This window comes from Vasconcelosia minhoensis LEGE 07310 (assembly GCF_015207255.1).
Taxonomy (GTDB): Bacteria; Cyanobacteriota; Cyanobacteriia; order Phormidesmidales; family Phormidesmidaceae; genus Vasconcelosia; species Vasconcelosia minhoensis.
Window position 1 is genome coordinate 1 of record NZ_JADEXG010000033.1, and the last position, 51,967, is coordinate 51,967.

The 51,967-nt window shown below is 56.1% G+C and carries 51 protein-coding genes and 3 pseudogenes; 25 read left to right on the top strand and 29 right to left on the bottom strand.

Translation table 11 applies throughout. The features are described 5' to 3' along the window. Nucleotides 1-118, top strand: a 118-nt coding sequence (locus IQ241_RS14245; protein WP_193908286.1) for a hypothetical protein, incomplete at its 5' end; no start/stop codon positions are given. Nucleotides 119-210: 92 nt separating this feature from the next. Here the strand turns inward: IQ241_RS14245 and IQ241_RS14250 are convergent. Further along, nucleotides 211-735 carry an NUDIX hydrolase gene (locus tag IQ241_RS14250; RefSeq protein WP_193908287.1) on the bottom strand — a complete coding sequence of 175 codons (525 nt, stop codon included), beginning with the start codon at nucleotides 733-735 and terminating at the stop codon, nucleotides 211-213. 372 nt (nucleotides 736-1,107) lie between these two features. Here IQ241_RS14250 and IQ241_RS14255 point away from each other — a divergent pair, with 372 nt between their 5' ends. The 3 genes from IQ241_RS14255 to IQ241_RS14265 all read left to right on the top strand — a co-directional run bounded on the left by IQ241_RS14255 (nucleotide 1,108) and on the right by IQ241_RS14265 (nucleotide 4,425). Then, nucleotides 1,108-1,707 carry a YdcF family protein gene (locus IQ241_RS14255; RefSeq protein ID WP_193908288.1) on the top strand — a complete coding sequence of 200 codons (600 nt, stop codon included), beginning with the start codon at nucleotides 1,108-1,110 and terminating at the stop codon, nucleotides 1,705-1,707. Nucleotides 1,708-1,856: 149 nt separating this feature from the next. Further along, nucleotides 1,857-2,597 carry a Mo-dependent nitrogenase C-terminal domain-containing protein gene (locus IQ241_RS14260; RefSeq protein WP_193908290.1) on the top strand — a complete coding sequence of 247 codons (741 nt, stop codon included), beginning with the start codon at nucleotides 1,857-1,859 and terminating at the stop codon, nucleotides 2,595-2,597. A 34-nt stretch (nucleotides 2,598-2,631) separates the two neighbouring features. Then, nucleotides 2,632-4,425 carry an FAD-dependent oxidoreductase gene (locus IQ241_RS14265; protein ID WP_193908292.1) on the top strand — a complete coding sequence of 598 codons (1,794 nt, stop codon included), beginning with the start codon at nucleotides 2,632-2,634 and terminating at the stop codon, nucleotides 4,423-4,425. Between the two features lie 235 nt (nucleotides 4,426-4,660). On the opposite strand, the gene IQ241_RS14270 is transcribed toward IQ241_RS14265, so the two are convergent. Next, nucleotides 4,661-4,906, bottom strand: coding sequence for a hypothetical protein (locus tag IQ241_RS14270; RefSeq protein WP_228021720.1), 246 nt, complete (start codon nucleotides 4,904-4,906; stop codon nucleotides 4,661-4,663). Nucleotides 4,907-5,048: 142 nt separating this feature from the next. On the opposite strand from IQ241_RS14270, the gene IQ241_RS14275 reads away from it, so the two are divergent. After that, nucleotides 5,049-7,157 (top strand): flavin-dependent dehydrogenase, encoded by a 2,109-nt coding sequence (locus IQ241_RS14275; RefSeq protein ID WP_193908295.1) that lies wholly within the window; start codon nucleotides 5,049-5,051, stop codon nucleotides 7,155-7,157. Between the two features lie 7 nt (nucleotides 7,158-7,164). On the opposite strand, the gene IQ241_RS14280 is transcribed toward IQ241_RS14275, so the two are convergent. Beyond that, the gene (locus IQ241_RS14280) at nucleotides 7,165-8,712 is read right to left on the bottom strand and encodes a hypothetical protein (RefSeq protein WP_193908297.1); all 1,548 of its coding nucleotides are present in this window, start codon (nucleotides 8,710-8,712) and stop codon (nucleotides 7,165-7,167) included. 434 nt (nucleotides 8,713-9,146) lie between these two features. Then, nucleotides 9,147-10,208, bottom strand: coding sequence for a polysaccharide pyruvyl transferase CsaB (csaB, locus tag IQ241_RS14285; RefSeq protein ID WP_193908299.1), 1,062 nt, complete (start codon nucleotides 10,206-10,208; stop codon nucleotides 9,147-9,149). 71 nt (nucleotides 10,209-10,279) lie between these two features. Between csaB and IQ241_RS14290 the strand changes: the two genes are divergently transcribed. Continuing rightward, the gene (locus IQ241_RS14290; protein ID WP_193908301.1) at nucleotides 10,280-10,591 is read left to right on the top strand and encodes a DUF2499 domain-containing protein; all 312 of its coding nucleotides are present in this window, start codon (nucleotides 10,280-10,282) and stop codon (nucleotides 10,589-10,591) included. Further along, entirely contained in the window at nucleotides 10,584-10,916 is a 333-nt protein-coding gene (locus IQ241_RS14295; protein WP_193908303.1) for a DUF3593 domain-containing protein, read from the top strand. Before IQ241_RS14290 ends, IQ241_RS14295 begins: the two co-directional genes overlap by 8 nt. Here IQ241_RS14295 and IQ241_RS14300 read toward each other — a convergent pair. Continuing rightward, nucleotides 10,908-11,285 carry a VOC family protein gene (locus IQ241_RS14300; protein ID WP_193908305.1) on the bottom strand — a complete coding sequence of 126 codons (378 nt, stop codon included), beginning with the start codon at nucleotides 11,283-11,285 and terminating at the stop codon, nucleotides 10,908-10,910. The two genes, IQ241_RS14295 and IQ241_RS14300, sit on opposite strands and share 9 nt — an antisense overlap. 190 nt (nucleotides 11,286-11,475) lie before the next feature. Here IQ241_RS14300 and IQ241_RS14305 point away from each other — a divergent pair, with 190 nt between their 5' ends. The 5 genes from IQ241_RS14305 (at nucleotide 11,476) to IQ241_RS14325 (ending at nucleotide 14,472) form a co-directional block, all read left to right on the top strand. Next, a complete protein-coding gene (locus IQ241_RS14305) occupies nucleotides 11,476-12,555 on the top strand; it encodes a class I fructose-bisphosphate aldolase (protein WP_193908307.1) in 1,080 nt (359 codons plus the stop codon). 190 nt (nucleotides 12,556-12,745) lie between these two features. Beyond that, on the top strand, nucleotides 12,746-13,405 hold the full coding sequence (locus IQ241_RS14310) for a class I SAM-dependent methyltransferase (protein ID WP_193908309.1): 660 nt from the start codon (nucleotides 12,746-12,748) through the stop codon (nucleotides 13,403-13,405). A gap of 74 nt (nucleotides 13,406-13,479) precedes the next feature. After that, on the top strand, nucleotides 13,480-13,809 hold the full coding sequence (locus tag IQ241_RS14315; protein ID WP_193908311.1) for a DUF6883 domain-containing protein: 330 nt from the start codon (nucleotides 13,480-13,482) through the stop codon (nucleotides 13,807-13,809). A 4-nt stretch (nucleotides 13,810-13,813) separates the two neighbouring features. Next, entirely contained in the window at nucleotides 13,814-14,074 is a 261-nt protein-coding gene (locus IQ241_RS14320; RefSeq protein WP_193908313.1) for a DUF4926 domain-containing protein, read from the top strand. Nucleotides 14,075-14,127: 53 nt separating this feature from the next. Continuing rightward, the gene (locus IQ241_RS14325; RefSeq protein ID WP_193908315.1) at nucleotides 14,128-14,472 is read left to right on the top strand and encodes a pentapeptide repeat-containing protein; all 345 of its coding nucleotides are present in this window, start codon (nucleotides 14,128-14,130) and stop codon (nucleotides 14,470-14,472) included. Nucleotides 14,473-14,701: 229 nt separating this feature from the next. Here the strand turns inward: IQ241_RS14325 and IQ241_RS14330 are convergent, their stop codons facing one another. The 4 genes from IQ241_RS14330 to IQ241_RS14345 all read right to left on the bottom strand — a co-directional run bounded on the left by IQ241_RS14330 (nucleotide 14,702) and on the right by IQ241_RS14345 (nucleotide 20,280). Continuing rightward, a complete protein-coding gene (locus tag IQ241_RS14330) occupies nucleotides 14,702-17,980 on the bottom strand; it encodes a helicase HerA domain-containing protein (protein WP_193908324.1) in 3,279 nt (1,092 codons plus the stop codon). 2 nt (nucleotides 17,981-17,982) lie between these two features. Beyond that, nucleotides 17,983-18,648 carry a hypothetical protein gene (locus IQ241_RS14335; RefSeq protein ID WP_193908326.1) on the bottom strand — a complete coding sequence of 222 codons (666 nt, stop codon included), beginning with the start codon at nucleotides 18,646-18,648 and terminating at the stop codon, nucleotides 17,983-17,985. A gap of 13 nt (nucleotides 18,649-18,661) precedes the next feature. Further along, nucleotides 18,662-19,741 carry an endonuclease domain-containing protein gene (locus IQ241_RS14340; RefSeq protein WP_193908328.1) on the bottom strand — a complete coding sequence of 360 codons (1,080 nt, stop codon included), beginning with the start codon at nucleotides 19,739-19,741 and terminating at the stop codon, nucleotides 18,662-18,664. Between the two features lie 143 nt (nucleotides 19,742-19,884). Beyond that, complete coding sequence (locus tag IQ241_RS14345; RefSeq protein WP_193908330.1) at nucleotides 19,885-20,280, bottom strand: nuclease A inhibitor family protein; 396 nt, start codon at nucleotides 20,278-20,280, stop codon at nucleotides 19,885-19,887. Nucleotides 20,281-20,412: 132 nt separating this feature from the next. On the opposite strand from IQ241_RS14345, the gene IQ241_RS14350 reads away from it, so the two are divergent. Then, nucleotides 20,413-21,876 (top strand): DASH family cryptochrome, encoded by a 1,464-nt coding sequence (locus IQ241_RS14350; RefSeq protein WP_193908332.1) that lies wholly within the window; start codon nucleotides 20,413-20,415, stop codon nucleotides 21,874-21,876. A gap of 58 nt (nucleotides 21,877-21,934) precedes the next feature. Here the strand turns inward: IQ241_RS14350 and IQ241_RS14355 are convergent, their stop codons facing one another. Both IQ241_RS14355 and IQ241_RS14360 read right to left on the bottom strand, forming a co-directional pair. Further along, the gene (locus IQ241_RS14355) at nucleotides 21,935-23,698 is read right to left on the bottom strand and encodes an N-acetylmuramoyl-L-alanine amidase (protein WP_193908334.1); all 1,764 of its coding nucleotides are present in this window, start codon (nucleotides 23,696-23,698) and stop codon (nucleotides 21,935-21,937) included. A gap of 164 nt (nucleotides 23,699-23,862) precedes the next feature. Continuing rightward, a complete protein-coding gene (locus tag IQ241_RS14360; RefSeq protein WP_193908336.1) occupies nucleotides 23,863-25,419 on the bottom strand; it encodes a glycosyltransferase family protein in 1,557 nt (518 codons plus the stop codon). Nucleotides 25,420-25,596: 177 nt separating this feature from the next. Between IQ241_RS14360 and msrA the strand changes: the two genes are divergently transcribed. Then, entirely contained in the window at nucleotides 25,597-26,070 is a 474-nt protein-coding gene (gene msrA, locus IQ241_RS14365; RefSeq protein ID WP_193908338.1) for a peptide-methionine (S)-S-oxide reductase MsrA, read from the top strand. Between the two features lie 188 nt (nucleotides 26,071-26,258). Here msrA and IQ241_RS26575 read toward each other — a convergent pair. Beyond that, nucleotides 26,259-26,456 (bottom strand): annotated as a pseudogene (locus IQ241_RS26575) (Uma2 family endonuclease); the annotation flags it as partial. A gap of 165 nt (nucleotides 26,457-26,621) precedes the next feature. On the opposite strand from IQ241_RS26575, the gene IQ241_RS14370 reads away from it, so the two are divergent. Further along, complete coding sequence (locus IQ241_RS14370; RefSeq protein ID WP_193908340.1) at nucleotides 26,622-27,500, top strand: nucleotidyltransferase family protein; 879 nt, start codon at nucleotides 26,622-26,624, stop codon at nucleotides 27,498-27,500. Here the strand turns inward: IQ241_RS14370 and IQ241_RS14375 are convergent. From IQ241_RS14375 to IQ241_RS14400, 6 genes and pseudogenes are all read right to left on the bottom strand, one after another. After that, on the bottom strand, nucleotides 27,497-28,282 hold the full coding sequence (locus IQ241_RS14375; RefSeq protein WP_193908342.1) for an amino acid ABC transporter ATP-binding protein: 786 nt from the start codon (nucleotides 28,280-28,282) through the stop codon (nucleotides 27,497-27,499). The genes IQ241_RS14370 and IQ241_RS14375 overlap by 4 nt on opposite strands. A gap of 48 nt (nucleotides 28,283-28,330) precedes the next feature. Further along, the gene (locus tag IQ241_RS14380) at nucleotides 28,331-29,236 is read right to left on the bottom strand and encodes a transporter substrate-binding domain-containing protein (RefSeq protein WP_193908344.1); all 906 of its coding nucleotides are present in this window, start codon (nucleotides 29,234-29,236) and stop codon (nucleotides 28,331-28,333) included. 83 nt (nucleotides 29,237-29,319) lie between these two features. After that, nucleotides 29,320-29,970: pseudogene (locus IQ241_RS26580) on the bottom strand (amino acid ABC transporter permease). Between the two features lie 15 nt (nucleotides 29,971-29,985). Beyond that, the gene (locus IQ241_RS14390; RefSeq protein WP_193908346.1) at nucleotides 29,986-30,660 is read right to left on the bottom strand and encodes an amino acid ABC transporter permease; all 675 of its coding nucleotides are present in this window, start codon (nucleotides 30,658-30,660) and stop codon (nucleotides 29,986-29,988) included. Nucleotides 30,661-30,850: 190 nt separating this feature from the next. Continuing rightward, nucleotides 30,851-31,387, bottom strand: coding sequence for a hypothetical protein (locus tag IQ241_RS14395; protein WP_193908348.1), 537 nt, complete (start codon nucleotides 31,385-31,387; stop codon nucleotides 30,851-30,853). Nucleotides 31,388-31,458: 71 nt separating this feature from the next. Next, the gene (locus tag IQ241_RS14400; protein ID WP_228021722.1) at nucleotides 31,459-31,953 is read right to left on the bottom strand and encodes a nitrate reductase associated protein; all 495 of its coding nucleotides are present in this window, start codon (nucleotides 31,951-31,953) and stop codon (nucleotides 31,459-31,461) included. 431 nt (nucleotides 31,954-32,384) lie between these two features. Here IQ241_RS14400 and IQ241_RS14405 point away from each other — a divergent pair, with 431 nt between their 5' ends. From IQ241_RS14405 to IQ241_RS14415, 3 genes are all read left to right on the top strand, one after another. Further along, nucleotides 32,385-32,600: a DUF2997 domain-containing protein gene (locus IQ241_RS14405; protein ID WP_193908350.1), complete on the top strand. Its 216-nt coding sequence runs from the start codon at nucleotides 32,385-32,387 to the stop codon at nucleotides 32,598-32,600. An 80-nt stretch (nucleotides 32,601-32,680) separates the two neighbouring features. Continuing rightward, a complete protein-coding gene (locus IQ241_RS14410) occupies nucleotides 32,681-33,073 on the top strand; it encodes a DUF1257 domain-containing protein (RefSeq protein WP_193908352.1) in 393 nt (130 codons plus the stop codon). An 80-nt stretch (nucleotides 33,074-33,153) separates the two neighbouring features. Then, the gene (locus IQ241_RS14415; RefSeq protein ID WP_228021723.1) at nucleotides 33,154-33,579 is read left to right on the top strand and encodes a ferredoxin; all 426 of its coding nucleotides are present in this window, start codon (nucleotides 33,154-33,156) and stop codon (nucleotides 33,577-33,579) included. A gap of 28 nt (nucleotides 33,580-33,607) precedes the next feature. On the opposite strand, the gene IQ241_RS14420 is transcribed toward IQ241_RS14415, so the two are convergent. From IQ241_RS14420 to phoU, 5 genes are all read right to left on the bottom strand, one after another. After that, nucleotides 33,608-34,738, bottom strand: a complete 1,131-nt coding sequence (locus IQ241_RS14420; protein ID WP_193908354.1) for a DUF4335 domain-containing protein — start codon at nucleotides 34,736-34,738, stop codon at nucleotides 33,608-33,610. Nucleotides 34,739-34,843: 105 nt separating this feature from the next. After that, entirely contained in the window at nucleotides 34,844-35,779 is a 936-nt protein-coding gene (locus IQ241_RS14425) for a LapA family protein (protein ID WP_193908356.1), read from the bottom strand. Nucleotides 35,780-35,783: 4 nt separating this feature from the next. Next, nucleotides 35,784-36,419, bottom strand: coding sequence for a flavin prenyltransferase UbiX (locus IQ241_RS14430; protein ID WP_390622464.1), 636 nt, complete (start codon nucleotides 36,417-36,419; stop codon nucleotides 35,784-35,786). Then, nucleotides 36,409-38,802 (bottom strand): ribonuclease R family protein, encoded by a 2,394-nt coding sequence (locus IQ241_RS14435; protein WP_193908358.1) that lies wholly within the window; start codon nucleotides 38,800-38,802, stop codon nucleotides 36,409-36,411. Before IQ241_RS14435 ends, IQ241_RS14430 begins: the two co-directional genes overlap by 11 nt. A 439-nt stretch (nucleotides 38,803-39,241) precedes the next feature. After that, a complete protein-coding gene (gene phoU, locus IQ241_RS14440) occupies nucleotides 39,242-39,955 on the bottom strand; it encodes a phosphate signaling complex protein PhoU (protein ID WP_193908360.1) in 714 nt (237 codons plus the stop codon). A gap of 217 nt (nucleotides 39,956-40,172) precedes the next feature. Here phoU and psaM point away from each other — a divergent pair, with 217 nt between their 5' ends. Continuing rightward, nucleotides 40,173-40,268 (top strand): photosystem I reaction center subunit XII, encoded by a 96-nt coding sequence (gene psaM / locus IQ241_RS14445; RefSeq protein WP_193908362.1) that lies wholly within the window; start codon nucleotides 40,173-40,175, stop codon nucleotides 40,266-40,268. 110 nt (nucleotides 40,269-40,378) lie between these two features. Here psaM and IQ241_RS14450 read toward each other — a convergent pair whose 3' ends face one another. After that, nucleotides 40,379-40,519: a hypothetical protein gene (locus IQ241_RS14450; RefSeq protein ID WP_228021724.1), complete on the bottom strand. Its 141-nt coding sequence runs from the start codon at nucleotides 40,517-40,519 to the stop codon at nucleotides 40,379-40,381. Between the two features lie 69 nt (nucleotides 40,520-40,588). Here IQ241_RS14450 and IQ241_RS14455 point away from each other — a divergent pair, with 69 nt between their 5' ends. Continuing rightward, entirely contained in the window at nucleotides 40,589-40,990 is a 402-nt protein-coding gene (locus IQ241_RS14455) for a slr1601 family putative cell division protein (RefSeq protein WP_193908366.1), read from the top strand. Nucleotides 40,991-41,116: 126 nt separating this feature from the next. Next, entirely contained in the window at nucleotides 41,117-42,853 is a 1,737-nt protein-coding gene (gene ribBA, locus IQ241_RS14460; RefSeq protein WP_193908368.1) for a bifunctional 3,4-dihydroxy-2-butanone-4-phosphate synthase/GTP cyclohydrolase II, read from the top strand. Between the two features lie 11 nt (nucleotides 42,854-42,864). Here ribBA and IQ241_RS14465 read toward each other — a convergent pair whose 3' ends face one another. Beyond that, a complete protein-coding gene (locus IQ241_RS14465; protein ID WP_193908370.1) occupies nucleotides 42,865-44,229 on the bottom strand; it encodes a S41 family peptidase in 1,365 nt (454 codons plus the stop codon). A gap of 351 nt (nucleotides 44,230-44,580) precedes the next feature. On the opposite strand from IQ241_RS14465, the gene IQ241_RS14470 reads away from it, so the two are divergent. Beyond that, nucleotides 44,581-45,234 (top strand): YdcF family protein, encoded by a 654-nt coding sequence (locus tag IQ241_RS14470; protein ID WP_193908372.1) that lies wholly within the window; start codon nucleotides 44,581-44,583, stop codon nucleotides 45,232-45,234. A 49-nt stretch (nucleotides 45,235-45,283) separates the two neighbouring features. After that, nucleotides 45,284-46,090, top strand: coding sequence for a creatininase family protein (locus IQ241_RS14475; protein WP_193908374.1), 807 nt, complete (start codon nucleotides 45,284-45,286; stop codon nucleotides 46,088-46,090). A gap of 134 nt (nucleotides 46,091-46,224) precedes the next feature. Here the strand turns inward: IQ241_RS14475 and IQ241_RS14480 are convergent, their stop codons facing one another. The 4 genes from IQ241_RS14480 to IQ241_RS14495 form a co-directional block, all read right to left on the bottom strand. Further along, nucleotides 46,225-46,557, bottom strand: a complete 333-nt coding sequence (locus IQ241_RS14480) for a P-II family nitrogen regulator (protein WP_193908376.1) — start codon at nucleotides 46,555-46,557, stop codon at nucleotides 46,225-46,227. 135 nt (nucleotides 46,558-46,692) lie between these two features. After that, on the bottom strand, nucleotides 46,693-47,808 hold the full coding sequence (locus IQ241_RS14485) for a sodium-dependent bicarbonate transport family permease (RefSeq protein WP_193908379.1): 1,116 nt from the start codon (nucleotides 47,806-47,808) through the stop codon (nucleotides 46,693-46,695). Between the two features lie 939 nt (nucleotides 47,809-48,747). Next, nucleotides 48,748-50,010, bottom strand: a complete 1,263-nt coding sequence (locus IQ241_RS14490) for a PAS domain-containing sensor histidine kinase (protein ID WP_193908381.1) — start codon at nucleotides 50,008-50,010, stop codon at nucleotides 48,748-48,750. Next, nucleotides 49,997-50,533, bottom strand: coding sequence for a hypothetical protein (locus tag IQ241_RS14495; protein ID WP_193908383.1), 537 nt, complete (start codon nucleotides 50,531-50,533; stop codon nucleotides 49,997-49,999). Before IQ241_RS14495 ends, IQ241_RS14490 begins: the two co-directional genes overlap by 14 nt. Nucleotides 50,534-50,712: 179 nt before the next feature. Here IQ241_RS14495 and IQ241_RS14500 point away from each other — a divergent pair, with 179 nt between their 5' ends. Together IQ241_RS14500 and IQ241_RS14505 are read left to right on the top strand one after the other, a co-directional pair. Continuing rightward, on the top strand, nucleotides 50,713-51,507 hold the full coding sequence (locus IQ241_RS14500) for a response regulator transcription factor (protein ID WP_193908385.1): 795 nt from the start codon (nucleotides 50,713-50,715) through the stop codon (nucleotides 51,505-51,507). Nucleotides 51,508-51,801: 294 nt separating this feature from the next. Beyond that, nucleotides 51,802-51,967: pseudogene (locus tag IQ241_RS14505) on the top strand (transposase); the annotation flags it as partial.

Sequence of the window (51,967 nt, forward strand, 5' to 3'; positions counted from 1 at the left end):
GCCGGTGGCGATGTCCATCGTTCAAGGCCGGCTGATTGGTCTGGCGCACTTCACGGTGGGCTATATCCTGACCTACGCGGCCTTCCTGATTGCCTCAACCGCCAGTCGATTTGGCTAGCGGCTAGGCATTCGGTTAAGCTAAAACGAAATCCCCTGGGCTACGGCTCGGGGGATTTTACTATGGATTGCGATCCTGCATCTCAAACATGGCTAAGAAAAGCAGGTATTTAGGCATTCTTGCATCACCGCCTGATGGTTGAAGGCGAGGTCCATTTCCAAAGCTTTGTCAACCTCGAACCAGCGGGCTTCTAAAACTTCACCCTGGTCCACCTGCGGTTTGAGTAAAGGCAGGGCTGCATTACCTAAATGGAACATCAGCGGAAACTTCAGAGTGACATTCTGGCGATAGCGCGGCAGACTGATAATGTCGTAGGGCTTTTCGATCGAGCCCTCGAATGGGTAGGCGCCCTTGAGCTGAGGAATATTGATCCCCAACTCTTCCCAGACTTCGCGCACAATCGCTTCGGAGATCGTTTCGTCAAAGTCGAGATAGCCACCGGGTAAGCCCCATTTGCCCACCTCGTCGGGCAGGTCTGCCCCCCGCTGACCCAGCGGCACGTATTTCTGATCATTCTGGACAAAGAATAAGACGGGCAGAACGGTAACGCTACGGCTGATCCAGCATTCCTTACCCTCGACGACGACACAGCGATTGGGCGTATTTTTAAATTTCACAGTGACGGTTGTAGTGGATTCAGTAAAGTGGCTGACAGAACTAGCAAATATCCATTCTGGTTCAATAGCCTATAGCAAACAGACCCTTCCAGAATACCGTTATTGCTCAAGCAGGCTTCTCCATGCGCCGAGCGCTCTTAAAGTCACTCTATTTTTGCTTAGGGTTGCTGATTGTGCTGACGAGTGGACTGTTGGCTCGATCAGCTAGAGGTAGCGGAGGGCTTTGCGGGGACGCGATTGCAGATTTTCTATCGGCTTCGTCAGCAGATTGGAGTGATCGCCCCGAGCGAAAGCAAAAACTTCTTTTCTTGAGTTGGGAATGATAAAGTTCCATAGATCCTTTTGGTCTGAATGCCCTCCGGAATCACCCCTATGATACAAACCAACAAATCCGCGATCGCGCCTACCCATCGCCGCGCCCATTGGGGGCTACGCTTGGGGCTGCTAGCGCTGGCCGCACCGTTAGTTTGGTTTACCTATGGGCAAAGCCGGCTCTCCCAGCCCCACGTGGCGCTGGTGCTAGGGGGAGCCCCGGAACGGGAACAGTTTGCCGCCGAGTTTGCCAAGGCCCACCCCAATGTTGAAATCTGGATCTCGTCTGGCAGCAACCCTGAATATACCGAGTGGATTTTTAACCAGGCACAGATTCCGACCTCGCAGTGGCGGCTCGACTATAGTGCCGTAGATACCGTCACTAACTTCACGACCCTGATCGACGAGCTCAAGGCCGAGCAGGTCGAAGCTGTCTATCTGATTACGTCCGACTACCACATGCGGCGGGCCAGCGTCGTCGCCAGAATTGTCCTAGGCAGTCAGGGAATTTACTTCAAGCCAGTCGCAGTCCCTACCCAGGCGGCTCCCAACCGCCCAGAGACCCTGGTGCGGGAGTTTCGAGACGGGGCGCGATCGCTGCTTTGGGTGTTTACCGGAAAAACCGGCTCTGAGCTGGGCCAGCGCTTAAGTAAGGGCTAGTCTCACCCGAGTTCTACTTGTTCTGCCTCTATCCTTTACCCATCGACGATGAGGGGTTAACGTTACACTATAAACGAAAAAATCAATTCACAAAAAAGTTAAGCTACGGCAGCTGATCAGCTGCTGGCCTAGCTGCACTGGTATTTTCTATGTCATCTTCATCTGCACTGCAAGAACCCTACAGTCCTGCTCAGATCCGAGTTTGGCTGCGCGGGCTGCTAACGCTCGCCTGGGCCGACGGTCAGTTTGACGATCAGGAAAAAGAGCTGATCAAGGTCATGACTGATTCAGAGTTCGCGCCTAACCTGGAGCTTTCTTCTCTGGAGCCGATTGAGCCGGACGAGCTAGCGGCAGAGCTACATCTCGACCCTGAAGCTGCTCAAAATTTTCTGCGGATGGCCGTGATGGTCGCTTTGGCCGACGGCGTTTATTCCCAGGCCGAAGACGAAAAGCTGATGGCCTTCTGCCGGGCGCTGAAGCTAGATTCTGACGTGCTGGAATCGCTACAGTCCACCCTTTGTGATCTGAGCGCTGATTCCAGCGACGATCTCAGCCCCGAGCCCAGCCCCGACACTAGCGCGGCTCCCCCGTCCTCAGCCAAGAGTTCGCTTCAGCCGCCGGACCAGTCCGGCGTAGACCCGCTCAAGCCCGCCCGCGAATGGCTCGATCAGCTGGAAGTCAGCGATCCGCGGCTGGCTCGCTTTGTCTGCAAGCTGGTGCCTTCGCAGTGCCCCTTTGAGCGGGATGTGAAGCTCTTTGGCAAAAAAATCGTTCATATTCCGCCCATGTGTAAGATCAATCCGCTCTACGAACAGCTGGTTGGCCTGCGGTTTCGGGCCCTGTCTTACCTTGCTGATGACCGCGGCGAGGATGTGAGCGCATATCTCTAGCTCCAGGCGTCCGAGCGTCTGAGAGGGACTGCGATTGGAAACACTCACGACAGAAGTGCTGGTCGTCGGTGGCGGCACCGGCGGCAGCGCGGCGGCGATTCAGGCGGCGCGGCGGGGAGCGCAGACGATCTTGGTGTCTGAATTTGGCTGGCTGGGCGGGATGCTGACGGCAGCGGGGGTCTCAGCTCCCGATGGAAATGAGCTGGCGGCGTTTCAAACCGGCCTTTGGGGCGACTTTCTGCGGCAGCTGCGGCGGCGGCAGCCGGGAGGTCTGCACCACGGCTGGGTCAGCTTTACGACCTATGAGCCCGCCGTGGGCGCGGCGATTTTTGCCGACTGGGTGAAGGCCTTGCCCAATCTGAAATGGCTGGCGGGGCATCGGCCTCGGGCGATGCTGCGGCAGGGCGATCGCGTCGTCGGGGTCCGGTTCGATCAGCTGACTATCCAGGCCCAGATGACCGTAGACGGGACTGAACTCGGCGATTTGCTGGCTCTGGGAGCCGTTTCCTACCGCTGGGGCTGGGAGCCGCGATCGCGCTGGCAGGAACCCAGCGCGCCAGTCTCCTTGGACGACCCCGCCGATCCGCTCTATGCCCTGACCCAGCGCTATCCTGTTCAATCCCCGACCTGGGTTGCGGTGATGCAGGACTACGGCGCCGCGGCGCCGATGATTCCGGCGGCTCGGACGCCGGAAGATCGGTTCGCGGGCGCTTGGGACGGCTACGGCCCCGAGCGCTTCCTCAACTACGGTCGGCTGCCGGGCGATCGCTTTATGCTCAACTGGCCGCAGCAGGGCAATGACTATGGCGTTGGCCTAACGCGGCTGGTCGAGTCTGAGGCCGCCCGGCGGGACTATGGCCGAGCCGCGATCGCCCACAGCCAGTCCTTTGCCCGCTATATTCAAACCCAGCTGGGCCAGCGCTATGGACTGGCCAGTACGGCGTTTCCCAGTTCGCCAGATGGCCTGGGGGGCGGCGCCTTTGCGCTGATGCCCTACTATCGCGAGAGCCGCCGGGTGCAGGGTCTCACGACGGTGCGGGAGCAGGACATTTTGCCCATGGCCGGGGGGCAGGTGGCGGCGCTGCCGGTGAATGCGCAGGGGCAAGTGAGCGCGATCGCGATTGGCAACTATGCCAACGATCACCACTATCCCGGCTTTGACCTGCCGCTCACGCCCAAATCCCTGCGCTGGGGAGGCCGCTGGACCGGCACCCCCTTTACCATTCCCTACGAGGCGTTAATTCCGGCTGAGGTAGATGGCCTGCTGGTCTGTGAGAAAAATATTTCAGTCTCGCACATCGCTAACGGGGCTACCCGCCTACAGCCGGTCGTGCTAGGGATTGGCCAAGCCGCGGGAATGGCCGCGGCCCTCTGTCTAGAGCAGGCCTGTCAGCCGCGTCAGCTGCCCGTCCGCCAGCTCCAGCTAGCTTTGCTGCGCGATTCCTCCGCCCCGGCAGCGATTGTCCCGCTATTTGATCTGCGGTTGGAACAGCCGCAGTGGCAGGCCCAGCAAATCATCTACTTGGATAATCCCGACCGCTATCCGCTGACGGGTCACTGTGAATTGAGTTCGGATTTGCCTAGCCTTGAGCCCGCGGTTGGGAACTTTACCGGGACTTTTCATGCCGCTGGTCACCAAAGCTATCGGTTTGTGCCGTCCGCAGCGGCAGAAATTCCGCCTCAGGGCTGTGGACTAGTCACGCTTGAACCATCCGTAGATAGGGCTTTTCAGGCTTTGACAGCGGCTCAACCGGTGAAGCTTCACGGCCATTGGAACCCGTCTGGCGAATGGCTGGTGGTTAGCCACATCGACGGTTTCTCAGCCTGAGTCGGGGATCGAGTATGCCAATCTTGATAGACTAAATCCTGTCTGCAGTCGCCTGAGTTGGACTGCCGTTGGACTGGCGTTGGACCGGACGGGGCAGACGAATAGTGGGGGTTGTCTGTACTGTTCTACAATTAGCAATAGGGCAATTGGCAGTAGGGAATCCTGACGCTGGTGATTAGGTGGTTCCGGGCTCGCTTAGGCAACCGTCAGCTGTCCTAGCCTAGTCAAGAGCGGCCTAAGCCATCTGACTCCAAGCCTGGGCGACAATCTCACTCAGCAGATAGCGAACATCGCTCTCCAGCAGCGCATCTTCTTCTAGCAGCTCAGCCGTCAGCTCGTCTAGCGACTGACCTTTGGCCCGGGCGGTCTGAATAACGCTGAGAATGGCGTCGGCAATATGGTCTTCGCTGACGTAGTCGCCAGTGGAGCTTATATCAGTAGAGCTTACATTTTGTAGGGCATTGAGAGCAGTGTGGGCCATTGGGGTTTAAGGTGAGAGGCAGTCGGGTTGGGGGCAGCAATATGAACCACTGAAGGATCAAATGTCTCGGAAGTGTAGCGTATTCTAGACGGTTGCGTCACAAATTTTTAGACTATGCCGTCAAGTTTAATATCCCTTCATAATGAAACAGCTCCTCTATTTAGAAGTTCCTACCCCCGATCTCGAAGCGGTCAGAACCTGGCTACAGCGAGTCTTTGTGCTCCCTGCCGGAGACCGGGTCGTCACCCCCGACGGGATCCGGATAGAATTCCCGACCGCCTACCCAAATTCTGCTGGCTCTCCCAGGGCTGAACTATCGCTATTTGTCTGGTCGGTGCAGCGCACCACCTACCTGAAGGTCTTTCGGCATTCAGCGACGCGGCTGCCTCGGGAAAGGCATCTTCTTTTTCAGCTTAAGCAGCAGCTACAGCAGCAGCTACAGCAGCAGTTTCCACCTCAGTACCCTGCCCTGCCGCCGATCGGGCAGCAGCCCATATTCGAGGCGCTGGCCCCCTACTATCCGCTGACGGTGAAGTATTTTCGCAAAATGCCCGACGGCGAGGCCGATCTCAGTCGCGTTTACTGGTGGGAAAAGCGCTGGCGAGAGTCGGTTCGCCAGCCTGAAACGCCCCAGCAGGTACTGTTTAAGCCAGATGAACTGCCATCTGAGCCGCTGCCGGTAGCGACTCAGGCGGCAGAGCGCTTTTCCGGGTACGACCTGATCTACATCGGCGGAGCGCTGGGGGTGATCCATGCGGCGGTGATGGCCAATCTGGGCTACCGGGTATTGCTGGTAGAGCGGCTGCCGTTCAGCAAGATGAACCGCGAGTGGAATATCTCTAGGGATGAGTTTCAGAGCCTAATTGACTTGGGCCTGTTTACGCCAACAGAGTTTGAAACGCTGATTGGGCGAGAGTATCGAGACGGGTTTAACAAGTTTTTTGATGCCAACAATCCCGCCGTCGCCAAAGCGCCGGTCCTGCATACGCCGACGGTTCTCAATATCAGCCTGAACTCGGAAAAGCTGCTGCGCCTCTGTGGTGAGAAGCTGCGGGCGGCGGGCGGTACCATCTGGGATCAGACCGACTTTTGCTGGGCTCAGATTCAGCCAGACGGCGTCGATGTGCACACCCGCGATCGCGCTGCCGACCGGCCCCGAATTGCCTCCGGGCGGCTGCTGATCGATGCCATGGGGTCGGCCTCGCCGATTGCCTGGCAGCTCAACGGCGGTCGCGCCTTTGACAGCGTCTGCCCAACCGTGGGCGCTTCGGTCGAGTCTGGCTTTGACCCTGGCGTTTGGGATTCGGCCTATGGCGATGTCCTGTTCAGCCACGGCGACATTTCGCGGGGGCGGCAGCTGATCTGGGAGCTGTTCCCGGGACAGGGCAAGGAGCTGACGATCTACCTCTTTCACTACCACGAAGTCCATCCTGACAATCCGGGCTCGCTGCTGGAAATGTACGAGGACTTTTTTACGATTTTGCCAGAGTACCGCCGCTGCGACGTCGATCGGCTAGTCTGGCGGAAGCCGACCTTTGGCTATATCCCGGGTCACTTTAGCGTGGGCGATCGCGATCGCTGTGTCGCCTATGACCGGCTGCTGGCCCTGGGAGACGCCGCCTCGCTGCAGTCGCCGCTGGTATTTACTGGATTTGGCTCGCTGGTGCGCAACCTGGCTCGACTGACGGAGCTGCTTGACATTGCCCTGCAGCACGACCTGCTCCAGGCCCGCCATCTCAATCAGATTCGCGCCTTTCAGAGCAATGTCGCGATTACCTGGCTATTTTCCAAGGGCATGATGGTGCCCACTGGCCAGACCCTGCCACCCGAGCGGATTAACGCTATGCTCAATACCTTTTTTGGGATCTTGGCGGGCGAGTCGCCAGCGGTCGCCGATCGGTTTATCAAGGACCGTGGCACCTGGCTGGACTTCAACCGGATGGCGCTGACCGCAGCCTACCGCAATCCGGCCCTGCTGGGATGGATTTGGCAGCTGGCGGGGCCGCGCGATCTGCTGCGCTGGGTGGGCAGCTATCTGCACTTTACCTGGATGGCTCTGCTCAGCCTACTGCTGGGCTGGCTGCCGGGCTGGACGCAGCAACAGACCTGGTTACGGAAGCGACCGGCCCTGTGGCTGTGGCTGCGCAGTCAGGGCTATCGCTTTTCTTACGGTTTGGGTCGGCCTACCCCAGTAGTCCAATCGATTCAGCCACCGGGCGCGATCGCGACTCCAGTTGCCACCAATCGCTAGCCTGCTATCAGTCGGAGCTGGCTTTTTTGGGAAAGCTGGGTAACTCTACCGCTGCCAGTGAGGGCACGCGCTTTTGGGGCCGTAGTGGATAGACGACCGGAGCCGGTGATGAGGTCGCCTCTGATGCCATCACCGCTGGGTCCGCGCTAGGCCGAGCTCGAGCAGCGGCAGGCAGGCTCGGTTCGGTCGCTGGCACCTGGGCAGATACTGACTGAGGTGATGCCGACTGGGGCGGATCTGGCAGCGATGTGAGGGGCTGGCCCCAGGGAGAAGGTTCGGTAAACGGGCTCGGCGGCGGGCTGCTAGCGCTGGGCCCGGCGGCGGGTACCGTCTCAAAGGCGGCTTCAACGGCTTCAGCGAGTGGCTCAGGTAGCGGCTCCGGCGCAGGTGTGGCAGCGGCTTCAGCCAGCGGCCGGGCAGCAATCGGATCGGATTCTATGGAATCCTCTAGCGCATCTGCCGACATCCCTAGTTCCGACTTGGCGATCGCTGAGCTGTCAATCACCCGTTCCAAATCTTGCCACAGCTGGATCTCTGCTTCCGGGTCGAGGGGTTTGGGCTCGGACATGGCCGGAGCTTCGTCTGGGGTTGGCTGTGCGCGCGAATTCAGTCCTCGGATCAGCGATTCCAAATGGGAGTCAACTGGCTCAAACGGAGCCGAGTCCAAGGCCCAGGGCTGAATCCGCTGGGCTTTTGGCATCGTGACTGGGGCCGGGCCAGTCACCGCCGGCTCGACGGTAGCGGTCTCTTCCCCAAGGAGCGAGCGCTGGGATGAGGCATTCAGCGACTTTTCCAGAGCAACTTTGAACTGGAGAGTGTAGCGCTGCTGCCGCTGTAGGCGCGATCGCAGATCGCGACAGGCCGCTTCGGCATGGATCAGCGTTTGAGACTGCTCGCCATGCTGCTGCTGGACCAGGGCACATTCTCGCTCCAGCTGAGCAATCCGGTCCTGGCTGACGCTCAGTTCAGTTTGCAGGGTTTCATTCAAACGCTGCTGCCGCTTTAGCGCCTGCTCAGCCGTATCGAGCTCGCTGACCAGCTGGGCAATCTGATGCTGTGCCGCCCGGGTGACCTGGTTCTGCTGTACGCCAGCCGCATTGTGGCTCTGCTGGGCCCGTTCAATTTCAGACTGGAGAGCAGTTTGGGCGGTTTCGAGGGCAGCTTCGAGCTGCGTCACCCGACCCAGCAGCACATCGTTACATTCGTTCAAATCCCGTACCAAGCTGAGCAATTCGGCCTCACGGCCAGGGGTTTGGCCAGCGGCTGGCTCTGGAGTGCCGTGAAGCGGGGCAGAGGGTGGGGCAGACTGCTCAGATTCAGGCAGGGCGCCAGGAATATCGTTGAGGCTGATGGCGTTCGGAAACTCAATCACCTGCCAGTCTGCTTCGCTGTCGGGCGTCCCCTTTTTGCCGGAACCGGTTTCACCGGACCTATTCAAACTGGACCCATTTAAACTATCTCCCTTTTGGTCGGGGCTATCGGGCGATTGTCGGATTTGCGTCGGCTCGGGTGATAAATCCGCCGCTCGATTGACCGCAGGATCAGATTGGGGCATGGTTGAAGGCTGATGTTCGCTCATAGCTGCTGTAAGTGGGCAGTATTTAACCGCGACCGGGGGATTGAAATTCTTTAAAAATGAACGGGATAGATTCAGGTGGGCCAACCGCGATCGCTACTAGCAACTCGCTAATGCTGACTTATGAAAAATTAGTACCACAGAAATTCCAATCTGGAGGGCAATCGCCGACAATCCATCGCAATTTCCGTAGAAATGCGTACGTATAGCCTGATTAAAGCGGTGACAAATAGCCGATCTCGTTAAATATCCTCAATCGCTTTTGTGTAGATATCAATTATTTTTAGTCTATCGAGTTTGAATTCCAGGTTCAAGCACCGCTTCAGAAAACATAAATAAGGCTTCTTCATTAGTCCGTTTATACTACTGCTGAAGCGGTCCCGCTAGTCATGGAACCGGGGTCACTCAATAGGTTATTGAAACGCCTCAATGAGAAAATCTTGATGCATCAAAGCGCGGTCTAGGCGCGACTGGATTTGGTCGGCGGACAGGGGGTCACCGTTGGCGTAGCACTGTAGCCAGGCCTGACTCAGGGTGCTAGCGTCACTGGGCAGAGCAGGTAGCGTTGACTCACCCGGCTGAGCTAGCGTCCAGGCGGGCAGGTCTAAAGCCTGCACGATCTGCTCGACCTTAGGATCATAGCTAATCGCAAAGCAGCGGCACCCTTCTGCGGCCGCCATCACCAGCGCGTGAAAACGCATCCCTATCGTCATCTCAATCCCCCGAAAGACGCCCTTCAGCTGCTGGGGACTGGTCGGCGTGAGAATCGCATGGGGGCCGGTCAGGCGCGCCGCGATCGCGTCTGCAATCCCCCGATCTTTGATCGGCTGAAACGGCAGCAAAATCAGGCAAACCTGGGTTGCTTTTTGAAAGTTCACCAGGGCCTGAATGATGACTTCTTGCCGCTCAGGGCTGAGCTGGGGATGGGCGCGCAGCGCCACCGCTACCCGAGGCGCGGGCAGATTCCAGAGCTGGGGCACCGGCTTCGATGCCAAGGCCCAGACCGGGTCCGGCGCAAGCAAGCAGGGTAAATTCCAGTCGCTTAGCAGCTGGGCCGAGGCGCGATCGCGGACGCTAATTCCCTCACAGCCTCGCAGCGCCAGCCGGGCCAGCCAGCGGCTCGACGGTCGCCTCAGCGGCCCAATGCCCTGCGCCCAGGCCACCGTCTTTAGCCCCATCAGCTGGGCCAGCTGCATCAGCCCGCCGTAGTACAGCGGATTGATCGCGCTGGTGGCGTCCTGCATCAGGCTGCCGCCGCCCCAGATAAAAAACTGCGACTGCCGTAGCGCCGACCAAACCGCCGGCAGCGACTTGCGCTCGACCGCCTCCACGCCGTAGCGCTGGGCCGTCTCGGCTGGATTCCCCGACAGCACAATCGGCGTTACCGGCGACGGCAGCATTTGTAGCAGCGTGGCCAGCAGCGCCTCATCGCCGCCGTTGCCCATGCCGTAATAGCCACAGAGGACTGCTCGCATTCGCTGCCTTCGTCAATCGTTCGGGAACACCTTCTAGAATAGAGGCTGCTGGCGGTCGTTTTGGTGAAGGTATGAATGCCCTTTCGATTCCAACCTGGATGGTGCATGTCTCTAGCGTGGTCGAGTGGATTGCGGCCATCTGGTTTATCTGGCGCTTTGCCGAGGTCAGCGGTGAGTCGGCCTGGAAGGCGCTGTCCTTTGCTATGCTGCCTGCCCTGGTCAGCGCTATGTGCGCCTGCACCTGGCACTTTTTCGACAATCCGACCTCGCTGAACTGGCTGGTCACCACCCAGGCGGCGATGACCGTTGTCGGCAACTGCACCCTCTGCGCTGCGGCCTGGTGGATCTGGCGGGCTCGCAGGGCTCAGGAGTCCCATGACTAAAGAAAATCTCTTCGCCCTTTCCCTATTTCCCTACCTGGGTTTTCTCTGGTTTTTGACCAAGTCTGGCCAGACGCCCCGGCTGGCGCTGGTAGGCTTTTATGTGCTGCTGATCTTTGTCGTCGTCACCATCCCAGCGGGGATCTATGCTAAGCAGGTCTACGGTCAAGAGCTGGCTAACGTGGACTGGCTCCACGGCAGCGCGGAATCGTTTCTGAGCCTGTCAAATATTTTGGTTGTGCTGGGCTTTCGGCAGGCGGTGATGCAACGTACAAAGCCTACCCCAGACCGTCCCGCAGATAGCTCGGCAGACAAGCCCTCAGCCTGACGAGCTGGACTGGTGCAGGATTAACCGATTGCCAGCGGGGTCGTAGGCGTAGATTTCCTGCCCGTGGGAGGCGCTGATGATCGGACCGGGCGGCTGACCGAGCTGGGTGAGATGCGCGATCGCGCGTTCCAAATCCGCTACTTCAATACACAAACTCAGTCCGCCGCTCGACGCCGCTGCAAACTCCTGAGCGCTGTCGGCTTTGGGTTTAAAAATCCCCAGTCGCAGACCCGGCAGCTGAAACTCGGCATAGACCTGCACCTGATAGGGCTGGGGCTCCTGCCCTAAAAGCTGGCTGTAGAAGGTCACAATCGTTTCAAACTGCTCGCTCGCCAGCGTCACCAGGGCGCTCTGACAGAAAGCACGCATGGGGATCTCATCTCCAGTCATTAGCCTATATCCCAGGACAGAAATTTTTCCTTCATCGGGGCGGCCTGAGGTTGCCAGGCTTGTAGGGGGAATGAGGCTACGCTAACCTTTAAAGCGAGAATTATGCATCGCCTGGTTCAAAGTCCGCCGCGGCTGAACCGACTGAGCAGTAAACAGAGGATCTTAAATTATGGTTGCCACCTCATCATCCAAAACGATTGCCGACTGGCTCGGCAGCGAAGCCGATAGCCTGCTGGGCTATACCGCTAAGGTCGATAAGGGGCAGTTACACCTCCCTAGCTCAGACTGGGTGGAGCGGATTTTTGCCCAGAGCGATCGCAACCCTCAGGTGCTCCGCAGCCTGCAGCAGCTCTACAGCACGGGCCGCCTGGCCAATACCGGCTATCTCTCCATCCTGCCGGTCGATCAGGGCATCGAGCATTCGGGCGCGGCCTCCTTTGCGCCGAACCCAATTTATTTTGATCCTGAGAACATTGTGAATTTAGCGATCGCGGGCGGCTGCAATGCGGTTGCTACCACCCTGGGCGTTTTGGGGATGACTTCGCGCCGCTACGCCCACAAGATTCCCTTCATTGTTAAGCTCAACCACAGCGAGCTACTGAGCTACCCCAGCGAATATGATCAAACCCTGTTCGCCTCGGTAGACCAGGCTTGGGATTTGGGCGCCGTTGCGGTTGGGGCCACGATCTACTTTGGCTCTCCCGAATCGACCCGCCAGATTCAAGAAGTCAGCGCCGCCTTCTCCCGCGCCCACGCCCTGGGGATGGCGACGATTCTCTGGTGCTACCTGCGCAACGATGTCTTTAAGCAGGATAAAGACTACCATCTGGCCGCTGACCTTACCGGCCAGGCTAACCACATTGGCGTCACTATCGAAGCCGACATCATCAAGCAGAAGTTACCCCAGGTGAACAACGGCTACGGCGCGGTCTCTAAAGCCATCGGCGAACGCTACGGCCGCACCGATGAGAAGGTCTACTCCGAACTCACCACCGACCACCCCATCGACCTCACCCGCTACCAGGTGCTCAACTGCTACGCGGGCCGGGCAGGTTTAATCAACTCCGGCGGCTCCTCCGGTGACAACGATTTTGTAGACGCCATCCGCACCGCCGTGATCAACAAGCGGGCTGGGGGCTGCGGGCTAATCTCAGGTCGCAAAACCTTCCAGCGAGACTTTAAAGAAGGGGTCAAGCTATTTCACCTGATTCAAGATGTCTACCTTTCAGATGAGGTAACAGTTGCTTGATGAAAGACAGTGTTTGAAATCAAGGGAGCTTGACGATTCTATAGACATTGGCATTTTGACACTGCTCTAGTCGGAACCCTATGAGCAACTGCTGCGCTCGCTCAATCCGATAGTTTTTGCTGACCTGAACGACTTCACTCGTTGTCCGGCCAAAAATTCTACACTAAGCAAGTAACTCGACCCGACTCCCATGCTGCTCGAACCGACCCAGCGCACCAAGCTAGACGAAACCAGCGACACCTCATTCTATAGCGCCCCCCGCTTTGTCACCCACGTAGACGAGGGCTTCATCCAGCAGCTAACCGACCTCTACCGGCAGCGACTTCAGCCTAACAGCCGAATTTTTGACATGATGAGCAGCTGGGTCTCCCATCTGCCCGACGATGTTACCTACGAATGGGTCGAAGGCCACGGCCTCAACCAGGCAGAGCTGGCCCGCAATCCTCGCCTGGATCACTACTTCGTTCAGAACCTCAACGAAAATCAGGCGCTGCCACTAGAAGACGGCTCCTTCGATGCGGTACTGAATGCGGTCTCAGTCCAGTATTTGCAATACCCCGATAAGGTCTTTGCCGAAATCTATCGCATCCTCAAGCCAGGCGGCATTGCCATCGTCAGCTTCTCCCACCGGATGTTCTACCAAAAGGCAATCTCCGCCTGGCGCGATGGCACAGAGGCTAGCCGGGTCAACCTGGTCAAACGCTACTTTCAATCCGTCCCCGGCTTCAGTACGCCAGAAGTCATCGCTAATCCCGCCAGCGCTCCCGCCTTCCTCCAGATGCTGGGAATGGCGGGCGGCGACCCCTTCTACGCCGTTATCGCGGAGCGGATGGAGCCATTGGTAAAATGAGCGATCGCGCTTAATAGTACAATAGCTGTCAATTTAAATCTTCGACTCGGATTTTTGGTGAATGCGACAGATAGATGAAGTTGCCCAACGGAGAAGCTGCGGTTATTCCTATGGAAAAGCTCACAGGTTATTGTCTAAATCCCAATCACCCTTCTGGTAAACATAAAGCTAGAGTTTTCGCATCAGCATTGGGGATCACAGCTGAGAATGCAGGCGATCTGCAAGAATTAATTGCAGAAGCTGCTATTGAGGGTGAGGTTATTCAGCAAGACAGAACTGAGTTTGGTCAATTGTATAAGGTTGATTGGACAATACCTGGTCAAGTTCCTATTGTTTTACGCACGCTTTGGGAACTGACAACAGCTCAATCTAATCCTCGTTTAGTTTCTGCATTCATTAGGTAAGTTTATGGAAAGTTTGTCAGCCCTTGATACCATCGCAAACTTGCAGACAATTAGCCGCGATAGGCTCACTCTGGTAGAGCCGGAATATGAGTCCATTCAAGTGCTACCTATCGGACAAGTCGGCACTATTCTTGAGGTGTATCCCGGTGAGCTGCCTCGCTACCTGGTTGAATTTTCTGACCGTCAGGGGCGGGAATATGCTATGGCGGTGCTAAGATTCGACGAAATTCTGGCTCTTCATTACGAACTGAGCTTATCCAACTAAACCTTTACAGCGTTGTATTGTTGTATCATTAACGAACGTTCTTAACACTTCCAATGAAGCTTCGCTATCTGATTGCTTCTACAGTCGCGATGGCTCTTTTAATGCCGACGACGACGGGATGGCATCGGGTTAGGCTGCTGGCGACCCGGCACTGTGCGCACTGCTATTTTCGCTGGGCCAAATTTAGCCATGTAGACCTGAGCGGCGCTGACCTGCGGAATGCCGACCTGCGAGGCGCCAGGTTTGATTCAGTCAACCTAACCGGCGCTGACCTGAGCGGTGCCAATCTGCGGGGAGCCCGCCTCAATCAGGTAATTTTGAAAGACACCAACCTCTGCGGTGCAATCATGACAGATGCGGTTAAGTCTTCCGTAGGCTGCACCTACGGGCATCTATAGAGGCTGCGGCAAGACTATTGTGGAATCTGAAAATCCTCATAAGTAGTCGAACAAAATTAATTGCACATTTTTTACAAAGAAGAGCCTGATTTCATGCCGAGTCTGTCAAGGCATCTATCCCAGAAGCGTCAGTGGTTAAGAGATTCCTCGCTATGCTCGGAATGACAATTCCTTCTATGTAAATTTCAATGCTCAGGTACTTAAGTGGGTCAGCTTAATATTCTAGCTGTCATAAACTGAGTGTCGGGCGAGATTGGGCTGCTCTGGCTAACACTTCCGATTCGTCTAAGGGACTGGACGGGTGATAGGAAAAGCATAGGGGCGTGAGAATCTTTATTGGTGGCGTCAGAGTTTCCGAGACTGCATAAAACTGTCCTTTTTGCAGTGTAGCGATATCATGGCCGTCGCCGCCTCGCTGGCGGAGCTGATCTTGCACAACGTTGATGGCCGAGGGAGAATTGGCCCGGCCATAGAACTGGGTCGAGCAGTTGGCGATGATATTATGATCGATGCTTTTGGGGGCTTGGGTTGCGAAAATGAGTCCTAAACCGTACTTGCGGGCCTGGGCGACTAGGCGAGAAAGGCTCGATTTACAGGGGGTGGATTGCTGCGAGGGGATAAAGTCTTTCGCTTCGTCGATCACCAGCAGTCCCCTGAGCGGCTGTCCGGGAAGGACAGGAATTTTCTTAATCCAGGTGAATAGCGTCATTGCCAGCTGATTCAGGAACTGCTGCTGCTGCGTTAGGCCGGGCAAGCCGATGAGGCTGATGATAGAGAGCCGAGTGACTGGGGCATTAATTCCCAGGAGAACCGCCGGGTCGAGCGGGGCACCGCATTGGCGTAAAAGAGGATTATTGGCGATTTCGGCATTCAGCAAGTCGGCCATCTCTCTGGCTCGCTTGGGGGCATTGGCAATATTTCCGGAAGCCTCAGCGGGTAGCTCATTTAAGAATTCTGCCAGCCGCTCAAGGTTGCCGCCGCCGCTTTCCGCAAAATACTCCAGCGCATTTCTCAAAATTCCGCGTTTAATTTTGGCCGAGGCTGCCCGTCCCGGCGCGACGATATCTTGTAGGCTGTCTCGGGCCATATCAATAGCCTGATTGAGCTCGTCAGCGTTATCTGAAAGGGCAGAAAAGTTGGGTAGCGGGTCCAGATTCATCGGATTACCGCCTTCGCGGCCCGGTGTCCAGATGACAGTGTTCGTCTGCTGGTGATAGCGTTCTGCTTTCAGCCGGTCTTGCTCAGTCCAGATACTGGGAGCGGTGGGCCAGCGATCGCCCATTCGAGACAGGTCATTGGCGCAGTCGATGATAATAGCCGGAATCCCCTGAAGCGCGGCTTCTTCCACCAGCCGCCTGACCAGCACGGTCTTACCCGTGCCGCTGCCCGCAAGCACCACGGTATGTTTAGTCAGCGACTCCAGCGGAATGGATACGGTGTCTCCAACCTGGCTACCGAAATAGCGACTACCGATTGGTAATCCATTCAATCCAGCTTCTGAATCCGCACGATGCTCGGGTTCTCGATCGGAGGATGCTGAGGCTCCCCTGCCTGAAGAAGGTGCTTCATTCTTCTGGGGCCAGTCGGCACTGAAATCTGTTTCTATCAGTCCAGTCGTTTGAGCAGACCCATTCTGGTGGGTGGTGACTGAACTAGTAGCAGCATCAAAGAACCAGCTCACTGTCTCTTGCATAAAGGCTAGCTGAGAGACGGGTCGTTTTTGCCGGAGCCAGCTCTCAAAGTCGGGTAGATTCTGCGCTTTGAGCTGATGCAAGGCCCCAATGACGCGCAGCTGATCTGAGGACGGATAGGCCAGGATGCCGCCTGCCTTTGAAAACTCCTGGGTTAGCCGCTGCGTCGCCGCTCCACCCGGAACGTCATGGGTTCTGATCAGCATTAGCCGCCGAAAGCTCAGCGCCTGGTCGATGCCAGCCGTCGTCATCGCGGCTTTCAGGCGAGTGCGATAGGCAGCATGGTGAGAACGCTGTAATGCTCGGAGGCACAGATGCTTTTCGCGATCGCCTTCTGCCCGGTAGACCAGCCGCAACCGCGCATGGAGCTGCGGATAGTTTTTGCCTCCTGGAAAATCGATATCCACAAGCGAATCGATGCTGTCTGCCGTGGGATTTTCTCTAATCAGGCACTCACCGGCAGTCTGTAGCCACTGGCCGAGAATATCATCTTCGTGACCTTCTTCAACGGCCTGGCTGATTTCAAGATTTTTCTGAATGGATTGAAATTTCTGCTCAATGGAATTAAAGTCATGATTAATAACAGTCTTCGGCTCTGTTCTCGTAAATGAACGAAGCTCTGTAATTTCTGCGTTTGCTAAACACCGCTGGCGATGCTGCTCACAGCGCTGCAAAATTTTTCTGGGCGTCTGTCCCTGGGCCGCTTCGAAAAAGTCAGGGTGGAAAGGCCAGGTTGGGTAGGGTGGTTCAAGCTGATACTGTTGATAGGCGACTTGCAAACGCGATGCAATCAGTCGCGTCGCAATGTCCTGTTGAGAAACTGGCAGTAGCATTATCGGGACTTTGAATCGATCCTGAAAGGACCGTACCACCTTCTTACAGAGCATATCCCAGGTGATGCGTAGGCATGAGACGATGGTCAGCGTTTTTGAAGTGCTCTCGTGCAGCGCCATTAAGCCACCGCCGATCCCTTCAATGATCGACTGTGAAACCTGCTGTTCTAAGACAGTACTTTCCTCAGTAGAAGCACCGCTGGCATAGCAGTGCTGAGCGACAATCGAATCGATCTGGTCCAACGCCAAAATCCAGTGAGATTGAAGGCTCAAAATCCAGGATAGCCCTTTCACAATCTCGCTTAAGTTTGTCTTTAACGCAGTTTTAAACCCAAACTGCTGCTTAGCAGATGGCTCAATCTCTAGACCGCTGAGCCAGGAATATCCAATATCTGAGAAGCCGAAATCATCCGAGTTGAGTAGTAACAAAGCTCTAATCACGTCCTGGTACTGACTAGTAGCATTTCTATCCTTCTCACTAACTGCCTTCAAAACCGCATTAATACCCTTGTTTAGCACTTCAGCAGAGAGATCAGATATTTGCTCAGCAGAGACATTGTGACGACCGGTCAGATCAACTAAATACTTGACAATCCGTTTCAGTTGAAACTGCGAAATTCCCTCTTCGCTATCTTCTCGCAGAGAGCTGATATAGCCTTGTAGAACGGTTTCCCAAAAATAGCGGACATCGGTCATATCCACCAAAACAAAGCCAATTCCCTGGGCCATTGCCTGCTGACGAATGGCCGACAGTAAATGGGTTTTCCCAGTCCCCGGATCCCCACCAACAACCTGCCCTAGAGGCGACTCAGCGCTATTGGATGCCTGGAGCTGTTTAGCGGCGGTGATGATCTGAGATCGCGCCTGTCCATGCAAATCACTAATGTCAAACGCGGGCGGATTCCAGATGCTTTTGACGTGAGTCGTCCAGCTAAAATCGACGGTTTGCAGCGCTTGCAGAAATTTGTCAGACCCAGCGAGCATAGTTAATTTTGGATATAAATAAAGTACCGTTTTTCGCCATCGCCCAGATCAATGGCGGCCTGCTCATCCTCAGGGCCAATGTCCTGGGGATATTCCATGGGCATTAGATATATTTCCCCGGACCGCTGCATTGATCGAAGCGCATCGTCGAGAGATTGAGGTTCAACGGGCTTAAAATGCTGGCGCAGCTGCTTTAGGCGGATGCCGAGGCCAGCGCTATTCTGACTGGCCTGCGCATAGGCTTTACGAATTTCATCTTTTAGACTATCGGGCTTGGGGATTTCGGCTGGGGGCGGTTCGATGCTGACTTCGGTGGAGGCTGAGTCTGCCAGCAGGTCTGCGATGGGGATATTGTGCGATCGCAGATAATGCCCCAGCTTCATCAGCAGCGTTTGAAAAACCGGGATTGCCGTAGTCGCCGTGGCTGGGAACTTCACCGTAAAGTCTTCTGACCCAATTCGCTCAGATACCCAATCCCAAGCTTTATCTTCGAGGACAAGATGCTTGGCCTGACCGCGTTTCTCCAACCGAATCAGCCCCGTATTGACCAAAGTACGGCGCTCCGTTGGATTCAGACCAGGCTTGACCTTGGACATCATCGGCTCGTCGCCCGTAATCAGGAGGTTCCAAATCACTAACTCCTGTTTGGGCTTCAGCGGCTCATTCACACAGTTACCTCACTCAATGTCTGTTGGCAAAGTCGGTTGGCAAAGACAGTTGACGGCGACGGTAGCGCACCACGTCGCGGATTTTTTCGACAGCGACCTCCACATCGGCCATGACCTGATCGTGGGGCAGCCTCAAGACAACGTAGCCGCTGATTAACAGTTCGTAATCGCGCTGCCGGTCTTGAGCAAACCCAAACTGATTGCCATGATGGCGATACCCGTCTATTTCCACTACGACTCGGCCTTCCGCCCAGAGTAAATCTACTATGTACGGGCTCAGTTTCACAGTTTTGACGGACTGATTGAAATGAAATAGGGTTGCTAGCTCAGTATCTTTGGCCAGCCACTCCGCCAGCTTTTGCTCACCAGGGCTAAACGGATGCGGCTTGCCGTGAATGGGGAATACGGTGTGCTTGGCCTCTACCGCCTGGGGTGAAGCAACTGACGCAGCAGTTGAAGCAAATCGATTTGCTCCATAGAGCACCGAATCTAGTTCGCTGGCCGTTGATAAGTCTTCAGAGATAAATAGGGCAATCCGAGCCTGGGACTGGTCGGCCAGCCAGCTGACAGCTTTGGCCAGCCCCAATAGTCGATGTTCTAAAGGGGCAGTGTCCTCGATCACGATGGCCAGCACCAGGCAGGCCGGGTCGATGGCAAGGGAGAGCTGAGCCAGCTGCAAGCCGTGGGGAAAAGCCTTCAGCACAGGTATCTTTCCTTTCTGATGAGCCCTTAAGGCGGCTTTTAGCCAAGGTTGACACAGCCCCTCAAGCTTTTCCTGAAGTGCTAAGGCACTGTACCGATTTAGCAGGGCATCTGTCGCTGTATTATCTGAACTCACAAATGAACCCGGCTGGTACCAGTCTGGCCACAGCTCAAATGCCACCTCGGCAAGCGTGGCAACAATGTCCTCAATCATTTGCGCTTGCTCTGGCAGCTGCTTCCAGGTCTGCGTCACGACTCGGCAGTTGTGAACCGGTTCCCAGTCAGCCGAGAGGAGCTGGCCCAGAGCATCTACCGCACTACCGCAGAGAAATGTTTGCACATGGCCGGGCTGAAGCGAAGTCAGGGCTTTGTTTAAGGCGCATTCAGACATCGAGGGCAGAAATTAGGCACTTATCCAGTATGACAAGACCCAATCCAGCTGACGACCGCAATTCTTCGCTATTGTCACTTGGCCAGCTCTAAACGATCCGCGATCACATTGTCCCAGCAGTTCGTTCCATAGCAACCTCCAGGTTAAGTTTCGACGACCTGGGTTGAAAGTCCTACAGTCTTACCGTCTTCAGTCCGGCCTAGAATGTAGACCTCAATTTCGACCGTACCCACTCGATAGACCCTTGGCTCGGCTAGGTTAGCCTGAAGCAGGCTGACCAGCTGGCGATAGCGATTTACTCGCTCGGCCTCAGCGGCATCGTGCCAGTCTCTGGCTGCGATCGCCGATGCAAAAAACTGCTCCAGCGACTCTGTTTCTACCGGCGTGTCAGCTGGTCGGCCGATATGGGCGAGCAGCTGTGGGGGGCTCAGCGGCGCATCCCAGCAGACCGACGTTAGGGGATAGTCGGTTTCACTCGACCAGAGCAAGTCTTGGCAGACGGACTGAAGCTGGAGCACCAGGCTTTCAGCAGTCGGCATGGCCATAGCTCCCATCTGAAATTTTCGGCTGGGTTCCCTCAAAGGATACAGGTTTCTGTCCATCGGGCTGATTATGCTTCGAATGGCGAATATTATATTCGCTCACTCTGTAGACCTGTATTCTAAACTCCCGTGCGCATTCTCATCTGGTACCGTAATGACCTCCGCCTGCATGACCATCAGCCCCTGCACCGAGCCCTAGAGGCGCACTCTCAGGTCATACCAGTGTACTGCTTTGACCCGCGCCAGTTTGGGCAGACCGCGTTTGGCTTTGCGAAAACGGGGGCCTATCGGGCTGAGTTCTTACGGCAGAGCGTGGCCGACCTGCGGCAGGCCTGGCGCGATCGCGGCAGCAATCTACTCATCCGTCGGGGCCAGCCTGAGGACGTCATTCCAGAGTTGGTGCAGCGCCTCGATATTGACGCCGTCTACGGATCCGAAGAGATTACAGCGGAAGAAAAAGCCATAGACCAAGCGCTGATAGACCAGTTCAAGGCGCTACAGGTGAGCTATCAGACCTACTGGGGCGCGACGCTGTACCATCCGAACCAGCTGCCGTTTGACCTAGCCGACCTGCCGGATGTTTTTACCCAGTTTCGCCAGGCGGTAGAGAAGTCCAGCCAGGTCTCTGAGACCCTTCCTACGCCCGAGCGCCTGCCGGCGCTGCCGGAGGATATCGACCCTGGCGAGCTGCCAGCTTTAGAAGATTTAGGACTGGAACCCAAGCCAATCGATCCGCGGGCAGTGCTGCCATATCAGGGCGGCGAATCGCAGGGTTTTGAGCGGCTCCAGCATTATTTTTGGCAGGCTGACCAGCTCAAGTTCTATAAAGAAACGCGCAATGAAATGCTAGGCGCTGACTATTCTTCAAAGTTTTCGGCCTGGCTGGCGCTGGGCTGCCTGTCGCCCCGCTATATCTATGAGCAGGTGCAGGTCTATAAAGCCAACCGCGTGAGCAATAAATCGACCTACTGGCTGGTGTTTGAGCTGCTTTGGCGCGACTTTTTTCGGTTTGTCTGCGCCAAATTTGGCGATCGCGTTTTCTATAAGTCCGGCATTCGCGGCCTAGACATTGACTGGAAACAGGACTGGGAACGCTTTGAGAAATGGCAGCAGGGCAAAACGGGGTTTCCGCTGGTCGATGCCAACATGCGAGAAATTGCTGCAACAGGCTACATGTCCAACCGGGGTCGCCAAAATGTGGCCAGCTTTCTCACCAAAAATCTGGGCATCGACTGGCGCATGGGGGCAGAATGGTTCGAGTCGCTGCTGATCGACTACGACGTTTGCAGCAACTGGGGAAATTGGAACTATGTTGCTGGGGTTGGTAACGATGCTCGCGGCTTCCGCTACTTCAACATTCCCAAGCAGTCAAAGGACTACGACCCCGAAGGCGAATATGTCAAACACTGGCTGCCCGAACTCAAGCCAGTCCCGGCCTCAAAGGTTCACAAACCCTGGCAGCTTTCTAGCGAAGAACAAAAGCGCTACGATGTTCGCTTAGGCGTAAACTATCCCAACCCAGTCGTAGACCTAGAAAAGTCGTTCAAGGCAAATGAGAAAGTCTATACGGCTGCTCAAGAGAGAGCGGCTTGAGACAGTATTGGTCTGAATTCAAACAGCGTTGTTCTCAATAAAGCTAAGCTGAGTCAAACTACTGTTCCGCTAACCAGGCTTCAATCCCATCGGTAAGGGCATCGGCCAGCACCCGCTGCGAATCGGGGTCGGTAATCCATTCAAACTCTTCCGGGTTGATCATAAAGCCCAGCTCCAGCAAAACGGCGGGGGCGACGGTGGGGCGGGTGAGAGCGAGATTGTTCCAGAAGACGCCATAGGAGGGGCGGTCTAGGGTCTCTACTAGATAGTCGTGGAGAAACGCAGCTAGGTCGTGGGCCTGGGGGTTGTACCAGAAGGTACCGATGCCAGTGGTGTTGAGCGCGTCGCCGGCGTCGGGGAGGGCATTGTAGTGGAGGCTGAGAGCCAGCGTGGGTTCCGTCTGTTCAATGATGGCGACGCGGTCGGCAGGGTAGAGGTCATCGTCGCCTTCGCGGGTCATCACGACACTAGCGCCACGTGCCTGGAGGCGATCGCGTAGTAGCTTTGAGACAATCAGCGCTACGTCTTTTTCAGGATAGCCGGTCGGGCCCCGCGCTCCCAGGTCTTGATCACTGCCGTGGCCGGGGTCGAGCAGAATCGTGGTGCCCTGGAGCGGCGATCGCGCTTCCTCTGGCCCATGCCGCAGCGATAAAATCAGGCTGGTGCCCTCATAGCGCAGCTTGTAGCCCCACTGCTGGTCGGTCTTGAAGTGAAAGGTATAACGAGCCCGATCGGGCAGCACAGAATTGAAGTCCATTCGCTCGACCATGGGGTCGTTTGAGAAATAGATGGTGTCGGTCTGAGGCGTTGTGTTATGCAGCGTTAGCGTTAGCGTCTGACTATCCTGCTCAACCGAGACGGGAACGGGTACCTGGAGCGGAAAGATGACCTCAGTCCAGCCGGGCACCTGCTGCGATCGCACCCCGCGAATCGTCGTTCGCGGCGGCACCGGACTAATGGTGATCTCCGTCTCACTCGACTTAATCCAGCCGCCGTAGTCCAGCCGCAGCCATTCGCCCTCGCGACCGGTGACGGCGGCCCGGGTGCCCCGGGGCAGGGGGGTAATCCGAGAGTAGCTGGTGCTGGGGCCGGTGCGGGCGATGCCCGATTCAACCGTAACTTCGGCCACTTCGAAAGTCGTCGGCGAGAGAATGCTGACCACGCTAGGGCCAGGCGTGTTGACCGTTTGACCCTGGGCCGTCAGCACGAACTGAGGAATGCCTAACTCACCGGGAGCATTTGCCGTCGCACAGCCCGCATACTCGGTCGCGCTCACCTCGACCGGGGCGGTTTGGTCCGTCAGGACAGCGGAATTCGGCGGCAGCGCCACCTGGTTGGTCTGCGGCTGGAGGGGGATCTGCTGCGAGCCGAGAGTAACGAAGACCTGGGCCTGGGGCGTTGCGATCGCGCTAAAGCAAATTAGCTCGCCCGGCAGTCGGGCAATATCGGTCGCAGGCATCAGTGTCTCGGCGGCAAAGCCGACCCCTTCTGGCTGCGGTGGCTGGTCTGCCAGGCGAGTAATCGTTAGCAACAGGGTTTCATCGCCCTGGGCTAGCGTAAACTGATTTTCACCCACCGCCAGCGGCAGGGTCGGTGCAAAGTGGCCGTCCTCACTGCGGTTTTCGATCACCTGACCGTTGATCGTTACGGGCTGGTCGGGGGAGGCAGTACCGATGAAGAAAATCCGGTCGGCGACCGTCTCATGCTGGTCGGGCGGATAGGCGACGAATAGGGAGGACTGGGCGAAGCTAGGCATCATTACGGCTACCGCCTCCACCGTCCCCAGAACACCGGCCCCAATTAACCGACCCAAATACCCCATCCTCTCGCCTCAAACCCCGTCGAAACCATGCCCTAAATCGCAGCCTTCAAGGAAGACCGCAGAAGACCTCATAATCGCACATCCTGAAGATTTTACATCCTCAGGACTGCTTTCTAAAAATTCTGTACGAGCTACCGCTGCCCGTGGCAAAGCTTGCTAGCATCCTATCCCGGGCCGAAGACAAAACGAGTAGTCGTTGAAATAGCCATGACTAGGGCTAGCCCCCAGGCTACAAATAAAGCTATCGAAACTCTTTCTAATGCGGGCCGCCCTGCCGCTTCTCGATGGAAATTAAACGGTAGGAAAAAGAGGTTGTTAAATTCTTCTACGTAGCGCCTTTTGTTAGGATTTCTATCAATGCATCGCTCAGAAAAGTCATTGGCCAGGCAAGCTATGTTGGTCAAACGCTGACCTAAACGAAACTCTAGGCGAGACCCTGGCATACCCACCTTAGTCTGATAGATCTCCAGGTTGGGCTCCATCGTAACGGAGGTAATCTGAACCGCGATCGCGACTGCAACAATCCCCCGCAGCAGCCAGCGAGTCCACCCTTGAGTCGATAGAAGGACCTGTATGAAGAAGGCTAAAAGTGGAATTAGCAATAGGTGAACGGAGGTCACGTGAAATCTAGACCCCCAGGCAGTCCCTCCATGCCATATGAGTCGGCTGGTAAGAGCCATATGTAAGCCCAGATTAAAGATTCCACAGATCAAATACCATTGCATGTAAGGAGAAAATTTTTTCCAACAGACAATTCCCAAAATCAAGCAAGGGATGAGAAAAGGGTCGTAGATAAAAATACTTCTGGCGGGTGAGAAGAGGGTATCTAGAATCCCGACGTGAGGCGGGTTTAGCAAGGGATACCCCGGGGGAAGCTGAGGGAGTCCTGACCACATTGGATCGCTCAGCTGCTGCTGCTTTTCTACGATTTTTCCAGTCACCCAGAAGCTGCCGTAGCGCACGTAATTAATTGTTTGGCTCAGCAAGAATAAAGGCATAAAGCCAGCTATCCACAGCCTCACCGCTTTAAAGACTTTGAGCCTGTCGCGGCTTTGGTAGGCTACGCAACCTACGAGAAATAGCAGTACGGTCAGCACGTGAAAAACACTGGTAAAGCGGATGAGGAATGCGCCACCCAGGGCCAACCCGCTGCCGAGGGCCAACTGAGGGCGACCGCGCCGAATAAAAGCCAGGGCGGCTGCATAACCGATTGTGACGAAGAGCAGCAGCTGATTATTCTGCTGAGGAATCTGGGCATAGTGAAAAACCGTCGTGCCCAGTAGCCAGGTCAGGCTCGTGAGGGCAGCAATCCGTTCCTCAAAACCAAAAAGCCGCAGCAGCCAGAAACCGGAAACTACGGTAGCGACATTGAGGGGGACGAAGACTAAAAGCTGAACGGCCAAATGCCGCAAATCTTCCAATGCCAAGGCGGGGAACCATCGATGCAGCTGAGTTCCCACCCAGTCGCCCGGCAGCATCAGCAAAGACTGGCCTACGTCAAAGGATATATAACGCTCATCCCCCTCTCCGCTGACCCCAAAACGAATGTCTCCTCGTACCTTGGGGGCGTCGTTAGGGGGAATAGAAACTTCTTCAGTTCCCGTCCACCAGGCATGAGCCATCTGCAACCTGAGGGATGTATCCAACCCGACATAGGTTCCTGGATTAATTACGATAATCCACAGCCAGGCAATCAGAGCTATTTTTGCAGCAGTTTTCATCTGAATCACCGTTGCTAATGGATGAATTAGGATTCTGCAAATCTTCGCCAATAGTCTAGCATTGGTTATAAGCTGAGTACGCTTTCCCGGCTGCCAGCCCGTCTTTAAAACATTAATATTAGCAATGGAAGCGCGATCGCAAATAGTGAAATATGGGGCTGGGTTAGTCTACACTTTATGCAAACATTATTAGCGACCTTCGGTGCGGGCTGTTTCTGGCATACCGAAGCCGCCTTTCGGCAGCTGCCCGGCGTCATTCAAACCTCGGTCGGCTATATGGGCGGCCATTTTGAGAACCCCTGCTACCTAGACGTGCTCTCGCGGGTCACCGGCCATGCTGAAGTTGCCCAACTTGAATATGACCCAACCCAGATTAGCTACGCAGCGCTGCTCGACAAATTTTGGCAGATTCACGACCCGACCAGCCTCAACCGCCAGGGTGCCGATCGCGGCGAGCAGTATCGGTCTGTAATTTTTTGCCATACGCCCGAGCAAAAAAGGATAGCCCAGCAGGCTAAAGCCGAGCTAGACCGCTCTGGCCGCTACGCTCAGCCGATTGTCACTCAGATTGAACCTGCCGGTGCTTACTGGATCGCCTCAGAAGAGCATCAGCAGTATTTTGAGAAGCAGCGGCAGACGCTACAGTCATAATTCCTTCTGCTCGAATGGTGAAGACAGCCTACCGGCTCATTTGCCATCAAGAAGCTGATTGTTGACAGCCATGCTCATCTCTTCAAGTTATCGATAGTTTGGAGCGAGAATACGCTCGAACACGCGCCAGTCGTCGCTGTAAGCTGGCTCGTTGGAAAAGTCAGCAGGGCGACGCCCATACTGCTTACGAAATTTCTATTTCCAGTGTCTGAAAAAGCAGGCGGTATCACGATGACCTCTCCGCTGGACGCCCGCTCAATCCGGAGCTCTCGGTTTGCTTTGCAAAACGTATAGAACTGAGTCTCGGTCATCGTGGCCTAGGGCAGCAGCGAGGACACATCGACCGTCAGCGGCATCGGGTCGGATTGAATGATCAAGCTAGTCATCGCAGCAGTTCTGAGCAGTGTTCGGCCTGCGACAATTCTATCAAAGCTGTGCGGTCAGATGATGTCTTCCGTCGGCTGCGATCGCGCCCCGAGAAGATCCCGCCGGTCAGGGCTGCCGGCATCTGAAAGATATAATGGGTAAGCATACGCCGCAAGCCTAAGCACGTGACCATTCAGCTTCAGCTCAAACCGCCTCTAGGCTATCGACCCCAGGCCGAGGATATTAGTTCAGCCGCAGACCTGCTAGATTTTTATCTGCTGCGACAGCGTACAGGATTGGAGCGGCTGCAGATGGCAGCATCTTTAATGCGGGGTGCCCGAGCCCTATCACTTCAGTGCCTACGCCGTCAGTTTGGTGACCTATCGCCTCCAAGCTTTGCCCGTAAGCTGGCAGAAGCCTGGCTTCAGGAAGACTGTCCGACCAACTATATTCCCGATGGTTCTGAAATGACCTGGATACAGGATTCGACTGAGCTGGCGACGCAGCTCCACGGCATCTTTACATCTGCAAATATTCCCTACTACATCACCGGTGGCGTAGCCGCGATTGTCTATGGAGAACCGCGTACGACCAGAGATTTAGACGTGGTGATTTCAGTTTCGTCGGATGACCTAAATCGACTGGCTGCTGTGCTGGAAGAGTCTGGTTTTTATGTTCCGGGTGTTGAAGATGGGGGAATGGGGCAGATGCAGACGCTGCAAATCACCCAGATTGAAACCATCTCACGGGCTGATTTAATGATCGCCGGTACCGATGCGTACGAACGGCTCAAGTTTGAGCGGCGGCAGCGATGTCCGTTTCCCGGCGGGACTGAGGTGTATGTCGCTTCAGCGGAAGATATCATCTTGAGCAAACTTCGCTGGGGACAGCAGAGCCAGTCGGAGAAGCAGCGGCGAGATGTGCTGGGCGTGTTGAAGATTCAGCAGGAGCGGTTAGACTATGCGTATTTGGTTCGACTAGCCGCTCAGCTGGATTTGTCGGATGTTTTAGCAAGCGCTGCCCGGGAGGCTGGAGTTCAAGGATTGATGACGACTGAGATCTAATGCAAAATCTGGGATAGAAACTGCTTAATTCGCTCTTCTTCAGGATTGTTAAAAAACTTGTCTGGCGTGGTATCGGTCACCAGCTCTCCTTCAGCCAGAAAGATAATTCGATCGGCCACCTCTCTGGCAAATCCGACTTCGTGAGTCACGCATACCATGGTCATCCCCGACTGGGCTAGCTTTCTCATCACGTCCAGCACCTCTCGCACCATCTCCGGGTCCAGGGCCGAGGTTGGTTCGTCAAACAGCATGACTTTGGGCTCCATGGCCAGGGCGCGGGCGATCGCGACCCGCTGCTGCTGCCCGCCAGACAGCTGACCGGGGTATTTATTCGCTTGGGGGGCAATGCCGACCCGCTCTAGCAGCTCCATCGCCTGAGCTTCGGCGTCATCCTGGGATAGCCCCTTGAGATGAATCGGCCCCAGGGTCACATTCTTGAGAATGGTCAGGTGAGGAAACAGATTGAACTGTTGAAACACCATGCCTACCTCCCGCCGGATCAGCTCAATTCCCTTTTGGTTGTGGGAGATTTCGGTGCCGTCAATTTCAATTTTGCCTTCCTGATAGGGTTCCAACCCGTTAAAGGTGCGAATTAGGGTAGATTTTCCTGACCCAGAAGGCCCCATCAGTACGACCACCTCACCCTTATTGACGGTCAGGCTGATGCCTTTTAGAACATGAAAGTCGTTGTCGTACCGCTTATGTACCCCTTTGGCGATGATAATTGCCTCTGGATCGCGGGCTACCGTAGCAGCATTCGTTTCGGGCTGGGAGTAGGTCATCGTTATAATCTCTTTGGCTGACTGAATTGCGAAGTTCAATAGGCAAGTTCAGGTGGAGGCAATATCCTCCGGCAGAGGTTCTCCAAACCAGGTGACTGACATTTCGTTCAGACGCCCCGACTGCTTTAGGTCGGCGATGATGGCGTTCACTTCCTCTAATAAAGGCTGGTCATTTTCTCGGACGCCGACATAGCAAGGAGAGTCTTTGAGAATAAACTTACTCTCAATCTGCTGGTCTGGATTGTCTTGAATGAGTCTAGCCGCGACGACATTGCCGGTTGCGATCGCGTTGACCTGACCCGAAACCAGTGCGGACGCGGTTAGGCTGTTGTTGGCATAGCGCTTGATGTCTACATCGAAGCCGCCTTCCTCCACTAGCCGGGATACCTCCAGATCTTCAAGCGCTCCCTGGGCTACGCCGATGGAATAGCCATCCAAATCCTCAATCGATTTAATCGTTAGATCGGGGCTGCCATAAACGCCAGAGAAGAAGGGAGCATAGGCTTCTGAGAAATCAATAATCAGGTCGCGCTCTTCGTTTTTACCCAGGCTAGAAATAATCATATCCACCCGACCGGTCTGGAGGAATGGGATTCGATAGTTGCCGACCACTGGAATGACTTCAGCGTCAGCCCCCAGTCCCTCGGCAATCGCCCTGGCCATCTCAATGTCATAGCCAATCGGCTGCATTCTAGGAGAAACGAATCCAAACGGCGGGAAGTCGGCGGGAACGGCGACCCTGACCTTTCCGGTCGATTCAATCGTTGCTAAGGCGGACTCAGCCGGAGCAATATTAGCAATATCCTCAAGCTGTAAGGGCTCCACCGAGCTGGTAGCGGACTCTTCTCCAGAACAGGCCGCAATGCCTACCGTCAGAAAGAGGCTGAGGCAGAATAGCGCGGCCATCCGGGGCAGCCCTTTAGGAAACATTGCCCTGAGCAAATCAGCTACCATTTTTGACGCTCCTTTCTTCTCATCCGCTTAACTTCCTGCTTAGATCGCAATCCCAATCCTGAACCATTCGTTTTTGCTGACGCTTACTTGTAAGCAAACTGCCTTTCTAATCGCTGGCTCCAGGCCGACAGCGGGTAGCAGAGGGCAAAATAGATAATTCCCGCCAGACCAAAAATTAGCAGCGATTGCAGGGTCACATTATTGATGAGCGCCGCGGCCCTAGATAGCTCAGTAAACCCAATAATTGAGGCCAGCGATGTGCCCTTAATCACCTGTACTAAGAAACCCACCGTCGGCGCGATAGACAGCTTCACGGCCTGAGGCAAGATAATCAGCCGCAGCTGCTTAAAGTAGCCAAAGCCAATCGCAGCGCCAGCTTCCCACTACCCCTCGGGAACGGCCTGAATCGAGCCGCGCCAGATTTCGGCGAGAAAAGCGCTGGTATAGGCAGTCAAGGCAACGGTGGCAGCCTGTAACGGGGATAGGTTAAAGCCGGTAATGACCGACAGCCCAAAGAACGCTAGGAACAGCTGGAGCAGTAGGGGCGTTCCCTGAAAAAATTCAACATAAACCCAGCTGATGGCTTTCAGCCATTTCACCGCAGAAATGCGCATGAGGGCAATCACAAATCCCATAACACCGCCGCCAATGAAGGCAATCAGTGACAGAATAAGGGTCCATTTCGTAGCAATCAGAAGATTGAGAAAGATGCGTGGAATTGTAAAGCCGTCCATGGGGTGGCAGATTCCTTATTTACGATACTTTGCGAACTCGAAAAAGCGGAGCTCGATTAGATAGGCCAGCGCTTTCACAATCCAGACAATGGCCAAATACATCAACGCAATCGTGAAGTAAATTTCAAAGCTGCGGAAGGTGCGAGAGTTGAGATAGTTGCCCGCATAGGTCAGATCTTCTGCGGCAATCTGAGAAACAACGCTGGTAAACAAGACGGCCAAAATCACCTGACCAATTAGCGCCGGATAGACGTTGGCCAAAGCCGGGGGAATAACAATATGTCGAAAAACCGCCAGCTTCTTAAACCCAATGGCTAAACCGGCCTCAATTTGGCCTTTAGAGATGCTCTCTACGCCCGCTCGCACAATTTCGGTTGAATAGGCCCCAAAGTTAATCGCTAACGATAGGATAGCGGCCTGTTCGGCAGAGAGCGTCAGCCCCAAGCTCGGTAGGCCAAAGAAAATAAAAAATAGCTGAATCAGGTAAGGCGTATTACGAATGACCTCGACGTAGGCCAGGGCAATGCCGTTCAGCAGCGGATTGCCAGAGGTTCTAAACAGCGAGCCGATGACGCCAATGATGAGGCCAAACGCGATCGCGAGTAGGGACATCTTCAGGGTCAACCAGGCCCCTGATAGAAGCAGCCCAAAATTGTCAGCAATGACTGAAAAGTCGAACGAGTATTCCATAAGTGAGCAGCTGCTCGATTGAGCCAACGCCTGCGGAAGATGACCCATTTGTAGGGAGTCTATGCGACAAGTTCTGTGATGCCGGATACCAATTTTTCCCACATCCTTACCGGGTCAGAAATTGACCCGTCTCTAGGGGAAACGTTTGGGTGTCCTGACAGAGAGACAGCAAAGATAACCCGACTTGAGGTCAAATCAGCCGGGCTTCGCTGATCAGCAGGACGCCGACAATGCCGCCGATAAACAATCCTAAAAAGCAAATTCCGGCTAGCACCCAGGCACTGCGCCAGCGGCTAAACACATCCACAAGCCGATCGCCGGCCCGGGTCCCGACGACGGTCGCGATCGCGGTCAGCAGGATGACGCCTAGATTGACCAGTCCAATCGTCAATGCTAGCGACTCCAGGCTCACCTGGCCTAGCTGATCCGTCCCGGCATAGTTGCCGGCGACCGCCAGCGCCACGACCAGTCCACCCGCGCCCAAACAGGCTAGCCACACCGCCCCGCGCACTTGTTCGGGCCTGAGTCCAGTCAGCGATCGCGGTCCCGCCAGCGCCAGCGCCTGTAGTAATGTTCCAACTAACGCTAGCGGCCACACCCAGAAGGGGGCGGCGAAGGCCGACAGGATCAGCCCCGCGATCGCGTATAAAATCACCACCACGACCAATAGCGCCCAGGGCAGCCTCCGTCCGCCCCGCCGCTGCCGTCCCCATCCCCGCAGCCTCATCTTCTTATCCCTTTACACTCCCGCTACGCTTCACCCGCTCCCCGCAACTCTCAACACTTAACTCTCCACACTTACCCCCTCAACCCAAACTCCTTCACCGCCGGCAGGAAATTTCGATTCTCATGGCTCGACCGACTCAGCTTAATCAATGCAAACCGCTGTAGCGGCGTCAGTTCTGCCCACTGCTCAACCGGCAGAACAATTTCATGGGCCCGAGCCTGCTCACGCACCACCTCGGGGACGGTCGCCGGGTCGAGCCAGGGTGGATGTGGCTCAATCTCAAGCGATTTGGCCGGTGCCCCAGCCTGCTGCGTGACGAACTCCTGGAGCTGCTGCCGATAGCGTGTCACCTCTGCCGCAGATTGGCAGGGCTGCTGCACCAGATGCTGCTTTTGGGCCGGGGTGAAGTGGTTCCAATGCTCAAGCTTGAGCTTAACGCCGCAGGTATCGAGCTTCAGCCTCACCTGCATGGGTACGCAGCGCAGTGAATCGATAAAGTCTTGCTCGAACTGAAAGAAAGGCTCGGACATGATCGCAGTCATCAAGGCAAACGGCTTGCTGGTCATTATTGTAGACAGGAAACGGCCCGCCGCTGAAGCTGATTTCGGGACCGCGCTTCGCCTTCAGATTAGGTCAGCGTAGGGAGGATAGAGGCCGCTAGCGGATTATCGCTCGATAAAAGTGCGACTAAAGGCGGACGTTCTCGGAATCGATAGCGGCTAATGTTAAATAATGTTGCTAAGCCGTTCCCAGACGACGAAGGCTCAAGGTCTTTCACGACCTGCACCTTGACTGCTTTGAGAAGTTAAGCGACACTTACCTAAACGATTGCATCGGCTCATAGGGATAATAATTTAAGTAAAGTTTCTCTATGAATTGACTCGGCAGTTCTCGAAATGCTTAGCCTTTGGAAAAGCCTTTCCAGAGCTGCTGGCAAGAGCCGCTAGGCTGATGAGTTCGCTAGGCTGATGGAGATTTCAGAGGTGTATCACCTAATATGGAAACTTTAGAATTTGTGATTTATCCCGACGGTCGGGTCAAAGAGCTGGTCACTGGCGTCGTGGGTCGGTCCTGCGCTGAAGTGACTCAGGCTATTGAGGCCCAGCTCGGTCAGGTGATGTCCCAAGAAAAGACCGCTGACTACTACAACCAGGCTACCCAGGCCGATTCAGTATCCGCCCAAACGTCTCACCTATCCTACAGCAGCTGGTAGCTGTATCCCGTTTTCACTGCTCTATTTCCCTGTTCACTGTTCCTTGCCAAAACTCATTTACGACCCTAAAACATAGGAAAATGTCTCACTTTAGTCAGATTAAAACCAAGCTTCGTAACCTTCCTTCCCTCCAGGCAGCCCTGACCGATGTCGGTTCTAAATGGCAGGCCGGTCCTCGCGCTGTTCGGGGCTACCAGGGCCAAACCGAGATGGCTGAGGTCGTGATCGAGCAGGCCAATGGCTACGACGTCGGGTTCAAGCGCAATCAGCAGACCGGCGATTATCAGCTGGTTGCCGATTTGCAATACTGGCAGCAGCCGCTGTCGGTAGACGGTTTCTTAAACCAAGTTACTCAGCGCTATGCCTACCATACGGTGCTGAGTGAGACCGCGCAGCAAGGCTTCCAGGTCGCTGAGCAGACGGCGAGCGAAGATGGCTCTATTCGTTTGGTCCTCCAGCGCTGGCACGCTTAGCCCGCTTTTTCGTCTTATGGAGGGTCTTTCGCTGAGCTGGAAGGCCCTTTTCTATTAGACCACCTACCTTTTTTCGGATTTTGAATAATCAAGATTTTAAGCGTACGGGTTTAGAGCCAGAGCTGGGCAGCCAGCTCAGGGAGGGCGAGGCCCGCTCGGGTTTAGAGCCAGAGCTGGGCGGAAACCTGCGCCAGCAGGGTATCTATGTCGATGAGTTGACCTGCATTGGCTGTAAGCACTGTGCCCACGTTGCCCGAAATACGTTCTACATTGAGCCAGACTACGGCCGGGCTCGGGTCGTCCGTCAAAATGGCGATTCTGAAGCGCTGGTGCAGGAAGCTATCGATACCTGCCCGGTTGACTGCATTCACTGGGTGGACTATACCGAGCTGCGGCAGCTAGAAGCTGAGCGGCAGTATCAGGTGATTCCAGTCGTGGGCTTCCCCGTTGAAAAGGCCGTAATCGCAACTCAGCGGCGTCGCAATGCGCGACGTGCTCGCAGCTAGCTTTAAGCGGGTTTTCTCAGCTTTCAACTTATTCAGCCGCGACCTGGACCCGGCCGTCAGGCTGTAGCTCTACGCGCAGCGTTAGCGGCTGCGCCTGAGGCAGCGGCGAGAAGGCAGGATTTTCGGGATTGGGTAAGGCGATGCGATCGCGGTAGGCTGCTGCCTCACCGCTCACCGCGCCGAAGGCGGCAATCGAGCCGTCAGGGTTCAGCTGGAGCTGATAAATCAGCGGCTGGTCGGTCTGGTTGGCCTGCCACTGGGCCTGAAAATACTGCTGGACCTCGCGCGTCGTTTCCAGCAGCTGTAGCCGAGCGCTGCCGCTGCTGTCCGGCTCGGCCTCTGCCAGGTTGTCTGCCAGGTTAGAGGAGGCGATATCGCCGGCGGCAGCTTCCGACTCAGCCGCAGTAGGGCCGACTGGGGCGTTGGGTGGTCTGGTTGGGCTAGGGATAACCCGGGTTTTGAGTTCTGGCTTGGTCGGTTGAGGGGTCGGTCGGGGGGCTGGAGCCGCTGCACGCTCTGAGGCGGCTGTGTCGGTTTCTGGTTCGGCTCCCAGCGTGAATGGAGGAGCTGTCGGCAGCGCTTCGGCGCTTTCAGCTGGGGCCGACTCTTCAGCGGCCTCCTGATTGGCGATCAGTGCCGACTGACGAGGCCAAAATGCAGCGGCAACGCCGACTGCCAGCAGCAGCGAGGCCGCCGACCCCATCCATAGCGCCAGGGGCCGAGGCGCACGGGCGGAAACTGCGGTTCTGGTGCGCGGGGGCAGCGCTGCCAGCTGTTGCTCATACTGATCGAGAACACTAGCAATGTCACAGAGATGAAGGTGGCTCAGCGATCGCAGCTGGCCGCCGATAATCGGCTGGGGAGCTGCACCTGGGGGGTGGCCTAAATTTAGTCTAAAGCTGCCGCTGTCGGTAACGCGCAGTCTGGGTAAAACGAGCCGGGTCTGGATGGTCTGCTGGACAGTCTGACTCAGTTCTTCTAGCTGACTAAGGCCGCCCTCGGCGAGCAGCAGGGGAGCTGTCGCTTCCGTGCTCAGCCATAGGCGAAACCGCAGCCGCTGGACGACCGGCTGGGCAGTCCAGCGAGAAAGGACTGAATTCTGGCCGATCACTTCAAGGATGCAGGTTTCAGTACTAAAACGCTGGGGAGCTATGGCCATTGGGTCACTCAGAGGGAACCTGGGAACACTCGGGAAGACTCTCTTAAGATAGCGATAGTTTTAGAGGATGAAGCAGGGTTACTAATTTTGTAACTGACTAGGTGACTAGGATTCTTCGTCGAGCGGTCGATGGGGCGGTACAATCACGCGGTAGTCCGCATCGTATACGCCATCTGGACCCATTTGGCGGTCCGCATCGTCTGCCTCATCGGTACGGCGGGCTGACCGCTCGGGACTCTCTTCTTCCCAGTCTTCCTCCCAGTCTGATGAGGCTGGGTCACCGACCCGGTTGTAAGCCGACTCATCGTAATCCGAATAGTCCGACTCGCTGTAGGCCGACTCGTCATAGCCTGACTGATCCGGATTGTAAAGATTATTATCCCGGTAAGTCTGCCGGGGCCGCTGCTCAAGCTGATCGTCATCGGTGCGATTAGCCCCGTCCCAGCCGGCTTCCTCCTCCTCCCAGCCCTGATCGATCTGGTTGACTGTAGCGTCGGCTGAGTCAGCCTCTCGGCCAAAAAAGCGGCCTGAGCGGGGAGGCTCAGCTGAGGCTGGCTGCTCCCAGCTATCCCAGCGTTCGGGCGGCCTGAAGCTCTCCCAGTCGGCCGCATCGCGATTTTGGGGTGCCGGGCGAACGGGCTCCGTTGCCGCCACCCGGTCAGAGGCCGGGGCGGCAGGCGGCTGGGGCGGCTGGTCTGACGGGCGGTCAGAGGAAAGGTCTGAATATCTATTGTCTGAAGGCTCTGGCGAGCTTTGCCAGCCAGCCGTCTCAGTTGCTGCTGAGCGCTCGTCGCTGGGGTAGGGAACCCGCCGTCCCATGGGGCGGTAGCCGCTACGGGGCGGCTGGCCTAGGTTAACTAACCAAAAAATCAGCAGGGTGCAAATTGCCCCAACTGCGATCGCGCCTACTAGCCAGAGCGCCAGCGGCAGCGACCCTGTGGGTGTGCCCAAAACCACCAGCGGCAGCGAAAGCGAAAGATTTTGCAAGGCCAGGATCACCAGTGCGACCACAACCAGACCGAGAACAATCAGGCGAGGCATGGGGCTAGCCGTCCCAACGGCGTAGGGGTACACAGTCAATAGATAGCTGATCGAGGGCCCGGGCGACCACAAAATCGACTAAATCTTCAATCGACTGAGGCTGATGATACCAGGCGGGAATTGCCGGCACGACTCGCACCCCCGCCTCGGCCAGGGCGGTCAAGTTACGCAGATGGATCAGGCTCAGCGGCGTTTCTCGCGGCACTACAATCAGCGGCTTGCCTTCCTTCAGCTGAACGTCTGCGGCTCGTTCTAGCAGGTCAGAACTGAGGCCGTTGGCCAGCTTCGCAACCGTACCCATGCTGCAGGGCATGACCACCATTCCAGCCGTTCGAAAAGAGCCGCTAGCGATGCGCGCGCCGACATCCCCCCAGGGATGACATTGGAGCTTCCCGGCTGTCTCGATGCCCGCCTGCTGTCGCCAAAATAGGGCCTGCTGCTTCGGCTCAACCGGCATCCGGGTTTGGCATTCTTTTTGCCAGACCTGATGGGCTGCCCGAGAGGCGACCAGCTCCACCGCATAGTCGGCGGCGAGCAAATGGGTCAGCGCCCGTACCGCATAGATCAGTCCCGAAGCGCCGCTGACGCCTAAAATTAACGGTAGCCGCGGCCGGGCAGAAGCGCTGAGGCTATTCCTCATCGTCGCCATAGCGATCGTCTTGGCCATTGACGTCATCGTCGCCATGCTCGCCGTTGCCGTTACCGTCGTCTTCATCATCGTCGAGCGCCTGACTACCGCCGCCCACCGCTTCTAAATCGATTTGCTGACGGTAGTAGTCTACGCTCTTCACCTTGACCTCGACCCGATCCCCCAGCCGGTACTGCTGCCGGTTTTTACGACCGACCAGCTTGTGCTGCCGCGAGCGGTATTCGTACCAGTCGTCCTTGAGCGAGCTGACGTGGACTAGGCCCTCGACCAGCAGCTCTTCGAGCTCGACAAAGAAGCCATAGGACTGTACCCCAGTAATCAGGCCGTGGAAGACTTCGCCCGTGTGGGCCTGCATGAAGGCAGCCTTCTTCAGCCCTTCCAGGTAAGACTCGGCTTCCTGGGCCAGGCGTTCGCGCTCGGTCAGATGGATAGCGGCTCGCGTCAGCTGGTCTTCGAACGCATGCTGCACGTCAGGCGGCAGCACGCTCCAGTTGATCTGACCGTGGCAAGAGCTGTGGCGTAAGTCAACCCGATCTTTAGAGCGGGTCGAGCGGCGATCGCGGCCTTCGTTAAAGACCGCATGCAGCAGCCGGTGCACCAGCAGGTCGGGGTAGCGCCGCACGGGGGAGGCAAAGTGGGTATAGGCATCGTCGATGGCCAGGCCAAAATGGATGCCGGGCTGGGCGCTGTAGGCCGCTGGTTTAAAGGTTTCTAGCAGCAGGTAGGTCAGCACCTTTTCGGCTTTAGACTCGGCAAACTGTTCGGTAAACTTGCGATAGTCTCGGGGATAGACTTCCTCTTCCTCGGCCAGCTGCAAGTCTAAGCCCATGTTATTGGCCATCTTAATCAGGTCCTGCGCATCGCTCGGGTCGGGGGTGCGGTGGACCCGGTAGACAGCGGGTAGACCCAGCGCCTGCAAGTGTTTCGCGACCAGATGATTGACGAGCAGCATCAGCTCGGTGACGATTATCCGCGCGGGCAGCTGCGCAGAAACCACCATCGCGCCCAGCGCCCCTTCGTCGTCGTACTGAAACTTAGGCGAGAGGAACTGCGCTAGCTCACTATCGGCTTCGGGCGGCAGCGCGTGGTCTGGCAAGTTGAGGTCAAAGGCACCCCGCTCGTGGCGCTGCTTGCGGACGGCCTGACTGACGGCAAAGAGCTGGTCTAGCAGTTCATAGACTGGCTCAAAGGATTTGAGTTCCTTCGGCTTTATGCCTAGTTCAGCCAGCTGCGCCTTGTCCTGGCGGGCCAAAACGGCCTGGGCCTGCTGATAGTTCAGCCGGTGGTCAACCTCGACCACGCTGGGCTGAAACTCATACTCCAGCACCTGCCCGGTCTGGTCGAGCGTCACCAGCACCGAGATCGCCAGCCGCTCTTTGCCGGGCAGCAGTGACCCCAGGGCGTTAGGCAGCGGCGGCGGCAGCATCGACACGACCTCATCGCCAAGATAGACAGAGGTGCCGCGGCGGTAGGCATCGCGGTCGATGGGGTCGCCATCTCTAACGTAAAAGGAAACATCGACGATGTGGACGCCCAGACGCCAGTGCCCCTCGTCGGTTTGTTCCAAACTCAGGGCATCGTCGGTGGCTTTAGAGTCCGCTCCGTCGATGGTGAGGGTGAGCTGCTGGCGCAGATCGGTGCGGCCTTTGAGGTCGGCTTTGCGGATTTTGTTGGGGAGCGATCGCGCCGCAATGAACACCTCTTCGGGAAAGCTGCGGGGCAGGTCGTACTTGCAGTAGACGATATCAATATCGGAGGCATCCTCAGCATCGCTGCCCAAAATTTGTGCAACGCGACCCTGGGGCGGGTGCTGACCGAGGGGGTAGCGGGTAATCTCAACGTGAATGAGGTGGTCAATGGCCTGACTCAGGTCAACGTCGCCCGCCGTCAGGTCTAACTCAAACAGCAGCCGATCGTCCAGTGGCACCGCCTGATAGCTATCATCGGTAGCTTTTACCCGAGCCAGCACCGAGGCGTTGGCCCGTTCTAAAATGAGCTTGACTTCCCCTTCGGGACTGCGGCGGCGGCTGCCTTCTTTCGTCACCTTAACCAGAACGCGATCGCCGTTCCAGGCCGTATTCAGCTGGCTCTCGCGGACGTAGATATCATCGGCGCTTTCCTCGTCCTGAATGGCGAAGCAAAAGCCTTTGCTAGAGCAGCGCAGCTTGCCCTCAATCACGTCTTCTTCGGCAACGCGGCGATATTTGCCTCGCGCTTTCTCCACTACTTGAATGCGCTCTAGGGCATCTAGAGCAACCTGGAGATCTCTAGAGCTGCTTTCATCCTTGCAGCTGAGTTTCTTTTCGAGGGTTTTAACGGTAACGAGCTTATCTTCCGACAGATTGGCCAGGAGGGAAGCAATTGAAAAATCCATGTAGCGATGGGTCCTTAGATTGGGATTAGATGAGTTGGTCGGCGAAAACCCACCTGCAGACATTTAACAGACATTGGGCGAACATTGCACCGGCTGAAACAGGCCAGACTAACGGGCCAAAGGCGACAGGCTAGAGGCGACAGGCCGAACTCTGCTCCACGCCCAGCCGAATTGCGCTAGCCGCAGATGACCTCAGGCTGACGGTTGAAAACGTCTTCCGCAGAATCAATCAAGTTGGGATGTATCGCGTCGATTATCCCTTTCCAGAAGCCCTTCCGGAGGCTTAAAGCCCTGGTGCTTGCGAGAGTCTATAGGCCCAACTCTCTCTATCGTTCCGCAAGGGGTGGAAAACTGTCAAATTTTTTGTCTAATTTTCCGGTCATTTCCCTTTAGACCGGTCATTTCCCTTTAGATTTGAGAGGATTCCGCTGCTCCCGACTCAAAACCGCTCACCTGTGACGACGTAGGTCACCCGGCGGCCCACGTTAGTCGCATGGTCGGCAATTCGCTCCAGCGCCCGAATCACCAGAACCATCAGGATCACTGGCTCGACGATGCCAGTTTCGCAGGGCGACTTGACCAGGCGCTGATAAAGTCGGGCGTAGTCATCATCAACCGCATCGTCTTTCCGTTTGATCTCCCGGCCGGCGACCGAGTCTAGCTCTGAAAGTGAAATCAGGCACAGGGCGACCATGGAGCGACAGCGGTCGAGCATGACCTGAACCTCGTCCATGCAGTCGGGCACCGGGTAGGGAAAGAGCTGAATAGCCGAATTGCCAATGCTCTTGGCGTAGTCACCGATCCGCTCCAGGTCGCGGATCATCTGCATGAAGGTGCTGACCAGCCGCAGGTCTTGAGTGACGGGGGCCTCTAGATTGAGCAGGTTAACACAGTCTACTTCGATCTGACGATAGAGCTGGTCAATTTGCTTGTCCTGAATCGGAATTTTACGGGCGGCTTCCAGGCTGCGATCGCACAGGGCCTCCCGCGCCAGCAGACAGGAATTTTCGACCAAAGCGCCCATTCTCAGCACGTCGTGCTGGATACGCATAATTTTCCGATCGAGGCTGGGGCGCTGGGGCTGCGGCTGTCCCGAACCTGAGCTAGACGGTTCGACAATGCCGTTGGTCGTGTCTGAGGAGGGAGTCGCCATTGCTATATCAGCCAATATCATCGGGGAAAACTGCTACGGGCATCTTGCAGGGAGCGACGGGGCAAAATCTGGCGCAGAATTTTGACGGTGCAGCCAACAGTCAGCGAACGCAGCGGACGCTGTTAAAGTTTGTAACAGCTGTTGGCGTAGCCCTCGCGTTTTTTACCATTTTGCAGAATCATTATAGAATTAATTCTCATACGATGGGGAAACCTCTATGTCTTTATCAGATACTCAGATCTTTGTCGCACTAGCTGTTGCGCTCATCCCGGGATTTCTAGCTTTGCGCCTATCTACCGAACTCTATAAGTAAATTAGATCAAGTAAAGTAGGTCAGGCCCGAACGCTCTGTACTCATCTGTACTCAGTAGACGCCGGGCTCGTGCCCACTTAAATAGCCCCTCCCGCATCGCTTGGGAGGGGCTATTTAATGGTGGTTAAAGCATTCAATTGGACATTTCTATCAGAAATGCCAAAAAGCTGCTGAAAGATCGTGAAAAAAATAGGCTTTGCCCCCATAATGATGGCGGCTGCGGTTGAGCCCAGGCCAGCGGCAGCCATCATATATATCCTTGGCATACCCCTGGTCATCGCCTTTGGTAATTGCCTCTTGTAATAGGTAGATCCTTTTCTATGACTGCTGTTAGACGTACCGATTTTTTACAGCCCTCACCTCAGCCCCGCCCTGTCCCGTCGCAGCGGCGCGCCTATCGTGCTAAAAGGCGGCTCCATGTCGGGGCGCGGCGGGCTGCGGCGATGGAAGTTTCGGTCAAGCTGACGGTCAATTTGGTGCTAGCGGTGATTGCCGGAACGACCATTGCCAAGCTGGTGCCTTACTACCAGTCTCAGCAGAGCCGTCTCGATGTGCTGCAAACGTCAGTCCAGCTTTCTCAGCAAGAAAATGCCAAACTATGGGCCAGCTTCAGTCGCAGCTTTGATCCCGCCCAGGCGGGCCTGATTATGCAGGAGCAGAGCGGTCGCGAGTCGCCCAATCAAAGACCGGTGATTTGGCTTAAACCAGCTGCTGAGGAATAATCATCCGAACCCGGCGATCGTTTTCAAGTGATGCGGGTCGAGCCCAAGGCGATGGCAGGCGGTTTACAGTCGGCGCTTTACAATCAGAGAAGAAGCGTTTCAAACCGTCATTCCTGAGAAGCTGCCGTGTCCCCACCGCTCGATCACTCTGATTCTGCTCCCGACAATCCGACCTTTCAGTTCGACTCGGTTGAGTCGGCGCTGCTCGATTTGGCGGCGGGTCGCTCGATTGTAGTAGTGGATGACGAAAACCGCGAGAACGAAGGCGACGTGATCTGCGCTGCGCAGTTTGCCACACCCGACATGATTAACTTTATGGCGGTGGAGGCGCGAGGGCTGATCTGCCTAGCCATGACTGGCGAGCGGCTGGATGCCCTCGACCTGCCGCTGATGGTGAGCGGCGGCGCGTTTGAAGACGAGAACGAGCAGACCGCCTTTACGGTCAGCATCGACGCTGCGCTGAAATGGGGCGTCACGACGGGAATCTCCGCTGAGGACCGGGCCCGCACTATCCAGGTGGCGATCAACCCGGAAGCCCAGCCTCAGGATTTGAGGCGGCCGGGTCACATCTTTCCGCTGCGGGCAAAGCCGGGCGGTGTGCTGAAGCGGGCCGGGCATACTGAGGCCGGGGTAGACTTGGCCAAGCTGGCTGGGCTTTACCCGGCGGGCGTGATCTGCGAAATTCAAAACCCTAACGGCTCGATGGCGCGGCTGCCAGAGCTGGTGGCCTATGCCCGACGACACCGGCTAAAGCTGATCAGCATTGCCGACCTGATTAGCTATCGCCTCCAGCACGAGCGGCTGATCCAGCGCCAGGCCGTGGCCGAGCTGCCCACCCAGTTTGGCCAGTTCCAGGTTTATGCCTATCGGCATCAGCTCGACGGCTCGGAGCATATTGCCCTGGTTAAGGGCGACCCGGCGACTTTTCAGTCTGGGCCAGTGATGGTGCGAATGCATTCGGAATGCCTGACTGGGGACGCTCTGGGATCGCTTCGCTGCGACTGCCGGATGCAGCTGCAAGCGGCGCTGAAGATGATTGACAATGCCGGCCGGGGGGTGGTGGTCTATCTGCGGCAGGAGGGTCGCGGCATTGGCCTAGTCAATAAGCTCAAGGCCTATTCACTCCAGGATATGGGCTTAGATACGGTGGAAGCCAATGAAAAACTCGGGCTGCCGGTAGACCAGCGCAACTATGGTATGGGAGCCCAGATTCTGCTCGACCTCGGCGTCCGCCAATTTTGCCTGATTACTAACAATCCTCGCAAGATTGCTGGGCTCAAGGGCTATGGTTTAGAGATGGTCGATCGGGTGCCGCTGCTGATTGAGGCCACCTCCTACAACGCTGGCTATCTGGCGACTAAGGCCCGGAAGCTGGGGCACCTGCTGCTGCAAACCTATCTGGTGACCATTGCGATTCAGTGGCGCGAGCCCCCTGCCCGCCCATCTCGCCGCTATGAACGGCTGGAAAAGCTGCGCTATCTAGCCCGGCAGCACGGACTGCTGCTGCAAGAGGAAGCCCGGCCGGTGGCGGTGGCGCTATTCGACCGGGCATCGCTGATTTTTCACCTTGGCCTTGACCAGGCCAAGCTAGCCGCCCAGGACTGGTATCGGGAGCCCGACCATCCCTACGTAGGCGCGATCGCGGCCCTGCTCGACGAGCTATCCAGCTGGCCTGACCTGCACCAGCTGGAATTTTTAATCTCCTCCGGCAGCGACCCCTTCACCCAGCTCCAGGTGAGGCTCGATCGGCAGGTCTTTAGCTGGCCTAGCGACGACGCGGCGGCGGTGAGACCCTCAGACCTCTGCCGGGATTTGGAAATGCAGCGGATTTATGTTTTCTCCCGGCACGGGGTCAACGAATAAGCGCCCGGGCTTTAATTGTGCCCGAGCTGCTGTCCCAGCTGCTGCACTGGGGGGGACAGGGGGGCAGTCGCGGCCGCCTGCTGCCGCTGTGCCACAACCGGCTCCAGCGCCCTAACCGCCTGCACAAACTGGGGATCGGCGGCGGTGCCCAATAGGGTCGGGTTGCGGGAGAGCGCCTGCTGCTGGTCGTCGGTTAGGCTGATTTCCACGTCGGGCGTGATCCCCTGCTGGCTGATGTCGGTGCCGGCTGGAGTGTAATAATGAGCCACGGTTACCGCAATTCCAGAGCCATCGGGCAGCCCATGCAGGGACTGCACCAGCGCTTTACCAAAGGTAGGATTGCCCACAACGACAGCCCGATTGTGATCCCGCAGCGCCCCGGTCAGAATTTCGCTGGAGCTGGCTGACTGACCGTTGACTAGGACGGCAAGTGGCAGGTTAGTAATGTCGGTGCGGTTGGCCGAAATGACCTCGCTATGGCCATCGCGATAGACGGTGCTGACAATCGTTCCTCGGGGCAGCAGCATGCGCCCGATGTCGATGCTGGCATGCAGCAGACCGCCCGGATTACCGCGCAGGTCGAGGACAAATGCCTCAGCCCCCTGCGCGCTTAGCCTGCTGATGGCGCTCTGCATCTGCTCGGCCGCGTGGGCGCTAAACTCAGTCAGGCGAATATAGCCCACCTGCACATTCCCCTGCTGCTGAAGCTCTGAGGTGACGGCGGCTACCTGGAGCTGCTCGCGGGTGAGAATCATCGTGTCTTGCTGGCCGGTTTGGCTCCGCTTTAGCGTCACCGTCACCTGCGAACCCTGCTCGCCGCGAATCAGCTGGGAGACGCCCTCCACCGTTAAATTTTCGGTGGAACGGCCATCGATCATCAGAATCTGGTCTCCAGCCTGGATGCCCGCCTGCTGGGCCGGTGAATCGGGCAGCAGGTCTAGTACGAAGATATCGCCGCTGCTGGGCTCGCGACGCAGCTGTAGGCCAATTCCCGAAACTTCCCCTGAAGTCTGCTCGGTGAGGCTGGCATACTGCTCTGGCTCGAGAAAGCGGGTGTAGGGGTCCTCAAGCCTTCTAAGCGCTCGCTTGAGCTCGTCGTAGGCCGCCTCTGGAGAGCTATAGTCGCGGCCGAGCAGCTCTTGCCGCACCGCGAGCCAATCGACCCGATTAAAGGAGGTATCGACATATTCTCGATAGACAATTTGCCAGGCTTCATCTAAAACGGCTTTGGGACTGTTCTCAAACGAAGCCTGGGCGGGATTAGGGGAGGTTAAGACAGCTGCTCCAATTGCCACTGGACCAGTCGGCAAGAGCAGCGCCGCAGCAACGCCAGCGGCAAAAGGATTGAGGAAAGCCGGAACGCGAATGGATTTCATTTAGGCAGCCAGAGGAATTCAAAATAGAGCAGCAGTCGTCCTGCCAGTTAGACTTAGCCAGCGGACCTGGGTAGATGCGGTATAGATAAACACCGGAAGCTACGGATGGTGGGCGGTGTAGGGGTTTGTCTAAGGGGGCTTCCCCCATAACTTAATCAATTAAATCGACTCCGTAAATAGGGGCGTCCGGAAGAAATGAGGCGGATTTCAACGATTTTGCTTAAGCATGGCAAGATCAGGGCCTTAAATGTGCTCCAGCATACGGAAATACCGGCTGAAAGACTAGCTTTCGCCGAAAGCCGGCTAGATTCGGTAAACTTTATTGAACTAAAGTTCGTTTTTATTGCCGGAATGAATTTACGTAAGCGAAGCAGGCGGCGGTGGGTCAGGCGAGCTTTGCTGGGGCTGGTTGGGCTGGTAATGGTCAGCGCGATCGCGAACTTATTTCAACTGCGAGCGGCAGCGGCTCGCCCGGTAGATGCATACCTGGTCTTGGGCGGCAGCATCCGCCGAGAGATCTACATGGCCGAGCAGGCGATCGAAGTCCCTATTCTGATCTCAAGCGGCTCTGCGGACCCCTGCATTCGGATTCTGTTTGAGCGAACCGGTGCTCCTCTGTCCCAGGTCTGGCTAGAGAAATGCGCTCGCTCAACGCTGGGAAACTATGCCTTTGGCCTGCCGATTCTACAGCGCTGGCGGGCTCGCCATGTGCGGCTGGTAACTTCGGCGTCTCACCTACCTCGAGCCCTATGGATGGCACAGATTTTGCTCGGTGCCCACGGCATCTGGGTGGAGCCCGACCTAGTCACTGAGCAGGGCGTCCCTGGCAATCAGGAATCGCCCTTTAAGACCGGCCTCGACTTGGCTCGCAGCCTAGGCTGGGCCATCGTCAGCCAGATCTATCAGCCCGACTGTGCCCAGGTCGTCCGCCTAAGCGACGTCAGCCTGGCCGACTGGCAGGCGCAGGGCTTCGTCTGTGAGCACCAAGGCGACATTGAGTCGTAGATCATTTCAACAGCTGTCAACATTGGCCCACCCGAGCCAGAACTCATTTATGCATGGCTACATTCCCCCTGAGCGGTTCTTCCCCTATCTCACCTGGCAAGACGTCGATACGCTATTGGACAAAGCGCGAGCGATTATCATTCAGCCGGTAGGGGCGGTAGAGCAGCACGGGCCGCATCTGCCGCTGATTGTCGATGCCGCCATTGGCGCTGCCGTGGTTGGGCAGGCCCTGCATAAGCTAGAGGCAGGCATCCCGGCCTACTGCCTGCCGCCGCTTTGCTACGGCAAGTCCAATGAGCACTGGCACTTTCCGGGAACGGTGACGCTCTCGGCCCAGACGCTGATGCTGATGCTAACAGAAGTAGCAGAGAGTCTTTACCGGTCTGGCTTTCGCCGGTTAGTTTTGGCCAATTCCCACGGCGGCCAGCCGCAGGTGCTGGAAATTGTCGCCAGAGACCTGCACCAGCGCTACAGCGATTTTGTAATTTTCCCCCTTTCAGTTTGGCAGGTGCCGCACGCGGCGGCAGACCTGCTCAGCCCACAGGAGCGATCGCAGGGTATCCACGCCGGAGACGCAGAAACCAGCGTCATGCTATCGCTGCTGCCTGACCAGGTGCAGATGACTCGAGCCGTGAAGGAGTACCCCAGCGGCCCGCCTGCCGACAGCCTGCTCAGCCTAGAGGGCAAGCTACCCTTTGCCTGGACCACCCGAGACCTGAGCGCCAGCGGCGTTGTGGGCGACCCGACGACCGCTACCGCTGAGAAGGGCGATCAGATGCTGGCGATGCTGTCAGACGGCTGGGTTGAGGTACTGCGGCAGATCTATCAGTTTCAGCTGCCGTCACCTGAATTGTAATTAGGCCGCGCTGACGCGGTTTCATCGTGGGCATAGCGATCTAACACTGGGAATACAGGCCCCAAGGGTACGAAACACGGCCACTAAAAAGCCGGGGGCATGCCCCCGGCTTTTTAGGTCTGCGTCGTCTCAATTTAACAGCCGTCTGGCCCACAGAACTTGTGCGCGTACAGTACCTCTGCGTCACAGATATAGGCGATACCCGAATAATCGTCGAAAAACTCCAACGCGAGCTTGTCCGAAATCTTCAGGGCCATATCCCGATTTTCGGTGAGCACCTCGAACTTGATATTGGACTGGGTGTCGGAAACGCTAGGCTGTCCCGACGAGCGCACGTTGCGGCTGCCTTTACCGCCAGCTTCCACCACCGTGTAACCGGTTGCCCCGGCTTCATCGATGATCTTGGCGAGTTTTTTCAGCAGTAACTTTTCCGTAATGATGACGAGCTTAGTGGCTGGCTTGGCCATGTGGGTTACCTCTCGATATGTGTATTCATTGAACTTAATAGAAACTCAGGAAAACGGCAGCACAGCGCGAGATCGCGCCGATTTAGCTGCGTTGGTCGCCAGGCGAGAGCACCGGCAGACCATGCCCCTCTAGGTTCAGCCGCCTAGCGTCTGAGCAAGCCCGATGAAGAGCGGTATTCCTATGGCAATCGCAATTGGTGTGCCGATGGCCGTGGATGAGCCGATGTAGGCAGAGGGATTAGCCGACGGGATACCACCTCGCAACGTGGGCGGCCCTGAGATGTCTGAACTGGAAGCGGCAATGATGGCTAAGAGCGCGACGCCACCAGGACTGAATCCCGTGGTGATGTGGGCAATGTAGCCGAGACCAAAGGCAATGAACCCGTGCAGCAGCGGGGCCACTAGGGCATATACAGCATACCACTGGGCCACCTTGCGCAGTTCACCAAGCCTTGCCCAGGCCTCCATACCCATAACCAGCATCAGGATCGAAAGCAGACCACGGAAGAGGGGCTCATAGAAGCTCTCAAAGACACTTTCCGGACGGGTTAGCAGGCCTAGAGCGAGGCCGATTAGCAGTGCCGATAGGGCAGAGCCTTGGAGACTATCCTTAATGATGGGCCATATCTTCACCCGGTCGTCTGCGGAACCGCCCGGCTCGCTGGCATAGCCACCTGTGGAACCGCCCGGCTCGCTAGCATAGCCGCCTGAGGCAACAGCTTCTTTTTTTAGATATGCCTCATTTTTGAGATACTTGTCGCGCTTCCGCTTGCGGGTATAAATGCTGGCCAAGACGATTGCCGTCACGAGTGCTGGAATGTCCATGAAGGGATAGAGAGCGCCAGCCCAGGCCTCGTATTCAATGCCTTGCCCTTCCATGACCGTTATCCCAGCGGCGAGGGTAGAGCCACTTACGGCCCCGAACAAGCCCCCGGTTGCAAGGGCATCTACGGTTCTAATGCCCGGCATCTTGGCCAGCGTCACGCTCGCGATGAACACGATCAGGATCCCGGTTATCACAGCGAACAGCGCGGGCAACAGCATCTCCGCTATATTGGCATTGCGGATCGCAATGCCGCCGCTCAAGCCGACTTTAATGAGCAGCATAAAGACGATGAACTTATAGATCGCATCTGGAATTGCCAGTCGGCTACCGAGGGCAGCAACGACTATACCGCCAAGCAAAAAGCCGAGGGTTGGGGATTGCAATTGCGACCCGAATTTCGTCAAAAAATCGGCTAAAAAATCCACGTTGTAATTCCTCCTTGAATCAGATATTAAGGGTTAGGACGGTAGGCAGGCGTGGCCGCGAATCCTGGGTGGCTGGCTCCACGCATCCGGTTGAGCAGCGAGCCAACCCGCCACTCCATTATTTTGGGCTTATTGCCCTTGGTTGCCGCTTCACTTTCACTCCCCCAAGTAGAAAGAATAGAGAGGCTTAGAAGCTTTTTAAAAAGACCAACGACGGCCCATGACAACCTATAGACAGAAGTCTATCTAAACTTCAATTTCTATGTAGCTAAATCTATCTTATTTTGTTCCTCGATAGATCGTTTTACCTGCTGATCATAGAGAAAAATAGCCAATGTCAAATATAAACTAAGCTTATGTCTAACTCTTTGCCAATATTCTTCGCTAATGTAAACAGGGAACTGTCTAGCGATAGAAGATATGGGACCACTGCGATCGCGAGTCCACCTAGAGCACCCGTTTCGAGACACCAATCGAGTTTCGGATGTCTAGTCCCTCTCCGGACTGACCCAGTTAAACCCTTAGCGATCTACCTAACTTGGCTAGACCTATGGGTAAGCGACTTAGGTCCGATCGCACTTGCCGATCAGACCTAAGTCGCTCTGTCTATGAATTATTGTTAAAAAAAGTAGGGGTGGGAGGCACCCCTACGCTTACACAGGAGCCTATTGAGGCAGTTGAGACAATGCCGCGAGAAATTATTCTCGCTGTGGAAAGCGTGTCAGTGTCCATAGGATACTGAGCATCAATGATTGGCTTAAATCAATTATTGATTGTTTTTCCATTAGTTTCAGTCTATCTCAGAATGCTGCAAAATATCGGCGGTTTCACCTTGTTTAGATAAAACCTAGCAATCTGCTCTATAAGCAACGTTTTTCTGGATGCCCTCTTCGCACGCTTTGGGCTAACCCGTGCTGTCCATGAATTTAGGAAAGGGATTTAGGAAAGCGACAGCGGCAGCCTGACGGTAAATATGCTGCCCCGGTTGAGTCGGCTGCTGACGGAGATTTTGCCCTGCTGCAAGTCTACGAACTGTTTGACAATGTTTAGGCCCAGGCCCGTACCGGGAATGTTGCTGACGTTTTTTCCCCGGTGGAAGGGTTCGAACAGATGGGGCCGATCGTCTGGAGGGATGCCGATACCCTCGTCCTGCACTTTGAAAATAGCCTGATTTAAACGCTTTGAGAGCCGCAGCTCTATGGGCTTATGATCGGGGGTGTAGCGGACGGCATTGTGCAGAAGGTTAGTGAGGACAGACCTCAGCAGCCGTTCATCCAGATCGGCGATCATCTGCCGACTCTGACTGGAGAAGCGAATCGGCTGTTCGGAACGGGCGTAGCTGTTTTCTTCAATCAGGGTTTGACAAAACTGGACTAAATCAAGCGGCTGGGGTCGGACGGAGAGAATTTTTTCTTCGATCTTGCCAATCACCAGAATGTCGTCGATCATCTGGGTCATGCGCTCTACATTGCTTTTGATGTTGAGCAGATAGTCGGACTTTTGCTCGGGCGTGAACTGGGCGTCGTAGCGATTCAGCGAAGAAACAGACAGGGCAATGTTGTTGAGCGGATTGCGAAATTCGTGGCAGACCATAGAGGTGAAGCGCGATCGCAGACTATTCATCTCTTTGAGCCGCTGATTTGCCTTAAACAGCTCAGCTGTCCGGGCCTGGACCTTCTGTTCTAAGTCTGCATTGGTTTGGTGTAAAACGGCCTCGGCCCATTGGCGTTCCGAAATGTCTCGAAAGGTGACCACTGCGCCAATCAGCTGCCCGGTTTCATCATGCAGCGGCGTGCTGATGTACTCGACGGGAAAGCTGCTGCCATCCTTCCGCCAGAATACCTCGTCGGTAACCCGGCGGACGCTGCCGTCGCGAAAGGCCTGGTAGATGGGGCAGTCCTCCCGGGGATAGGTCTGCCCGTCGGCATGGGAGTGATGCAGCACCGCATGCATGGACTGCCCAATGAGCTGATCGATCTCCCAGCCAATCATATTGGCGGCGGCAGGGTTGACAAAAGTCACATTCCCCTGCAAGTCCAATCCGTAGACGCCCTCGCCGACCGCGTTGAGAATGAGATGGTGCTGCCGTCGCAGGGTCGCGAGTTCTTGATTGGGCTGCGCGGACTGGGACGGCAGCCAGTAGTACTGCTGCGATTCACTCGGTTCTAGGCCGCCCGCATCTGATCGATCAGAGATTGGCATCGCGCTTGCCTGGATGCCGCAGCTGACGCATCATCCACTCTCCTAGCCGCCAGCCAAATGCACCCGCCATCCCGGCTGCGATCGCCAGTCCCCCAATCTGCCAGGGCTGGGTCAGGAGCTCGGCAAACTGCCCACCCAGCATCAGTCCAGCACTGACTAAGCCAATGACTGCGGCACTGACAAAAAACACGACCGTTGCCAGGAGTCGATTTCTGCTAGACCGATAGTTACCGCGAAAAAACACGACGGCTTCCGTCAATAGAGTTGTCAGCACGAGATAGAGCGTAATCGCTGGCGAAATTGGCATGAGCAAGAGCGCTAATGGCAAAATCATCAGCGCTACGCTGCCCCGGTGCTTCAGCCTAGCCATGCCCCAGTTGAGAAAGATGCCGCCGATAGGTGCCCAGGCAACCAGTTCTAGGAATGGGGGTACCAACTTACCAATCACAAAAACAGACGCCACCATTCCGAAGGTCATGAGCGCAGCAAAGCCATAGTCTCGTAGCTGCCAGGGGGACTTCATCGCAAATTAGACTCAATACCACTTCAATACTGTATCAACTGGTCGGCAAAATATTTGGAAATGGGCCCAGCTGGATCTTCTCTGTGCCGTAAAGCGTCAACCCATTCTTTTGTAGCGCAGCATACTAAAGCCGAGGCTTGAACCCTCTAAGAATGAGGTGGGTCAATCAGAACGCATCGATGGCTAAAAAAATTCTGGTAATCGAAGATGAAGCCCAAACCCGCGGAATGTTTTTGCGCTGTCTGGCCTTCGAAGATTTTCAAGCCTTTGGGGCTGAAAACGGCGTTGTGGGCGTTGAGCTGGCCCGGACCCATCTGCCCGACCTGATCGTCTGCGACATTATGATGCCTGACATGGACGGCTATGCAGTGCTGTCAACGCTGCATCAGGCCCAGGAAACGGCTTCAATTCCGCTGATTTTTCTCACCGCTAAAGCGACCCTGGCAGACCTGCGCAGCGGCATGTCCTTGGGTGCCGATGACTACCTGACTAAACCCTGCACAATAGAACAGTTTTTAGCCGCTATTACAACTCGACTAAAACGCAAAGCGGCTCTTGCGAACCCCCTTCACGCCGCTCCAGAAAGCCAGCCTAACCAAGCTGAAGTATCTCCTAATGCGGCGGTTTCACCGCCCGAACCAGAATCTATCTTTCCCCACTGCCCGCAGCTTAATTCAGTCTTTGAGTTTATCGAACAACATTATCAAGAACCGATCAATATTGACGCGGTTGCTGCCGCAGCGGGATACTCTTCGCCCTATCTAACCCATCTGCTACATACCCAGACGGGCCGTACGATCAAGCGCTGGATCATTGAGCGGCGAATGGTTCAGGCTCGATTTCTATTAGCAAATACGGACCAGCCGATCAGAGCAATTGCCGAAGCCGCAGGCTATAGCGATGCGGGCTATTTCAGTCGTCAGTTTCGCAAAATGCATTCTATGACACCACAAACCTGGAGAGAAAAGCTGTAGCTAATCTAACCGTTTTTTCTCTAACTCGCCGCTCCCCAAAAATATCGAAAGAAAGTTCAGTCAGCTGTCCCGAAAACGTCCAATGTAATTCTTTTTAAGGCCTGATAGATTACGAAATAACAGCCGATAGCCTGTCAAAGTCAGCCTATCAGGCATTGCTCTAGTAGCATGAATCAGGACGCTATGGTTTTTACTTCTTCGGGGCTTTGTTGCACAAATCGTTCGATAGGCAGTTGTGATGAGCAAGAATGAATCGATACGGTTGAGATAATAGTCGAAGTAAGGGAGAGCATGAAAAGCCGCTACCGCATCTGCAACTGGTCAGAGTATCATGCCGCCTTGGAGGCCCGAGGGAGCCTGACCGTTTGGATAGATGAAGGGGTGCTGAGCGCCTGGAAGAACAAGCAAAAGACTGGCAAGCGAGGCGCGTCGAATACCTACAGTGACCTAGCGATAGAGA

What these genes read in the sequence shown, in the direction of transcription:
- IQ241_RS14430 (WP_390622464.1), bottom strand. Translation starts at nt 36,419, where the DNA reads ATGAGGAATAGCCTCAGCGCTTCTGCCCGGCCGCGGCTACCGTTAATT.
- IQ241_RS14270 (WP_228021720.1), bottom strand. Translation starts at nt 4,906, where the DNA reads ATGGCCCACACTGCTCTCAATGCCCTACAAAATGTAAGCTCTACTGAT.
- phoU (WP_193908360.1), bottom strand. Translation starts at nt 39,955, where the DNA reads ATGGCGACTCCCTCCTCAGACACGACCAACGGCATTGTCGAACCGTCT.
- IQ241_RS14390 (WP_193908346.1), bottom strand. Translation starts at nt 30,660, where the DNA reads ATGGAATACTCGTTCGACTTTTCAGTCATTGCTGACAATTTTGGGCTG.
- msrA (WP_193908338.1), top strand. Translation starts at nt 25,597, where the DNA reads ATGCAAACATTATTAGCGACCTTCGGTGCGGGCTGTTTCTGGCATACC.
- IQ241_RS14435 (WP_193908358.1), bottom strand. Translation starts at nt 38,802, where the DNA reads ATGGATTTTTCAATTGCTTCCCTCCTGGCCAATCTGTCGGAAGATAAG.
- IQ241_RS14260 (WP_193908290.1), top strand. Translation starts at nt 1,857, where the DNA reads ATGTCATCTTCATCTGCACTGCAAGAACCCTACAGTCCTGCTCAGATC.
- IQ241_RS14455 (WP_193908366.1), top strand. Translation starts at nt 40,589, where the DNA reads ATGACTGCTGTTAGACGTACCGATTTTTTACAGCCCTCACCTCAGCCC.
- IQ241_RS14425 (WP_193908356.1), bottom strand. Translation starts at nt 35,779, where the DNA reads ATGCCTCGCCTGATTGTTCTCGGTCTGGTTGTGGTCGCACTGGTGATC.
- IQ241_RS14450 (WP_228021724.1), bottom strand. Translation starts at nt 40,519, where the DNA reads ATGATGGCTGCCGCTGGCCTGGGCTCAACCGCAGCCGCCATCATTATG.
- IQ241_RS14400 (WP_228021722.1), bottom strand. Translation starts at nt 31,953, where the DNA reads ATGACCAGCAAGCCGTTTGCCTTGATGACTGCGATCATGTCCGAGCCT.
- IQ241_RS14470 (WP_193908372.1), top strand. Translation starts at nt 44,581, where the DNA reads ATGAATTTACGTAAGCGAAGCAGGCGGCGGTGGGTCAGGCGAGCTTTG.
- IQ241_RS14345 (WP_193908330.1), bottom strand. Translation starts at nt 20,280, where the DNA reads ATGCCGACTGCTGAAAGCCTGGTGCTCCAGCTTCAGTCCGTCTGCCAA.
- IQ241_RS14380 (WP_193908344.1), bottom strand. Translation starts at nt 29,236, where the DNA reads ATGGTAGCTGATTTGCTCAGGGCAATGTTTCCTAAAGGGCTGCCCCGG.
- IQ241_RS14495 (WP_193908383.1), bottom strand. Translation starts at nt 50,533, where the DNA reads ATGAAGTCCCCCTGGCAGCTACGAGACTATGGCTTTGCTGCGCTCATG.
- IQ241_RS14500 (WP_193908385.1), top strand. Translation starts at nt 50,713, where the DNA reads ATGGCTAAAAAAATTCTGGTAATCGAAGATGAAGCCCAAACCCGCGGA.
- IQ241_RS14475 (WP_193908374.1), top strand. Translation starts at nt 45,284, where the DNA reads ATGCATGGCTACATTCCCCCTGAGCGGTTCTTCCCCTATCTCACCTGG.
- IQ241_RS14405 (WP_193908350.1), top strand. Translation starts at nt 32,385, where the DNA reads ATGGAAACTTTAGAATTTGTGATTTATCCCGACGGTCGGGTCAAAGAG.
- psaM (WP_193908362.1), top strand. Translation starts at nt 40,173, where the DNA reads ATGTCTTTATCAGATACTCAGATCTTTGTCGCACTAGCTGTTGCGCTC.
- IQ241_RS14355 (WP_193908334.1), bottom strand. Translation starts at nt 23,698, where the DNA reads ATGGGGTATTTGGGTCGGTTAATTGGGGCCGGTGTTCTGGGGACGGTG.
- IQ241_RS14480 (WP_193908376.1), bottom strand. Translation starts at nt 46,557, where the DNA reads ATGGCCAAGCCAGCCACTAAGCTCGTCATCATTACGGAAAAGTTACTG.
- IQ241_RS14395 (WP_193908348.1), bottom strand. Translation starts at nt 31,387, where the DNA reads ATGAGGCTGCGGGGATGGGGACGGCAGCGGCGGGGCGGACGGAGGCTG.
- IQ241_RS14310 (WP_193908309.1), top strand. Translation starts at nt 12,746, where the DNA reads ATGCTGCTCGAACCGACCCAGCGCACCAAGCTAGACGAAACCAGCGAC.
- IQ241_RS14325 (WP_193908315.1), top strand. Translation starts at nt 14,128, where the DNA reads ATGAAGCTTCGCTATCTGATTGCTTCTACAGTCGCGATGGCTCTTTTA.
- IQ241_RS14410 (WP_193908352.1), top strand. Translation starts at nt 32,681, where the DNA reads ATGTCTCACTTTAGTCAGATTAAAACCAAGCTTCGTAACCTTCCTTCC.
- IQ241_RS14330 (WP_193908324.1), bottom strand. Translation starts at nt 17,980, where the DNA reads ATGCTCGCTGGGTCTGACAAATTTCTGCAAGCGCTGCAAACCGTCGAT.
- IQ241_RS14320 (WP_193908313.1), top strand. Translation starts at nt 13,814, where the DNA reads ATGGAAAGTTTGTCAGCCCTTGATACCATCGCAAACTTGCAGACAATT.
- IQ241_RS14420 (WP_193908354.1), bottom strand. Translation starts at nt 34,738, where the DNA reads ATGGCCATAGCTCCCCAGCGTTTTAGTACTGAAACCTGCATCCTTGAA.
- IQ241_RS14255 (WP_193908288.1), top strand. Translation starts at nt 1,108, where the DNA reads ATGATACAAACCAACAAATCCGCGATCGCGCCTACCCATCGCCGCGCC.
- IQ241_RS14280 (WP_193908297.1), bottom strand. Translation starts at nt 8,712, where the DNA reads ATGCCCCAATCTGATCCTGCGGTCAATCGAGCGGCGGATTTATCACCC.
- IQ241_RS14360 (WP_193908336.1), bottom strand. Translation starts at nt 25,419, where the DNA reads ATGAAAACTGCTGCAAAAATAGCTCTGATTGCCTGGCTGTGGATTATC.
- IQ241_RS14305 (WP_193908307.1), top strand. Translation starts at nt 11,476, where the DNA reads ATGGTTGCCACCTCATCATCCAAAACGATTGCCGACTGGCTCGGCAGC.
- IQ241_RS14375 (WP_193908342.1), bottom strand. Translation starts at nt 28,282, where the DNA reads ATGACCTACTCCCAGCCCGAAACGAATGCTGCTACGGTAGCCCGCGAT.
- IQ241_RS14275 (WP_193908295.1), top strand. Translation starts at nt 5,049, where the DNA reads ATGAAACAGCTCCTCTATTTAGAAGTTCCTACCCCCGATCTCGAAGCG.
- IQ241_RS14490 (WP_193908381.1), bottom strand. Translation starts at nt 50,010, where the DNA reads ATGCCAATCTCTGATCGATCAGATGCGGGCGGCCTAGAACCGAGTGAA.
- IQ241_RS14315 (WP_193908311.1), top strand. Translation starts at nt 13,480, where the DNA reads ATGAAGTTGCCCAACGGAGAAGCTGCGGTTATTCCTATGGAAAAGCTC.
- csaB (WP_193908299.1), bottom strand. Translation starts at nt 10,208, where the DNA reads ATGCGAGCAGTCCTCTGTGGCTATTACGGCATGGGCAACGGCGGCGAT.
- IQ241_RS14290 (WP_193908301.1), top strand. Translation starts at nt 10,280, where the DNA reads ATGAATGCCCTTTCGATTCCAACCTGGATGGTGCATGTCTCTAGCGTG.
- IQ241_RS14465 (WP_193908370.1), bottom strand. Translation starts at nt 44,229, where the DNA reads ATGAAATCCATTCGCGTTCCGGCTTTCCTCAATCCTTTTGCCGCTGGC.
- IQ241_RS14295 (WP_193908303.1), top strand. Translation starts at nt 10,584, where the DNA reads ATGACTAAAGAAAATCTCTTCGCCCTTTCCCTATTTCCCTACCTGGGT.
- IQ241_RS14300 (WP_193908305.1), bottom strand. Translation starts at nt 11,285, where the DNA reads ATGCGTGCTTTCTGTCAGAGCGCCCTGGTGACGCTGGCGAGCGAGCAG.
- IQ241_RS14340 (WP_193908328.1), bottom strand. Translation starts at nt 19,741, where the DNA reads ATGTCTGAATGCGCCTTAAACAAAGCCCTGACTTCGCTTCAGCCCGGC.